The organism is Phormidium sp. FACHB-592 (assembly GCF_014695795.1).
Lineage (GTDB): Bacteria > Cyanobacteriota > Cyanobacteriia > Leptolyngbyales > Leptolyngbyaceae > Stenomitos.
This window is the reverse complement of sequence record NZ_JACJOZ010000038.1, coordinates 1-57671: the sequence shown is the minus strand read 5'-3', so window position 1 is coordinate 57671 and position 57671 is coordinate 1. Positions and strand designations below refer to the sequence as shown.

The following is a 57671-nucleotide window of genomic DNA, read 5'->3' as shown; positions in this document are numbered from 1 at the left end:
TCTAGCAGTTTCGGTCGCAGAGCAGTAACCGAGCGACGAGCTTCAGTGAGTCCACTACTGGCTAATTCTTCTACCGTTCGCAGATAGGTTTGGAGTGTTTCTAGATTTTGCGGGGCAAGTTCTGTAACGCTCTCTGCGACGGCGGCTGTGTGCATGATGATACTTGTGAAGGCTTGGGCTAGCGTATCGTGTATTTCTCTTGCCATGCGGTTGCGCTCGTTGAGGATGGATGCTTTCTGTTCCTGCTGACGCTCCCGCAGAGCCGCATTTCGCTGTTGGGTGACATCTGTGACTAAACCGTAGTAGCCTCGAACTTGATGATTGGCATCAAAATCAGGAATGAGAGAACCACTGACATAGCGATCGCCAAAAGGATAGGGCAATTCCGCTTCGTAGAGTGTAAGCTGTCCTGCTAGAACTTGATCAATATAAGGTTGAGCAACTTGATAAGCGGCTTCTCCAATGATCTCACGAATGTGCCTACTGAGAATTTCGTCCCGGCTACAGCCAAACCAGTCCTCATAGGTCTGGTTGACAAACCGATAGCGCAAATCGGCATCGACGTAGCTGATGCATACGGGTAGAGCGTTGGTAATCAATCGAAGTTGCTGTTCTCGCTCACGCAGTTCTGCTTCGCTTTCTTGTAACGCTGCCGTTCGTTCTGCGACTTGTTGCTCTAAGGTGCGATTGTAATCAGCTAACAGTTTTTCTGCCTGTTTACGCTCGGTAATGTCTTGAAAGGCTGCGATCGCATAAGCCACATTACCCTGTTCGTCAAACACGGGAGTGCCCCACACCTCAACGGGAATGACTGCGTTATTCTGATGAATTTCTAAATCGTTAGCTGTTGTCCGTTCACCACTCAATGCTCGAATAGATGGCAACCTCTCAGTAGGATAGGGTTGCTTTGTTCCTGCCAGATAAACCTGATAAACCTGTGTAAGCTGATCTAGAGCTACAGACGGATCACTTCCTTTGCCCACTAATTGAATCCCTCGCTGATTCATGTAGTAAGGGCGACCTACGGCATCTAATATGCTAATTCCCACTGGAATTGCTTCGAGGAATTGAGTGATTCGACTTTCGCTGGCGCGTAGCTTTGAGTAGAGTTTAGCGTTCTCGATCGCAATGGCTGCTTGAGTCGATAGTAGATGTAAGAGTTGCAATCGCTCTGGTGTAAACGCCCCAGTTGCTAATTGATTCTCCAGATACAACACACCAACGAGCTTACTTTGATTCAGCAGCGACAAACAGAGAAGCGATTGAGTTTGGTTATGTTGAATGTAAGGATCATTGATGAAATTCCCCTCACGAGCTGCATCATTCAGAATTACAGCTTCATGAGTCCGGATCACGTACTGAATAACGGATTCGGGTACGCGAGTTGCCATTGGAACTGATTGCAGCACTTGCGTCATACAGACCTGCTCACTATCAGCCAGTTCACAAGACGCTTCGATTCTCCATTCGCCTAAACTTTCCAAAAATAGACAACCAGTTTGTGCTCCCGCATTCTCGATTAGGAGCTGCATCAAAGAACTGAGCAACTGCTCCAGTTCAATTTCACTCGAAATTGCCTGAGCTGCTTTCATCACTGTTGCTAAATCCAAAGCAATATGTGAGGTATTTGAAGTGGTTCCAGCAGTAGTGCGAATTGACGTATCAGCAACACCCGATGACTGAGGAAAAAACTGGGGATAGCGAGTCTCTAAATCTTTGACTTTTGCAGTTGCTCCCCACCGCTCATAGCAGTAATGGGATTCCTTCATATAGAGCTGAGCAAACCTTTCTCGACCACGAGCCAGGTAATGTTTGGCAGCTAACTCATAGCTCAAGGCTTCTTCTTGAAGATACTCATTTTCTTTAGCACGTTGAATGGCTTGTTCATAAAACCCCTCTGCTTCAAAAAACTGACCCGAAACTCGCGCTTTCTCTGCCTCAACTAACTGAAATTTATGCAAAAAGTTCATGGGGGCGTGGTATGCCCATTTTTGCATCTTCTCCTGGTTAGCGTTGACGCGACTTAACCAGACTTCTTTTTCAGAGTTTGAAGCATTTGCTAACAAGCTCAGAACTATTAGGGAGTCATAGAAATAAAATATAGCAACAGAGATTAATCCTGTGGCTGCACTTAAATACGGTTCTGCCAAAGTAGCCGTTTTTGCAGCTTGCTCATACTCCCCGAACAGATAGCATAGAATCAGCTTATTTAAGTAAAACCAGTGAAGGCTAGTTCCATCCTTGACCGCGATCGTCCATGATAGTGCTTGCTCTTCGTCATAGAGACAACCCACTAAGCGACTTGGATTTTCAGATTGACCTCGCAGATTAAGGATTGTTTGTTGCAACATTGCCAGATAGGTGGCAGGAATCTCTCGTCTAATTTGATGGGTGGCTTTACGATAAATTGCTGTTTTTTGTTCCAGTTCTGTCAGTTCTTGTCCTGCAAAAAAGGGGTAATAACATACGTTAACTGCACAATAACTCGCATATTCAAACTCTCCACTTTCTATACCGCTTTGATAAGCTTCAGCTAAACTAGGAAGCGTCTCTTTAAGGTGGGCTTTCCGGTAAATGATACTAGAATTTACCATCAGCAATGCTTTAAAGCTGCCTCTCTTGTTATTTGATCGTTTCGCTAAATTTAAGGATAATTTGCCAAATCGATAGCCCAATTCAAAGTCTTGTACAACTCTACATAGCGTCATGCCATAGGCAGCATAACCAAGCAGCGACCACATCGCGTTTCCATAGGCGATTGATAAATTCACCATCTTGCACACAATCAGCACTAGCAGAGCGGGTGACACACTATAAGCCGAACCCAGTGTGCTGGCTAAAATATAGATTGCTGCCAGTGGTGCAGGTTCAGTCATCTCTGGCAGATCAATCAAATCTTCGATTTCCCACCCAGCCAATCGTGACGCGGTTTCCTCTAATTCTGCTTGAACATCTAACTGACTTGGAGCTTCCACTAAACGAATTCCTAAAAGTTGCAGCACTTCCAAGCCAGTTTTCAGGGCTTCTTTAGAGTCTCCCCGCGACATTCATGCTTGAATCCTGCTATCGTAAACTTTCACTGTGTCTAGCACCATCTTCGCACGGTTAAGCACTGCTTCTACAAGCCGCTCCATCTCGTCAAAGTGACCACTGAGGTATGCTGCCTCTGCTGCCTCTGAATGCAACGCCAAAGTTAGGTCATACTCATACTGCCAACTGTCCACATCAAGTAATTTAAGCCCTGTATTGAAATACTTGAAAGCTGCTTCATAAGCCGTCGCTGCCAGCGCTTTCTGACCTGCTTGCAAATTTAGTGTGGCAATCTCATTCCGTTTAGCTTGCTCAGTGATTAACTCAGTTCCACAATTCAGATGGTCAACAATTTCAAATAACCGCTCTGCTCGCTGCTCTGGCAACGTCTTTTCGAGTAAATTACGACCGATTTGCAGATGTACGCCTTGTTTCTGCGACTCATCGAGTAGAGCATAAGCAGCTTGCTGGACGCGATCGTGCAAGAACTTATAGTCCTGAACTAACAAGTCTTCGTCTAATCCAGAGATAGGTTGAATAAATCCCGCCTGTACCGCTGTTAATAAGTTCTGAAAAACGGTTGTAGGGGATTGCCCACATACGATCGCCAACGTCTCCAAATCAAATTCAGCCCCGATGCAAGCGGCTAATTGCAGAATTTGCTGTGTCACCTCTGGTAGTTTCTTTAACTTACTCAGCAACAACTCCACAACATTATCGGTAATATTCTGAGCTTCAATCTGAGTGATGTCCCACTGCCAGGTTCGTTGCTCGGTATTAAAGTGCAACAAATTTTCGCTGTGCAACGATCGCAAAAATTCGCCCACAAAAAAGGGATTACCTGCCGTTTTACACAACACTAACTGAGCTAAGGAACGAACCGTGCCTAGATGCTGTTGCATTGAATCAGCAATTAACTGATTCAATGGCTCTAGCGTTAAAGAGTTTAAGGCAATTTTCTGAAATATTACTCCTTGCTTCCGTAATTGCTTCAACATCAATGCGAGTGGGTGGGTTAAATCTACTTCATGATCTCGATAAGCTCCGATCAAAAGTAGGTGTTGAGCTTGATCATCCAATAGTATCAGTTCGATTAACTTCAACGTAGCAGAGTCAATCCACTGCAAATCATCCAGGAAGATTACCAACGGATGTTTTTTAGAGCAGAATACTCGTATAAACTGCTGAAAGACGCGATTGAAGCGATTCTGTGCTTCTGTTGCCCCAACCTCTGGCACAGGTGTTTGCTTACCAATAATTAACTCTACTTCCGGAATGACATCAATGATCAGTTGTCCGTTGCTACCTAATGCAGTAAGTAGGTGCGATCGCCACTGTTGCAACTGCGCGTCTGGTTCTCCAAGTAGTTGCTGCACCAACTTTTGCAGAGCATCCACAATTGCACTGTAGGGAATGTTGCGCCCAAATTGGTCAAACTTACCAGAGATGAAATAGCCATGCTTAATAGTGATGGGCTTGTAGAGTTCTTGCACTAAAGCTGATTTGCCAACTCCAGCATAGCCAGAGATCAATATCATCTCGACTTTGAGAGAAGAATTTTCTGCATTCCTCATTCCAGCTATTCTGTCGAACGCTGCCAACAATGCTGCAATTTCTGCTTCACGTCCATACAACTTTTGGGGAATGTGAAACTGATCAGAAACATCTTGTAAACCCAGTTGGATACTGCCAATTTGACTTGTTTTTGTCAGTTGTGCTGCACAATGTTCTAAATCTGCTTTGATGCCCCAAGCACTTCGATAGCGATCTTCTGCATTTTTTGCCATCAATTTCATCACAATGTCTGAGACAGCTTTAGGGATTGCTGCATTCAGTTCATGCACTGGAACAGGCTGTTTAGCAATATGACAATGAACTAGCTCTAGGATGTCTGTGGTGGGAAACGGCAGTTGTCCAGTCAGCAGTTCGTAGAAGGTGACACCCAGCGAGTAAAAATCGGTGCGGTAGTCCAGCAAGCGGTTCATGCGTCCGGTTTGCTCTGGAGAGAGATAGGCGAGTGTACCTTCCAAACCATGAGGACTTTTGAATAACGGATTGGTGCGGTTAAATCGGGTGGCAATGCCAAAGTCAATGATTTTAACAACGCCCGTTTCTAAGTTAAGGACAATGTTGCCAGGATTGATATCCTTATGAATAACTCCAGCACCGTGGATCCTGCTGAGAATGCCAGTGAGGTCGATCGCTAGCTGTAGAAATGCAGATAAGGACATTGGAGAAAAGTCTGGACGTTGCTGCATCCACTTTTCGAGAGATTCTCCACCAAAATCCTCTAAAAAAATGACGAGTGTGCGTTGATACTCCTGTTGGCTATGTGCCTTGATTACGCCTTCTAGATTAAGGGAGCGAGTAATCTGGTATTCCTGTTTGTAGCGCGTTAGTTCTTGAGGAGAAGGATAATTCTGCTTGAGCAGTTTGACGACGACTGCACGATTATCGTGCGCTCTAATGCCACGGTACACTAGAGACACGGAACTCTCATAGATTTTACTGTGGATGGCAACTCCAGGTAGGGCAATCATCATTTGAACTCTCCGCATGAACTCATGCCTTGCATCTAGCAATTTACCGCACTCATTCAGTGGTAGCAATCACCCAGGGTATTCTTCCAGTCTTTATCGTCGATGGCATTGGTAAAAGTAAGTTGGCAGCCAAGCTAGTGCGGCAGATTGAACCCTCTTTTGTTACTTGATGGGAAGAAATTAGATTTGAGTAGATGGGTTCAGATCAAAGAGATGACTGAGTTACGGCAACCTGTTGCAACGATTGGTTTCATTGATGACTATTGTCTCCACTACCACTCAGTATTTGGCAATGTACAAACTTACAGGGCTTAAAGACGGACAGAGCCTCCATCACTTTTTGCGCGATGCGACCTGGCAGGTTGAACAACTCAGAGCAATTCGGTTGTACCTGATTTAACAGCAGATTGGTGAGCGAGCAATCAGTTTGTGCATTGATGAAACTGGAGACCCCAAGAAGAAGGGCAAGGCAACAGACTATGTAGCGAAACAGTACATTGGCAATCTAGGTAAAACTGCCAATGGGGTAGTCAGTGTCAATGCTTATACTGTAGTAGACGGTCTCACTTATCCACTCCTATTCAAGATTTACAAGCCGAAGTTCCGTCTGAAAGGCAGCGATGAATATCAATCGAAACCTCAGATTGCCATTGAGATGATTCGAGAAATTAAAGCTATGGGCTTGAAGATTGAGCGGATACTAGCCAACAGTTTGTACGGCGAAAGTAGCGATGTAATCTGCGCATTAACGAAGCTGAAGCTGCCCTACATTGTGGCAATTCGCTCCAACCATGGGGTGCTGATGCCGAAAGGACAGCGAGTTCGTTACAACCGCTGGCGGACCTATGACCAACCATTAGCTCAACATCCAACACAACGTCACTACATTCGCGAAATCATTTTCGGTACGCGCCGCTCAGTTCGCTACTACCAAATCACTAAAGGCAGCACTGACAACCCAGACCGAGCCGACAGTTGGTTCATCATGACCCACTTAGGAGGAAACATCATCTTAGGAATTGGGAATCAGTACACCTTGAGAACTCGGATTGAGTATGGATTTAAGCAAGTGAGTCATGAACTGGGATGGCACGACTATTTGATTGACCGATTACAGAAGCATTGAACGTTGGTGGAAGTTAGTTTTTAGTGCCTACTTGCTGGTAAACTTGCACGCAGAACAGTTGAAGCAACAGGGGCAAGTTAAGCGGGATGATACCACCGGAGTGAATCCACAACTGTTGCCCTTTAGCCAGCATCGCTACTGGGAGCTGGGAATCACTTGGAAAAGTACATTGAACAATCTGCGCTTACTGCTGCAACCATACTGGTGTTGGTGTTAGTTAGAGGAATGGTTACACGTGTTTCCTGTTGCTGGGCTTAAGCATGCTTTGCATCATTTGATGGACAAGATGGATACCTTTCGCATTCTTCCATTTCCAATCTTGAAGTTGGCTTGAAATACATTTGATTGCTTATTTCTCTACCCCAGTAATAACAAAAGAGGGTTGAATCTGAATTTGAGGTTGTGCTGTAGCGATCGCTAACAATGGAACTGATCGTAGAACAATTGCTCATCCAATTTGGCTATCTTCCAATGCGATGTTTTACAATTTCAACTGGCTTTCTTCCTATTTTCCTCTGCTCCATTTCTGCTCTTGCTCTCTCCAGCAAACTATTTTTGCTATTTGGCTAACATAAGCTCTAACTTTGTCCTTACCCTGCTCTCTGTGAATCTGCGCCACATATGGGCTACCCAAAATCAGCATCAGATCCAGATGAATCCACGAGCAGGTTGATCGCTGAATACACCAATTGCATTCGCTGTGCAAGGAGCGATCAAAAAGCTTTCACCCGCACCGAGTACAAACTTGTCCTCACCAGCCCAAACGGTGAACTACCCCTCCAGCACATAGAGTTGTTCCGAATAGCGCGTGTGACGATGGAGCGGTGTTTGTGTACCCGGTGGAAGGTAGCCTTCGATCAGATCGTACTGACTACTAGTTGTGGTGTGATCGACAAGGATAGTAAGGCGAGAACCAAAAAGTCAGAAAGATTGTGTCATGAAATTGCTCCGATTAATGAACGTTTCAATGAACGTTTCTGGAGGCTCAATGAATGTGAAATGTCCGCCGTCGATCGCTGCTTCAAAGATTTCCAACTCAGAGTTAGGAATGGCTTGATTGATCCAGCCCTGCAATTCTTTCCAACTAACGCAGTGACCTGAATGCCGCACGGATTTCCTCGGAGAAGAGCTGCGGCTGTTCCCACGCCGCGAAATGACCGCCTTTATCGGCTTCATGGAAGTAGATCAGATTGCGATAAGCGCGCCGAGCCCAGGTCTCTGGTGCTCGATATATCTCCCCCGGAAATACCGTGATGGCTACTGGAAGCGAGATCTCGTTGGTCTTCTGCGCGATCGCATTCAAGAGGCTGTTCTTGTTCTCCCAGTACAATCGAGCTGACGAGACTGCGCTGTTCGTCAACCAGTACAGCGTGATATCGTCCAGCACCTCGTCTTTCGTCGGGGACTTTGCGGAATCGCTGCTGCTGCTTGTCCACTGGGTGAAGCCTGGATGCCCGAGCAGCCATGCCGCAAGTCCGATCGGTGAGTCCGTTATGCCATACCCGATCGTCTGCGGTCGCGTGCCCATGATCACGGCGTAGGCCCGTTCTTTCTTATTGAAGGTGTCGAGTGAGTCGAACGCTGCCCGTTCCTTCTCGGAGAGCCCCGCTGGCGCAGGTCCGCCGCTGGCGAGCACCGGGGCTACATCGGGCGGAATCGTTGCTGGCAAGTTGAGGTGGATGCCGAGTAATCCTGCCGGTGCCTGACGCGCCATGGCGCTAGTGATAGGGGATCCCCAGTCGCCGCCCTGAGCGACGTAGCGGGTGTACCCGAGGCGCTGCATCAGCTCCGCCCAGGCTCGCGCGATGCGATCAGGATCCCAACCGATGCCCGTCGGCTTGCCGGAGAAGCCGTAGCCGGGAATTGACGGGATAACCAGGTCGAAGGCGTCCTCCGGACTACTCCCATAGGCGGTCGGGTCAGTCAGCGGGCCGATGATCTTTAGCTGTTCAATGACCGATCCGGGCCATCCGTGCGTGACGAGCAACGGCAACGCGTTCGGATGTTTGGAGCGGACGTGGATAAAGTGAATGTCCAAGCCGTCGATGTTCGTGATGAACTGCGGTAGAGCATTCAACTTTGCCTCAGCTTTCCGCCAGTCGTACTTCGTTCCCCAGTAACGGACGAGCTCTTTCATCGTCGCCAGTTGCACACCCTGCGACTGGTCAGTGACAGTCTCCTTGTCAGGCCAGCGGGTTGCTGCAATGCGTTGGCGGAGATCGTCGATCGCCGCTTGTGGGACATGGACCCGGAAGCGGCGGATGGCGTTGTCTGCCGTCGCTTTGTCCACAACCTGAGCTTGTGCGATCGTCTGGGCGGATTGCTGCGCAAGCACGCGAGCGGGGGGAGCCAGAAATATCGCTGCCGCCAAGAGTGCGAAGAGGAGTCGCGAGAGGATGAAGGCACCTGAGGTGCGGGCTTTGGTTTTGTAATGTATTTTTTTCAGTTTAGTCATGGGGTTGTCTCTTGGCTGCAAATTGTCCGTCTCACAACTCAGTCTCAACCCGATCAGTAACCGTCAACATCGACGACAGCTTTAGCAAACTCCTGTGGTGCTTCTTGCGGTAGGTTGTGCCCGATGCCGCCTTTGATCGTGCGGTGCAAATATTTGCCCGAAAATTTCTTGGTGTAGGAACTGGGATCTGGATGCGGCGCGCCGTTGGCATCACTCTCCAGCGTGATGGTAGGTACGGCGATCATGGGGAATGTGGCGAGTCGCTTCTCAAACTCGTCATACTTCGACTCGCCTTCAGCTAGTCCGAGCCGCCAGCGGTAGTTGTGAACCACAATGCTGACGTGATCCGGATTGTCGAAGGCCATGGCGCTGCGATCGAACGTCGCGTCATCAAAGTTCCATTTCGGCGAGGCAAGTCGCCAGATCAGCTTGTTGAAATCGTGCCGATATTTTTCATAACCCGCGCGCCCGCGTTCCGTCGCAAAATAAAATTGGTACCACCATTCGAGTTCGGCCTGTGGCGGCAGCGGCATCTTATTGGCTTCAAGGCTGCCGATCAAATAACCGCTCACGGAAACGAGAGCTTTGCAGCGATCGGTCCAGAGCGCCGCGATAATGTTGGCGGTGCGCGCGCCCCAATCATAACCAGCGATGATCGCCTTCTCGATCTTGAGCGCATCCATCAACGCGATAATATCGACTGCAAGTGCCGACTGCTGCCCATTGCGAACCGTTTCGTTGGAAAGAAAGCGCGTCGTGCCATAGCCGCGCAGATACGGGATGATCACCCGGTACCCCGCCGACGCCAACAACGGGGCGACATCGACATAGCTGTGAATGTCGTAGGGCCATCCGTGCAGGAGGATTACTGGACGACCGTTTGCGGGGCCCGCCTCAGCATATCCGACATTCAGAACACCGGCATCGACCTGCTTGAGTGGGCCGAACGACTTGTTTGTTCCTGGCTTCATCATGGGTAGAACAGCTGGTTTTGTTTGGCTCTGTGCGTTGGCAGAAGCGAATAGTCCTAGCTGTGTAGTCGCAATGGTCATGGCTGCAATGCCCAAAAAGCGGCGGCGTTGATGGTTGATTTTGTCGGACATTTTCTAATCCTGTTCGCCGATCGTTTGGGCGTAAGTTTTGCCGTACGGGTAGAAGAGTTCCTTACGACCTTCCTGCCACGCCGCTTTCAGTTCAGAGGTTGTGATGTCCCAGTCCGGTCGGCATTTCTTGAGCACGGCGCGCAGGTCCTGGCGCAGCTCTTCGATAGTGGGTCGACCGAAGAACCAGTAGCCCATGTAGATTTTGTAAATGACCAGACCTGGCTCCAGGACGATCGTGTAGGGGATCATGGGGTTATGCAGCGGGTCCGTGTATTCGGCAATGTCGAGGTCTTTTTGGATTTTGCGTCCCGCGTCGGAGAGGAAGGGCCAGTGGGCACCGACACCGCTGCGATATTCATTCGTTTCCGTGATGTTGTCAGTACTAATCGTGACCAGCCGGCAATAGCCGACCTCGATCTCACGATGGAGTTGAACCAGCCCTTCAGCCTGACGACGGTCCTTGGGGCAGTACCCTCCGCGGCTGAGAACGAGAACCATCGGATGTTGTCCTTGCAGCTCGGAGAGCTTGCGGCGCTTTGTGGTGTGGTCGGGCAGTTCGTAGTCGGGGAAAACCGCCCCTGGAACAATGTCAGATCGCATAGGAAATTCTCCTGAGGAATGGCAATTAAATAAGTTCGATAGTTGGTACGGGCGGGTTTTGCCGTCAAATCTATTGCAGGGGGCAGATTGGTCTGCTAAACCCGCCCGTACAGTTTGGGAATTTATTAAATCCACGAATTCTTAATGGTTTCATGTTCGTTGCCAAGCATTTTTAGAGATCAATTACCGTGTCTTCCTGCGGGCGCGCGCAGCAAATCAATAGATTTCCGACTGCTGGAGCATCGAGCGGTTCGGGGTCATAGTTCACCGATCCGGAAATCAGCCCAGACTCACACATATGGCAAACTCCGGTTCGACAAGACCAGCGTACTGGCACATCACAAGCTTCCGCGAGTTCCAACAGGCTCTGGAACCTGGAGTCCCAGGCAACCGTGAGCCCAGTGCGGGCAAATGAAACACTTGGACCTGCACCGACGGGACCCGTTGGCGCGTGCGGTGCCCGCTGCGATGCCCCCCTTACACCCGGTGTGATGGACTTGCCGGAACCGAAAGCCTCAGTGTGAATGCGATCGAGTGCCACACCCCTATCAGCCAATCCAGTGGTGAAGTCTGCAAGAAACGGGGATGGTCCGCACAAATAAAAATCAGATTCGAGGGGAACACCCAATGCTTCCAGGACAGTTACCGACAAGCGTCCGGTTGCATCGAAATCGGAACCCGATTGGTCAGTTGGATCAGGCTGGCTGTACTGCACATGGCTGTGGGCGTTCGGTAGCTTAGCCAGCAGATCGCGGGCTTCCTGGGCAAAGGGATGTTCTCCACCGTTTCGCGCGCCAAAAATCCACCAGACTGGGCGCACGGATGCCTGGGCTACTAGCGCATGGAGCATGGACAGCACCGGAGTCACGCCGACGCCCACACTTAATAGCACCACAGGACGATCGCCCGATCGCAGGGTGAAAGCACCTCGAGGTTCGCTAACATCCAGCACGTCGCCGGGACGAAGCTGGGTGCTGACGTAGGTGCTGGCAACTCCGTGCGGCTCCTGCTTAACGCTGATGCGATAATGACCCGCATCAGGCAGACCAGACAGTGAGTAGCTACGTAAGACCGGAGGCGTATCCGCTTGAGGACGAAGTCGTAACACCACGAACTGCCCGGCTTGAGGAACGGTGAGTGGACGATCGTCCGTCGGCTCCAGCACCAGCGAGACCACCTGGCTGCTCTCGCGATCGATGCGAGCCACCTTTAAAGGCCGGAATCCAGGCGTAGCGGTAGCCATCTGTTCCGGTGCAACTAGCCCTGCATTGCCTGTACGCGACCCGGATTGTGCCATCTGCTGGAGAATCGCCTCAAAAGAAGACTGCCAGCCAGGGCTCAGAGCTGGGATACGCAGCGCCCGCTCAATGTCTCCCTTGGCAGCTCCGGGAAGATAGAGCAGCGCATCAACCGAGGCGACAGTCAGGCGCTCCGGACCCTCAGCCACTTGAACGATTTCGTCGCCAGCGCCGACCTCGCCCTCTTCGATCACGCGAAAGTAAAACCCTGGGCGGCGATGCTTCACCAGCAGAGATGGCATTCTGGGATCATCCATGCGAATGCCAACCCGATAGCAGGTTACACGCGGCTGTGTGACCTCAAACAGCGCTCCACCAATCCGGTAGCGATCGCCGATGCAGACCTCACTATCAGCCAACCCCTCTACCGTGAAATTTTCGCCAAATTGCCCAAATGTGAAATCGTTCCGCTTCAGTTCGCGTTCCCAGTAGCGATAAGACTCTATCTGGTAGACGAACACAGCGCGCTGCTCACCACCGTGACCGGCCAGATCACCCTGAGCATCGCCATCGACGTTGAGCCGCCGCACCAGACGACGGCCTTGAACTGGCTCCTTCCACACTGACGTGTACACGGTCTGCCCACGCCATGAAATCTCGCGAGGAAGACCGACGTTGACTGATAACAATCTTGCCATGGAGACTATCTCCTATTTCCGGTTGGGATTCTTCTAAAGCAGCAGACTGCGTACTTGGCGATCGGTTGCTTAATCACGCAGGTAATGGCAGGTATATCCGCCGGGATGCTTGCGCAGGTAGTCCTGGTGGTACTCCTCAGCGCTGTACCAGGTCGCGGCGGGTTCGATGCTCGTGGTAACCGACCGCTTCCAGCGTCCCGACGCGGCGACACGCGCGATGACGCGTTCCGCGATTGCCTGCTGCTCCTCCGTCTGCGGAAAGATCGCCGAGCGGTACTGCGTCCCAATGTCGTTGCCCTGGCGGTTGAGTGTCGTGGGGTCGTGCAGGCGGAAGAACCAGCGATCAAGCAGCTCCTCGAAGCTAAGCACCGCTGGATCGAAGGTGACGCGGACCGCCTCGGCGTGTCCGGACTGGCTGTCGTGCGTGTCCTCGTACGTTGGGTTCTCAAGCCAGCCGCCCGTGTAGCCGGCCTCGGTGTCGATCACGCCGGGCACCTCGCGCAGGATGTCCTCGACGCCCCAAAAGCAGCCGCCGGCAAGCACAGCCACCTCCGTCTGCTGCACATCGGTCGTCACCGGGTGAGTTGCTCCATTCTTCTCGTTCAGGTCGCCAGCTAGGTGTCCAACGACCGCGTAGCCTCCGCCCCACCAGCCCGTGACGATCGCCGCGTACTCGTCGGACGCCTCCTCCCACGTGTAGTGCCCCGCGTCGAGGACGGCAAGTTTGCTTGCGGGTAGCTTTTCCTGGAGGAACTCCGCGTTGACTAGGGGCACGAGTGGGTCCCGCCGACCGGCGATGATCAGCACTGGCGTCCGGATACTGGGTAGCCGCTCGCCCAGAACCGGCAGATCCGTTGGAAAGTTGCGGACGTAGCGCATCGATTCGGCGAAGCGCGTGCCCTCATAGGAAGAGAGGTAGTCCTCGCGCGCAATGTCCGAAGGAACTCGCTCGATCCTTCCCATCGCCCTGGTGACAAACTGTCGCCCGTCAGTGCGGCGGTATGGCTCGAGGTCAGGAGCCTCGACCAACTCCTTGAGCACCACACCCAGTTGCAGCGGCACTGCCGCACCCCCGCTCCCGACCACGAGGCTACGGAACCGTCCCGGCTGGAGAGCAGCGGCGAAGAGCGAGGCACTGGTGGCGATGTCGTGGCCGACGACGTGCGGCTGCTCCAGCTCGAATTCGTCAGCAAGACGCACAATGAACTCGCCCATCGCGCGCGGGGACATAAGCGCGTCGCGTCGCTCGGAGTGTCCGAAGCCCGGGAGATCCACCGCCACGAGGTGCGCATGCTCGGCAAGCCGTGCCCACGTCGGCTCGAACGCATATAGACTCTCCGGCCACGGACTCAGGAGAAGGGCATGCGCACCCCGCCCCGGGTCCTCGCTCTCGGCATAGCGGATGGATAGCCCGTCAATGGTGCGGAATTGCGGCTGTATGATGGGTTCGTTCCTCCCGATCGTACCGCCATCAGATGCCTGCCCGCTGGTTGGTTGCGTCACGTCTGATTGTGTCATCGTGTCCTCCTTTTGAGTCGTTTTGGATTTTTTGTTTGTGCATGACCGAGTCAACTAGCGTAGCGATCGAAACGCGGCACGAATCTCTTCGAGATCGGCACTACGAGCGACTGCCCCTCAAGCCGCGACCTGACTCCGCGTGAATTCAGCAGCATGCAATTTCACAAAGTCATACATACTCGTCGGCGTCTTGCCGGTGAGCTTGAACAGGTCATCCGTCATGCGGTCATACCGCCCCTGCGCGTGAAGCTCAGCCATCACCGCGAGGTGGTTCACGAGATGGGTTGGCACCCCAAACTTCCGCAGCGTCTCAGTCCATGCGGAGAGCGGCACGTCACGATAGCGAATCGTGCGATCGAGTGCCTTGGAAAAGATGCGCGCGTAGTGGTCCAGATCGGCTGACTCAAATCCAGTCAGATTGTAAACCTGACCAATGTGCAACACCGGGTCGGCAAGGATCACGGCAATGGCATGAGCCACATCAACTGCGGAGATCAGTGAGGTCTTGCTGTAACCCAGCGGCAGTGCCAGTTCATCGTTATCCCGGATGCCAGCAGCAGCGAGACGCAGGAAAAAACTTTCCAGGAAGACTGTCGGTCGCACCGTGACGACTGGCAGCCCTGACCATGCCAATGCCTGTTCCGCCAGCCAGTGCAGCTTGTGCTGCGGACTGTCGGTGGTCTCGGTGATGCTCATCTGCGTCACCGTCATCTGCGACATGTTCACAAAAGCCTCAACGCCGTGGTAACGTGCCACTGCGGCAGTGTTGACTGTGGCTTCAAGATACGCTGGCGAAACTGACATGCCGAAATAGATACGCCCAACCCCGTCGATCGCCCGGTGCATCGAGTCCAGATCGGTTAAATCGCCCTGCACGACCTCGGCACCGAGTTGGCGCAGAGCTTCAGCGCGTTCATCCTCCCGTCGGACTAAGGCACGCACCTGATGTCCCTTAGCAAGCAGCATTGCGGTGAGATTGCGTCCGATCGCACCGAGATCGCCAGCCGCTCCGGTCACGAGGATCGGGTTGTCATGTGTAGATTTCATCGTCATAGCATTTACCTTGCTTTCACTTTCCTGTCGCTCGTTGCGAAGGCGTATCTGTTTGCGTGATCAACCAAATGTGAATGCAAACGCCTCTACCCCAGCATCCAGAAACTCGATCTCGAACGATCGATCGCGGATACGCTGCGGCTGTCGGATTAGTTGGTATAACCGTTGTTCGGTAACCGTGCCTTCACCTCGCTCATCAACATCAAGTCCACGAGCCGCAACTGCTGGCTGTCCGTCTAGGAGCACGCGAAACCGCACGGGCGTTCCTGGCTCAGTGGGTCCCATGACGAGATGTAAGTCGCGGGCATGGAAACGGTACGCGATTCGCCCGCCGGGTTGGTTCAGGACAATGGCTTGTCTGCCGATCGTCCAATCGCCCGCAAGTGCCCATTGATTTCGTTGCAATTGGGCGGGGGCGGTATATGAATAAGGCTTGTTTAACACCGCGCCGCTAGGAGAGATAAAATTCTCCGTTCTTTCGTAGCCGAGGTAGTTTTCAGGCGATTTTAGACTGCTCCAATCGGCGGCAACCTCAAAACCGCGAGCTGCAACTTCGACCATTTCTGGACCGACATGACCCGTTCCAGACTCAGACAGGAGCTGTTGAATCACCCGTTCCGATTGCTCGTACTTGCCCTCGCCGAATTGGTGATGACGAATGCGTCCTTGCGTATCTATAAAATAAAGGGCTGGCCAATAATGGTTCCCGAACGCGCGCCACACGGCATAATCGTTATCTACTGCGATCGGATAGTCAATGCTGCTTGCCGTCAAGGCTCGGCGGACATTATCAGTATTCTTCTCGAATTCAAACTCGGGCGTATGCACACCGATCACGACGAGTCCCTGATCTCGATACTTCTCGGTCCACGCGCGAACATAAGGGAGTTGGCGCAGCCAATTGATGCAGGTATAAGTGCAGAAGTTGATCAGCACAACTTTGCCGCGCAGTTCGTCAACGGTTAAGGGCTGTGAATTGAGCCACGCGATCGCGCCAACCAGCGAAGGCAGTTCGCCTTCAATCGGTAACTTAGCCGTTGCTGATGTAGTTTGCTGTGTGGTGCAGCCGATCATGCCAAGCTGGGTGGCAGCAATAGTTGTAAGCATGGTTGTTAGGAAGTAACGGCGATGATGATTGATTTTTTGGGACACGTGCTGACCTTCCTGTAGGTGCGTGCCGATTGATACGGTGGCATTAGAGGACAGCGACGGGCCTCTCCTCGTCGGCAGCCGCATACATAGCCTCGGACTTGGGATGTTCAGTCCATTCATGAATGGGTGACGTAGGCGTTCGATCAATCAGCAAGCTAAGCAGTTCAGGGCGGCTGTAGTGTCCACGTGCATCCATCAGCCGCTTACGGGCATCAATCTGGGCAAAGTCGAGATCAGCGATGATTTCGCCTTCACCAGCCTGGAGCGGTCCATCCATGATCGAGCCGTCCGGGCTAACGATCGCAGTAAAATTGCCACCCGAAATAGGACCGATCGCGCAACCCGTGTCCTTCATGATCTGGGCTTGCTGATCGGCATTCAGCCATGCGGTCGCACAGACGACAAAGCTGCCGGATTCAAGGGCGTGCTGGCGAACGTTAATTTCCGTCTGCTCCGCGAACAGTGGACCGGCGAACGATCCTGGATACATCGCCGAATGGATCTGCTCACCATCGGCGATCAGTGCGTAACGGGCGAGCGGCAGGTAATGCTCCCAGCAGGCGAGCTGCCCAATGCGCCCAACGGCGCTATCAACAGCACGCAGCCCCGATCCGTCCCCCTGACCCCAGATCATCCGCTCATGGTAGGTTGGCGTAATCTTGCGGCGGCGCTGGATCAGCGTCCCGTCCGCATCGAAGAGCAACTGTGTATTGTAGATTGAGCCACCGTCGCGCTCATTAACGCCGATCGAAACGACCATGTTTGCTTCTTTTGCGGCTTCACCGATCGCCCAAGTTTCAGCAGACGGCACCGTCACCGACTCTTCCATCAACCGCAGCTGTTCCTTTGCCAACGCGAACGGGGCTAACACATAGGAGAAGTAGGGGTAATAGGGAATGATGGTTTCGGGAAAAGTGGCGAACTGAACGCCTTGTTGGCCCAGTTCACGGATTTTTTTCACGACCTTCTCAACGGTACCCTGCCGGCTGTAAAGCACGGGGCTAATCTGCACGGCGGCGGCTTTAACGTTCATAATTTACTGTTTATGTCAGGTGATAAAACGATTTCCGGTAACAGCCGGTTTCTTACAATCAGCCGGATCTGATGTGGGGTTCAGCGCAGCGATCGAAACCCCGCCCTGAGTTCCTGAGCAAAAATCATTGGCTGCTCCCAAGCTGCGAAGTGTCCGCCCTTTTCTACTTGGTTGTAGTAGATGAGCTTGGGATAGGCTCGTTCGGTCCAGCTCCGCGGAGCCTGATATGCCTCGCCAGGAAAGACACTCACAGCCACTGGAATGGAGACACCCTTGGCATTCCAAAAGCCACCCTTATATTCCCAATAGAGACGAGATGCAGAGACTCCCGTGTTCGTCAGCCAATAGAGCGTGATGTTATCGAGGATCTCGTCTCGTGTCAGTTCGCCCGTGGTGCTTGTGGTTCGGTTCAGAGCCTCGGCGACCGCGGCGGCAGGCTGTCCGCCAGCATCATCGTGATCGAGCAGCCAGGCAGCTAGTCCGACGGGCGAATCGGCAATGCCGTACAACGTTTGCGGGCGCGATGCCATGTACTTGGCGTAGGCGACTCTTTGCTTCAACGTTCGGTCCAGCTGCTTGTAGGCACGCGTTTCCTCAGCCGACAGACCGGATGGAGGTGGGTCGCCCGCCACGAGCGCCTTGTCAACATCGGCTGGAACGGTCCCAGGATAGTTAGTGTGGATGGCGAGCAAGCCCGCAGGTGCCTGCACACCCATCAGGTCAACGACAAACGCACCCCAGTCGCCACCCTGGGCAACGTAGCGGGTGTAGCCCAACCGCTTCATCAATACGTCCCAAGCACGCGCCATGCGATCGACGCCCCAACCAGTAGTAGTCGGCTTGCCGGAGAAGCCGTAGCCCGGCATCGATGGAATCACCACATGGAAAGCGTCTGATGCACTTCCGCCATGTGCCGTGGGATTGATCAATGGATCGATGATCTTGAGCTGTTCGATGATTGAACCAGGCCACCCGTGCGTGACGATGAGCGGCAACGCGTTTTCGTGTTTCGATCGAACATGAATGAAATGAATGTCTAGCCCGTCGATCTCGGTGATGAAGTGCGGCAGGGCTTTCAGTTTCGCCTCGACCTTGCGCCAATCGTAATCGGTTGCCCAATAGCGCGCGAGTTTCTGCATTGTCGCGAGCGGTAGACCCTGCGACAGGTCACTGACGGTTTCCTTTTCGGGCCATTGCGTTGCTGCGATGCGTCGGCGGAGGTCGTCGAGTGCTTCTTTTGAAATGTTGATGCGGAAGGGGCGAATTGCAGTTGGGTCGGTGGGCGCGGTTCCACGTTGAGTTGTGGTGGTCTCTTTTGGTGTTGCGTTGCTCGGTTGTGCGTTTGCAGCACCGAAGCGACCGAGCTGCGTCGTTGCAAGGGTCGTCGCTGCAAGGCTCAAGAAGCGACGGCGTTGCTGGTTGATTTTGTCGGACATTGCTCGTTCTCCGATTGAATTTCGCTCAACTTGCTTTTATTGATTCGGCTCTTTGTGGCAAAGGTGACTCTTTCAAAGGTGGGTATGGGTGTTGGTCTAGCCCAGAAAATACGGTGAGCTGTTGCTGCTGCTGGCTTCTCAATACATAGCCAACACCGCGCACTGTGTGGATGAAGGGTGTTGCACCTTGTGCTGCTAGCTTGATGCGCAAGTAGCGAACATAGACTTCAACGACATTGGAGCTGACGAAATTTTCGTCACCCCAAACGGCATCGAGCATTTGATCACGGGTCAAGACTTGATTCGGATGGCGCATGAAGTATGCCAGCAAATTGAACTCTTTCGCCGTTAGTTCAATTTCCTGATGGCGATAGTAAACCTGACGTGCTTGGCGATCGAGCACAAGTTGCTCAAACTGAAGAAGATGAGTTGCTTTTGTTCCTTGTCTCAAGTGCGCTCGCACTCTAGCGAGCAGTTCTTCCATTGCAAAGGGTTTGCTCAAACAATCGCTAGCGCCTGCGTCTAAACCCATGACTCGTTCAGAAACCTGCCCCTCATGGGTTAAGACCAAAATGGGGACATCATTGTAAGTTAAACGCAACCGACGGCAGAACTCGATGCAGGAGATTCCAGGGAGAGTCCAACCTACAATAATTAAATGCGGGTTAGTCTGGCGAGCCGCCAATAATCCACTGAAGCCATCCCCTGTTAGGCTGACCTGATAGCCTTCACAGCTCAGTTCCTGCGCGATTAGCTGAGCAAGTTGACGATCATTTTCAATCAGTAGAACGTGTAATGTTGTTTTCATCACCGTTTGAACACGATCGTTCGGGTTGATTTGAGAAATCGTTTGTAGCATCTTGAGGTTCTGCCTGGATTGCGTTTACAAAACTGATGCTGAATTTATTGTGGTTATGTAGCTATTACCAGCACGATTCAGTTGTGACAGGGGCAAGTTTCATCGATCGCCCCACCATTCACTGCACTGAAGAAAAGGCGGTCGGTGCCAGCAACTCGCTGCGGATGTTCTGCACAAGTTGTCCATCCTTCTCGCTTTCGGTTTTGATCGCGATCCATTCGGGGTCAGCGAGAAAGGCGCTCCAACGCTCCTGACGGTCAGCCATGCTGTTCCATGCCAGCAGGTAGGTGAGGTTACTCTCGCTCTCGCCAATCAGCGTCGTCCAGAAGCCAGCCTGACGGATGCCATGCTTTTCCCAGATCTGTAACGTGTGGTTCTGGAAGCGCAAAAGCAGCGCTGGTAGCCGTCCGGGCATGGCGTGATAAATGCGTAATTCGTAGATCATGCCTGTGTTCCTTGAAGGCTGTACGATCGCGTAATTTTGGTTGAGAGCGTCAGAGTCATTCTTCTGGTCGCAAGACGGTGTTAGTGACCCGCACTCTGTCCGCCATCAACGTGAAGGATTTCGCCTGTCACAAAGTTGGCAGATTCGAGGTAGAGAATTGCATCGATGATGTCGGAGATCTCGCCCATACGACCATTCGGGTGCATGGCAGCGAGCTGTGCATGAGTCTCGACAGGATGCATTGGCGTCTTAATGTTCCCCAGCGCAATGGCGTTCACGCGGATACCACGCTTGGCATACTCGATCGCCAGCGATCGGGTTGCGCTATTGAGTCCACCCTTTGTTAGCGACGCGAGTACGGACGGTACGCCAGCGATCGGGTTGTCAACCAGGCTCGTTGAGATCTGCACAACATGACCACTGCCCTGCTTCTCCATCTCGGCGATGGCGAGTTGCGTCATGTGAAAGAAGCCAGCAATATTGGTGCCCAGGTACGTCTCGTAATCATCTTGAGTGTACTCGGTAAATGGCTTAGCAATGAAGATGCCAGCGTTGTTGACGAGTGTGTCAATGCGCCCAAAGCGGGTGACGCCTTCGATCATTGCACGCTCAGCAGTTTTTCGATCGGCAATATCACCCGACACCGTTACGACTCCATCATCATCTGATGGTTGAATTGAGCGCGAGACTGCAACGACCCGATAGTTGCGATCGCGGTATGCCTTGACGAGGGCTGCGCCGATGCCCTGCGATGCACCCGTAATCACAGCAACTTTCTGTTCAGTGTTCATCGTAAAACCCCTTTGGAAATATTGTGTAAATGTTGTAGATCAGGCTATGGTCTAAGCCGCTACTCGGTAGTCATGGTCGGTGCTGGTTGCGACTGGGAGCCACGCTTCAATTTCCTGTGCCATTTTCGTGGCGTTGTTCTGGTACATCGAAACCGCGTCCTTCCCGACGGGCAAATGCAGCGGCGGACGGTCTGTATTGGCGAGTTGAATCATCACCTGAGCAAACTTTTTCGGATCTCCGGGCTGGTTCCCATGTAGTGCATCAGTTCCGCTCCGCATCCGTCCTACTGTTGCCTGGTAATCGTCGATGATGGTTTTAGCGGCAACATATGAGTCAGTGCTGAGGAAGTCGGTCGTAAAAAGACCGGGGGCGACTGTCGTCACGTGAATGCCGAGTGGTGCCAGTTCGACCGCTAACCCTTTCGAGATCCCTTCGACTGCAAACTTAGTAGAGCCGTACAAGCCCCAGCCCGGAACCACATCGTAGCCAAATATAGACGAGATATTAATGACGTGCCCAGACTTTTGCTGGCGCAGGTGCGGCAACACGGCACGAGTCACATTCAGTAACCCAAACACGTTGGTGTCATACTGTTTGCGGACTTCAGCATCTGTAGCTTCTTCGATCGCCGTCACCATGCCATAGCCAGCATTATTGACTAAAACATCAATGCGACCAAAACGGGCAATGCCCTGCTTGACAGCCGCTTGTACCTGGTCTTCCTGGGCAACATCCATCTGCACAACAGACAGCTCTGGGTGGTTGTCCAGGGTGGCGGCGAGTTGTGCGGGCTGACGGCGAACCGTTGCTACGACTCGATCACCTGCTGCCAGGGCTGCTTTGGTAATTTCTAACCCAAAGCCTCTGGAAGCTCCGGTAATGAACCATACTTTCTGCATTTTCATGGTGTGTCCTCGTTTTAGGTGTTGTCTAATTTATTGGCTTTAGTGAGCTTGCTGCCCACCTCGATTAATTTCATTCTGCTGCGATTGCACAACCCAAACCACTCAAGTTCTTTGAGTTAAAACGCGACTTAATCATTTGGATTGGAGGAAAGCAGCAGCAAGGGAAGTCGTTAGACCTGATCTACTTCAGGTGAGCTGCGTGATGAAGTAATTCTGGATTGTCCTGTTCACGCACATAACGTTAAGTGATATCAGCAATGGTGATGTTGCTATGATCCCGATTTACTAGCTCTAGAGTGTCTCCGGTTCAAACTTCGGTAGTGTCGATACACAAAAACCCTTGTGGGCAATTTTGCGTCTTACTCTTCGTTTATGACCAGGTTCTGCTCATCGGTATTGGCGATAAGCACTGCTAGCAGGCGCGCGGGTTCAGTATCACTGGCATTGGCGCTGACACGATGATGATCGCCAGGTAATTCAAAAAAATTCTCACCAGCGTGATACACCTGCGCCGGATTATCATTGATTTTGCTACGAATCGCACCTTCCAGGACTGTTGCATAGATGAAAGCCGAGGCTGCATGGGTGTGAGGGATCGACGAGACACCTGGCTCATATTCGACCACCTGAACTTTCATACTTTTGCCGGGCACATTGGGAAGGGCGCGATCGAAGACCAACGTTACCTTTTCACCCAACACCTGGGCTGAAGCTGGGAATACGGGGAGTGCTGTGAATATGGAAAAAGCTGCGAATAGGGAGAGTGCTACGAATGCAAATCCGTGAAGCAATCTAGTAACCATTTGGGTTCTCCTTACGTGAATACAAGCGTGAACACGGATAGGTGAATAAAAATCCGTTCAATGTGCTCTCGTGCTGAATTAAGCCGATCGCGGATTAGACAGGTGTCGGTTGAGTCGAGCGTTGCAAAACTCAGTAGTTACGCGATGTTGGGCTTTGTGTCATCAACTGAACCTAGGTCAGCATTAAATTCTCATTGCTGGTCTTTGAGCGATCGAGCGGTTAAGCCAGTCCTCGAAACGGGTCGAGCCGATGAGCGAGTTGCCTTGCGGAACGAGTTCATCATTCAACACTGCACCAAAGTAACGGGCGTGACTATCTACAACCACCTGACGTGAGTCGTGAGTTGCACTCAGGAATTGGCGAATGATTTCCTCGAAACGGAACCGATCTGGACCCGCTAAATCAATAATGTCATTGACTGGCGCTGCCAGTGTGATATCCACCAGTGCGGCAACAACGTCATCTGACCAGATGGGCTGGATAAAGGCAGGGGGCAAGTGAATCGTTTGTCCATCCGTGGGAAATTGAGCCGTGATTGGTTCGATGAACTCAAAGAACTGCGTAGCGCGAACGATCGTATAGGGTATTGTTGCGGACTGGATTAACTTTTCCTGAGCAACTTTCGCACGCATATAGCCGCTATCTGGGATGCGATCGGCTCCCACGATCGACACCACAATGTGATGAGCCACACCCGCGTCTGCCTCTGCTTCCAGCAGGTTCTGGGTTGATTTCTCAAAGAACTCCAACACCGCTGCATCCTCAAAGGAGGGGGAATTCGTCACATCGACAACAACTTGAGCACCCACTAACGCCTCAGCCAGTCCCTCACCTGTAACAGCGTTGACACCTGAGGAGGGGGATGCTGCCACCATCTCATGCCCGCGCTCACGTAGCTCGCTCACAAGCTTCTTACCAATCAGTCCACTGCCACCAATAACAACAATTTTCATGACAACACCTCTGATGATTTTAAGAACATGGTTGTTGAGTTTTGAGCCATCCGCAGTGCGTTATGAAAACACGAGAACTTACCCTTGCTTGACTGCGGAGATCTTTGCGAGTGTCTTGCTAGTTCAATTTCCTATCGGCTTTGTGTGCTGGTGACGGCACAGGCGACAAGTACGATGCACCTCTAATTGGATGGAATAGTGAGATGTGCGAAGCTCGTAGGCAATCAAAACCATTCCCCCAAATAGAACAGCAACTCCACCAAGAAAGACGATCAGTGCCATCTGTGCTAACCAACTGACATTAGTGGCGACTGCTATGGCAATGACCAGCATATCCAGCATAAAAATCAGGATGGAAGTATACGTAAGAACAAGGGCATCATGCACGAAATGATGGTGCTTCAGGAGATCCCTCAGCAGGGATTCAAGTTCTTGTACCCTCTGAGCTTTGTGCCGATTGTGAGCCAGATCGGACTCCTGCAAATCGTTCAGTTCCTGGTTGATGATGTGTAAGCGATCGCCGAGAGAACCGTACCGCACAATCAAGCCATTTATTACGATGGCACAAGCTGTAATCGTGACGACGGGCGCAATGATCAGATTAATTGCCTTTGTCACTTCTTCAATTGACGACATAATGCCACGCTCTTTTAGATACAGCGTTAACCATATCTCTATTTGATTTCGGCGGGATCGAATTCTGTGACTCGTCCTTTGCGGGCAGCCAGAAAGACATCGTAGGAGACACAATAGGCGATCGTGACATCATTGGCTTTGTTGTAAAGATGAACAACCGTGTCCGCTCCTCCTGGTTGAAGTGCAATGGGTTCCAGGTCACCAAAAAAGAGGCGACGAATAGTATCACCACTGCCCAATTCATCCCTTAATTTCCGTAACAGAGCCAGCTTTCCTTCCAGGGTTGGAGGGGTTGGATCAGCAGGCTGCTTTGCTTGAGTCATATTTGCTTGGGTCATCATTGTTCTCCAATGTTGTTGAAAGCTACTGGTCAAACTCTTTCATCCACAGACGCAGTCAAGTTGCGATGAAACCATCCTGCTCAGGCAAGTGGCAGGTTTTTTTGCCCAAGAGCCACGGTGGTGTGAACCTGGAAAGCTACACCCTTACCGCTGGATCATTGAAACGTTGAAAGGCTCTACTTTGTTTAGACAGGGAGGTTAAGTTTGGCAGCCACTGTTGCAAGTTTGTTGCCAAGTTGCAGGATACTTGCCTGTTTGGCTTCATCCTTCAGATTGCCATTGTCATCAAACGCTTGATGAGCGTTCCCAATTGCCTGCTGATCTGGCAACACCAAAACCCCAATGTTGCCTAGAATGGAACGGACGTGAACTAATCCTCTTAAGCCTCCCAACGTTCCAGGGGAAGCACTCATTAACACCGCAACCTTTTCGTTGAAACACGCTAGTGGAGGTTCGCCCGGTTCAGAACGCGATGCCCAATCGATCGCATTTTTCAGCAGCGGGGTGATTGAACTGTTGTATTCTGGGCTGGCAATGAGGAACCCCTGATGCGCCTTCAATAGAGCCTTGAGCTTGAGGACATTCTCTGGCAGTCCCTCAGCCTCTTCCAAATCCTCATCGTAGAGCGGTAAGGGCAGATCGCGGAAATCCAGGTAGGTCACTTCTGCACCTGCGGCTTTAGCGCCTTCAACGGCAATTTTCACCAGTTTTTTGTTGATAGAATCGTGGCGAGCACTCCCGGCAAACGCGAGAATTTTGGCAGTGGTCATGAATTTCTCCTTCTAGTGTTCTCGTGATGTTTTGAGCTATCCACAGTGAGTTATGAAAACTGTTAACTGGCATGAGCCGCAACGGTGTTAACCATCCATTCCAACGATCGTGGTTGAAAATTCAGTTCGCGTTTTGCCTTGACATTCGATGCACCTCGCATCTGAGTCTGGTAGTAAACGATATCCGCACCGCCCTCCAGTTTGAGCGCATCTTCAACTGATACTCGCGGTGGAGGTGGAGCATTCAGCGATCGGGCAAACGCAGGGAGCCAGTCGCGCACCGCTAAAGGTTGATCATCGACAATCTGATAAATACCAGGATTGCCCTGCTCTGCCGCTGCAACTGTGGCGATCGCGGCATCCTCAATGTGTAACCACGACCAGATGCCTTCGCCATTGCCCACAATTGGCAACTGTTGCTGCCGCACCTGTTGCCCTACATCACCATCTGAGTTGAACCAGGTGCCGGGTCCGTAGAAGAAACCATAGCGTAAGGCAATTCCTTCGAGATTGGATTCCAATAAACGATGTTCAATCTCAGTCATAATGCGAGACTCTGCGGCAACGACGGGGGAAGCATCAAGCACTAGAGGCGTTTCCTCATCTGCCAATCCAGCACCAGGAATGCCCCAGATGGCGATCGACTGTCTCAGGTAACGGCGCACCCCTGCTGCCTGTGCTGCCGCCAGCACATTGGCTCCACCTTCTAACCGGATGCGCGTATTCAGAGGACCTGCCGCAGCCATGGATTCGCGAGTGTAAGTCTTGGGTAAAGCAGTGAGTTGTTCAATCACGACTTCCGGTTGAGCGTGAGCAATGGCTTCTTTGACTGAATCTGGGTCAAATACATCGGCGATTGCTGGTTCGATTCCCTGTGCCGCAAATGACTGTGCTCTCTCTTGCGAGCGGGTCAGCGCGACCACATTATGTCCTTTAGCAAGTAATTGGTTGAGTAGTGGGCGACCGATCGCTCCTGTTCCCCCGGCAACAAAAATCTTCATCTGTAAATCCTCTAAATCTTGTTGACTAGCACGGCACGACATTGCATTGATGATGGAAGGGGTAGAGAGGATGATAAGTAGCTCCTTGGCTCTTCTGCTGCTCTACTTCTCTACCCATTGCCTGGTCATACTCCATGTCGCAACTTTTGCTTCTGTTCTTTAGCGATCGATGTTCCGTTACTGCTAACCGCATTATCTAGAAAGAACAGGAGAAGCTTCCTTCATGTAACGGTCGGCGGCGGCAGCGGCTTCTTCTGAACTGCTGCCATTCTGACGCGCACTCAAATAGGGGGCGTACCAGTCCCACCAGTCATGCTTAGCGTGTGTCTTTTCGTAAGGGTCGTGGTGCTCTGCCGTCTCGCGCAGAAGGGCTGCAAGGGTTGCAACGTCTGTTTGTGGAGCATCCCACAGGCGACCAGGAAGCCGCGTTGTGATTTCCTGTAGTAACCAGAGGTTCCCATCTGGGTCCTCAAACGAGGCAAACGAGAAGTAGGAACGACCTTCCGGGTCACGCCCATCGACGCGCGGGTTCTCTACAGCGTTGTTGAAGGGTCCGCCAGCGTAGTGGAAGATCTCGCTGACGTTGACACCGCGATCGATCAAGTCTTTACGGGCGGCATCGAGGTCATCCACGGCAAGAACCAGGTTTTGCGCCGAGCCAGAACTATTTGGAGTGACTCCCTTGCCAAAGATGATTGAGGCGTCCGAGTTGGGTGGTGTCACATGCACGTTGCGGTAGCCGCCCGCTGCAACGTCAATGTCAAGCCGCCAGCCAAGCTTCTCGTAGAATGCCTTCGTGCGGTCAACGTCGGAAACGGTGAACACCACGACTTCGAGCTTCATGTTTGGACGGTTTACTTGATTGCTACTCATTTTGTTCTCCTTTTGGTTAGTAAGTTTGCTGTTCAAGTTGCTACTGTTCATTCTTCTGCGATCGCCCCATGCACACCACTCAAGTTCTTTGATTTAAATCGCGACTTAAATGGGTGTTCTTCTGGACTTTCAACAGGCAGGTGAATTGAGCTGTACCCAGAGGTGGGAGGAATTGAACGGATGCCTCTAAGCCATCTGATGTTCAATTCCTCCCTAAAATCAGCGAGTGGAACTCTTCTTAGTTTGAGTTGCCGTAGAAGTTGATGCGTCCATAGCCTAAGAACTGCCCAAGCCCGTTCTTTCCATCTGGATAAGCGGTCACCCCAAACAGATAAACACCACTCGAATGTGGATTTTTCTGAACCGGAAGGGAGAGCGTGACTGTATTACCAGGCAAAACAGGTTGATTAAACACAACGGTTGCCTCACCTAGATTGGTGGACTGATCACCACGGACACTTGCCAAACGAATTTCAGGTCCTGCTGCAAATCGTCTGCCGATGGATGCTCTATTGTTGGTAACATTAAATTTGACCGTTTCTGCGTTAGGTGCTTGAGCGATCGTCACTGCTTTAAGAGGCTGTCCAGCATCTTGAGGAACGGTCAACGTGAATTCGTAGGTAGAAGAGACACTGCTTCCGTTTGGCAAAGCAGCAGCCCGCACTAACTGTGGCGGATGGCTGAAGAAGGGTTGCCCAGCTTGTCCAATTCCAATACTTTTTTGTGACTGGAACTGAGTTGTTCGAGATTGAGGTGTTTGAGACAGGATTGATTGAGACTGAGTTGTTTGAAGTTGGTTCGTTTGTAATCCCAACTGTTGAAGGATGACGTCATATTTAGTTGAAACATGAGATGCTAATGCCGGACTGGCAGTAGCTTCGCGCTGCTGTATAGCGACAGCAAGGGTTGCCAGGGCAATGCCGATGGTAAATTTCTGGAATTGCATGGTCAATCTCCTTAATGTAAATGAATTAAAAGGGACGTGACTAGACGCGTCAATCAACGGAATCAGAGGGAGTGCGAATTGATGCTTGAGTTTGAACTGACAGGACAGCGCACGCGATCGCTTACCGTCCGGGAAGCCGCACCCTGACCTCTTGGAGTATCCAACCATTGCCGTCTGGGTCACTGAACGAGGCATAGGAGGCATAATCGCCCCGCTTTGGGTCGGGACCTGGCACTCGTCCCTCAGTTCCGGCATGGTGAAAGATCCCGCCGATGTCGTGGAACACTTCACTCACCTCGACACCCCGCTCAACAAGTTCGGCACGGGCTGCTTCAATGTCGTAAACGATGAGATACAAGCCTTGAACTGAGCCTGGCTCGGCTAACGACACTCCTTGCCCGAAGATGATCGAGGCTTGTGATCCAGGTGGGGTAAATTGCACGACTCGGAAGCCATTCTCGCCAGGAAAGTCAGCATCAAATCGCCATCCTAGTGTTTTATAGAAGTCTTTGGAGCGATCGACATCGGCAACGGGTATCACCACAACTTCGAGTTTCATGTCTTGGCTGGTTACCTGATTGCTACTCATTTTGTTCTCCTTTTGGTTGGTAAGTTTGATATTCCGATTGGTTACGTTTCATTCTTCTGCGATCGTCCAATACACACCACTCAAGTTCTTTGAGTTAAAACGCGATTTAATGACTTGAATTGGCGGAAAGCAGGAGGAAGTGAGCCGGAAGTCATTAGACTTGATTTCAGGCAAAATAGGTTGATCAAAGACAATCGTTGCTTACTTGAGTTAGTAGGCTAAATCACCACCGACGTTTGCCAAATGAATTTCAGAATTCGCTGTAAGCTGTCTGCCGTATAGGCTTTACTGTTGCTATATTCTCATTGCACCGGTAGGTAAAGTTTCGGGCGGACCTAGAGTTTTATCCCCGATTTCAGCACTAATGCGCTCAAAGAGAGCCATATCTGATGTTGCTGTTTTATCCTGTGTCCCTACCGTTTCAATCAGGCGTGCAAAGGCACTAGGGGCAGCAATGAATAATCCGCGAGCTGGCTTTTCGATGAGTGCGGCAATAACATGAGTTGTGCGATAGGAATGAAGAAACTTTCACCTGCGCCTAGCATGACCTTATTCTCACCTGCCCAGACTGTGGATTCACCTTCCAGCACATAAAGTTGTTCAGAATAACGGGTGTGGCGACGAGGAGGAGTTTGTGAGCCAGGTGGGAAATAGCCTTCAATCAGATCATATTGACCCCCAGTTGTAGTTTGGTCGGCAACAATGCTAAGGCGAGAACCAAAAAACCAGAAAGATTATGTCATGAGCTAAAAATCCCTAGATAACTGCATCAACAAATGTCGCCTTTGAATGATTGAGGCTAAATGTGCATGACATATTAACCAAATGTTCACAGTTATATAGAGCATTGATAGCCTTTTTTACATCGGCTTATTGCTAGTGAACTAGACCGATTCGGAGGGCGCGAATGGCGGCTTGAGTTCGATCGCTGACGCAAAGCTTTTGCAAAATACTGCGAACGTGAGTTTTAACCGTTGCCTCAGCGATGTAAAGCTTTTGAGCAATGATAGGATTTCTATCGCCCTCAACAATTAGTTGCAATACCTCTAACTCGCGGGGAGACAAGGACTCAACGAACATAAGATGCCTGTACTCTGGCTTAATTGCTCGAATTGAAACTGTTTGAGTGTCATTACTATATTCAACCTGAACAGAATAAGCATGCTTCAGTGCCTCTGCGGCTGTTTGTGCAACATGCATGAGTGCGTGCTTGACTGGAAAATTCTTGAAAGAATCAATTTGAGTTGGCAATTTCAAAGGCTCGAAATTGTTTTTGGTCGGTAATGGAGTAGAAATCATGAAACGCTCCTCGTTGAGATACTTGTTAGGATAAGCAACAAAAACCTTAATGAATAATGTTGACAATGCTTGCCATCAATGGCTCAATGCTCCATTGGTTTGTGTATTGAAGGTTGTTAATAAACAGTGCTGGTGCAACCATTACCCCACTTTGAATTCCACCTTCAATATCTTCATTGATGCGATCAATATATACTCCTCTCGATAAATCTTGTAGAAATTGGCAGATATTGAGTCCTAGGTGGCTGGCATACTCTACCAGATAGCCATCCCCTAATTCGTGTTGATGGTTGAACAATGTCTCATGCATCTGCCAAAATTGACCTTGGGTCGCTGCTGCTTCTGCTGCTTCTGCCGCTCGTTGAGCACGAGGATAGATTTGACGCTGTGGAAAATGCCGAAAGATGAAACACAAATAATTCTCCCAAAAGGAAACGTTAAGCTGCTGTTGAGCATCTTTAATTAGCCTGTAGACCTCTGCACATTGAGAACATTGATAGTCTCCGTACATCACTAACACTACAGTTGCACTCAACTCACCTTTTACGTGATCTCGTATTGAAGGAAGAACAGACAACAAACTGTGGTTATGATCATGATTCACTGATGCCTCCGACGGAAAGTATGCGACTCGGGATCGATCGCTTAGAACCTCTTCTGGTGATTAATTTTAGGTAAACTGATGCTCTATAGCCCACCAGTTGGGTATGCTGGTTAGCATGAGCTAACTGTAGGTAACTGCCTTGGGTTTGTAACCTGTTGGAAGTTGGCATTTTTGCACTATCAAGAGAGTGAGCAATCAAGCACTCCCAAGGATGAAGCTGATTCAAGCTTAAGTTGGAGTTTGAAGGCAAACTTAAGTTTGATCCGATCTCACCTTTTAGTTGGATAGATGAATCACACTCCCTGGTATAGGAAGTAGCAACTCTCGTTAGACGACGAGTCGAAAATAGCTTCATATATTAATTAGATTTTAGACAAACACAGCTATACCAGGGAACTTTGCAGCGGTTGGGGTTAAACGAAAGCCATGATAGCTTTAACCTATCCATACCGATGTAAGCGCGAGGCGACAAATGAATCGATCGTATCTGAGTGGATGGGTTGTAACGAGCGTTCTCTTAAACACATTGCTTTATGCTCCATCGATTGCAGCGCAAGTCCTGCCTGACGGTACATTGCCTGTAGGGGAGCGATCACAAGTTTCTAGCAACCCTAACTTCCAGGTTGATGGGGGAGCCAGACGAGGCGGCAACCTATTCCATAGCTTCAGTGAATTTTCGATTCCCACGGGTGGGTCTGCTTACTTCAACAATGCGATCGATGTGCAAAACATCCTGACACGAGTTACGGGTGGCTCCATTTCGAATATTGACGGCTTGATTCGGGCAAATGGTATAGCAAACCTGTTTTTGATTAACCCCAATGGGATTATCTTTGGACCGAGTGCCCGCTTGAATATTGGTGGTTCGTTTGTCGCCAGTACCGCCAGTAGCATTGTGTTTGCGGATGGCACTGAGTTTAGTGCCGTCAACCCCTCGGCTTCTCCATTGCTGACCATCAGTGTGCCGATCGGGTTGCAGTTCAACAGCCCGCCAGGAGATATTGTGGTGCAGGCTGCCCCTGAAAATGTATTTACTGAGACGGGTGATGCGGGTGAGCTTTTGGGTACAGCTCAACCAGCCAACAGCGCAACGGATGGAGCACGCCTAAACGCAATCAATGGCAATTTGGACGGTGCCAGCGATGTGGACCTGTACCAACTGCTCCTACCACAAGGGTTGCCCTTCAGGGCAACGACTGTCAATGGCTCTGCGGTAGATACCCAGTTGTTTTTGTTCGATGGCAATGGCTTGGGTTTAGCGAGCAACGATGACAGTGCCTCCACTGTGCAGTCTAGTGTGCCCTTGAACCAACCCTTCATCCCTGCTGCTACTGGCACCTATTACTTGGGCATTTCCAGCTTCGGTAACAACCCTCTTAGTTCACAAGGTCTTATCTTTGGCGCATTGGGTGAGCCTAACGATCCTAGCTCTCGGTTACCTTTAAGTGAGTGGGATACGAATAACGTCTTTGGTCGCGGTGGTCCCTATAGGATTACGCTCAACACTCAAACCCCGCTTCAGGTGCAACCGGGCAGAACGCTAGCGCTGGTGGGCGGCAATGTCACGATCCAGGGAGCAAGTTTGCAGGCTGGGGGTGGTCGAGTTGAGTTAGGAGGCGTCGCCGGATCAGGCAGGGTGGGGCTGGCGGTGGATGGCAATACGATAAATTTGAGGTTTCCCGATTCGCTAGCGCGCGCCGATGTTTCCCTCAGTGACACTCTTCTAGACGTTCGTGCAGGGGGTGGTGGAAGTATTGCTGTCACCGCTCGGAACTTGACCCTGAACGAGGACAGTAGACTTCAAGCAGGAATCAACGACGGGTTAGGTTTTGTCGGCGCGCAAGCGGGAAACATTCAGCTCGATGCGACCGAAACGATTGCCCTTAATGGTGGCTCGATCGACAACGTAGTGCGTCCTGGTGGTATTGGGAATGCGGGTAGCATTAGGATCACCACCGGGTCACTAGCGGTCACAGAGTTAGCTGAGCTGCGTACCGATACCTATGGGCAGGGAGATGCAGGTAGTGTGACGATCAATGCGCGCGATAGGGTCTCTTTAGATAACTCTTTTATATCCAGTGACGTGACCCCAGATAGCATCGGGAACACTGGCGGTATCAACATCACCACCGGGTCACTGGCGGTCACAGGGTTCGCTGAGCTGCGTGCTGACACATATGGGCAGGGCGATGCAGGTAGTGTGACGATTAATGCGCGCGATAGGGTCTCTTTGGATAACTCTTTTATATCCAGTGACGTGACCCCATATGGCATCGGCAACACTGGCGGTATCAACATCACTACCGGGTCGCTGGCGCTCACACGGAATACTCGACTGACTGCTGCTATCTATGGGCAGGGCGATGCAGGCAGTGTGACGATCAATGCTCGCAATACGGTCTCTTTGGATGACCTGTCTTTTGTAGTTGCTCCTGCGGAAACAGGTAGCATTGGGAACTCTGGCGGTATCAACATCACCACTGGGTCGCTAGCGATCGCACGCGGGTCTCAACTGGTTTCCTATAGGGCTGGACAGGGAAATGCAGGACCGATCAATATTAATGCCCGCACGACGGTTGTCATGGATGGAGAAAACACTCCTGGTTACTTGACTACTGGGATATCTAGCGCTGTATTCTCTAGGGACCCGAGCCGTTCTGGTGGCATTAATATTCAAGCTCAAGATCTCATCTTGAGATCCAATGCTGGAATCATTGGGGAAGTATCCTCGATCGGTCAGGGTCGGGGGGGAGATATTAATTTAGATATCAGGGGTACTCTCCTGCTCACGGGTGCAACACCGTCTCCTGGTACGGAAGACTCTACCAGGATTACCTCAGGAGTGCAGTCAGACGGAGTTGGATCTGGGGCAAATCTTCGTATCCGAGCCGGGGCTTTAGTGCTACAAGATGGCGGTTTCATTAATGCCAGTACGCAAGGACAGGGAGATGCAGGTAATATCGACATTCAGGCCGGTAGAGTCGATATCTCTGGCAGCATTCCGAGCAATGGCTTGCCCAGTGGGTTGTTTACCAGCAGTGATACGGCAGGCAACGCAGGCGATATTACCATTGCTACGCAGACCTTTCGGATTGCCGACGGAGCCGCCCTGAGCGCCCGCAGCCGAGGCGATGGGCAGGGGAGAGACATCACCGTCAATGCCACCCGCACCTTTGAGGCAGTTAACGGCGGACAGTTGATTACCACTACCTTTGGGCAGGGAGCAGCGGGCAATATCACAGTCAACGCGGGAGAGCAGATCATGATCGTTGGCAGCGACCCCAATTACGTCGATCGCCTGGCTAGATTTCCCACTCCTGACAATCCTACTCCTGACAATCCCACTCCTGTCGCTCCCAATGTTGTCAATGCCATCCGTGAAACGGGTCCTGCTAGCGGTTTCTTTGCCAATACTGAGCCGAACTCTACTGGGTACGGCGGCAATATCCAAATTACGACTGGACGCTTCACTGTTCAGGAGGGGGCGCAACTCATTACCAGCACCACTGGAAATGGACGGGCAGGAGACATCACGGTAAATGCTCCCGATATTCAGCTTTCTGGGGCGACCAGTGGTCTATTTGCTCAAACCACCATGGCTGCTGATGCAGGCAATTTGACCATTCAACCACGGGGGAACGGGCAGAGTGTACGGGTGAACCTGCAAGGCGGTGCTCAAATCTCTGCCTCTACCTCCGGCAGCGGTAATGGCGGACAGCTAACTATTACCGCTCCTGATTCCGTTACGCTGACTGGAGATGGTTCCATCATTGCCGCTGGAACAGGTGGAAGCGGTGCAGGGGGAAATTTAAGTCTTCGCACAGGCACCCTCAATATTCAAAATCAGGCAGAAGTCACCGTCAGCAGTTCAGGTACGGGACTTGCTGGCAACTTGTCTGTGGATGCCGATCGCATCTACCTCAACAATGGGGGTAGAATCCGTGCCGATACAACGGGTGGTGGTGGAAATATCAACTTGCGATCGCCCTTCATCCTCCTCCGCAATGGCAGTAACATCTCAACTAATGCAATTGGAGAAAACATTCCTGGTGGCAACATCAGCATCGATACCCGCTTCCTCATTGCAGTGCTGCACGAAGATAGCAACATTAGTGCCAATGCCGAAGATTTTCGCGGGGGCAATGTCCGCATCAATGCCTTTGCCATCTTCGGCATTCAGCCCAGTCTCGTTTCCACTCCTCTGAGCGACATCACGGCATCGGGAGCAACGACTGCTTTGCCGGGCACGATCGATGTCACGACTGCCGGACTTGACCCAACATCGGGGTTAGTTGCATTACCCACCGACTTGGTGGATGCGTCAGGGTTGATTGCTCAAGGCTGTCCGGCTGATCGAGGCGATTCCTTTGTCATCACAGGTCGCGGAGGCTTACCGCCAACACCTGCACAAGAACTCGATGATGACGCGGCGTGGGACGATCGCGGAATTCTCACGGTGGCTCAGCCGATGCACAAGAGAGGAGCCAGAAAGCTATCCTCATCAGGCACTAACGCAGAAGGCTCACGCCCTGGAGTTGTTTCCCAAGTAACGACTGCTGCTTCACTCATTGAAGCGACAGGTTGGCAGAAGACGGCAAGTGGAGATGTGATATTGATTGCTAATACATCTGACCCAACGGTACAGAAGTCGTTGTCTCAATCAGTTGCCTGCAACGGCAGGCGGTAAATCAGTGAAAACAGAACTAATTTTCTGCTCTTGCTGTGTCTGGTTTCCGCCTTAGCTGGAGTAATCATGCAAAATAGCCTATTCTGTCCCTATCAATGCGACAGAGGATGGCAACATGAATCGATTGCATGTTCAAGTCAGTGCTTTGACGGTCAGCCTCGTGAGTGCATTACTTTGGGTTCAACCGAGTGCCGCGCAAGTCGTACCTGACGGTACGTTGCCTGTAGGGGAGCGATCGCAAGTTTCAGGTGATCCCAACGCTCAAATTGATGGTGGAGCCAGGCGAGGGGGTAACCTGTTCCATAGTTTCAGCCAGTTTTCGATTCCGACAGGTGGGGCTGCTTACTTCAATAATGCAACTGATGTACAAAATATCTTTAGCCGCGTTACGGGTAGATCAGTTTCGAGTATTGATGGGGTGATTCGAGCGAATGGTACAGCGAATCTGTTTTTACTCAACCCCAATGGCATTCTATTTGGTTCTAACGCTCGACTAAACATTGGGGGTTCTTTTGTTGCCACCACTGCCAACAGCATCAACTTTGCCGATCAGTTTCAGTACAGTGCCACCAATCCTCAAACCACGCCGCTCTTGACGGTGAGTATTCCAGTTGGGTTGCAGATGGGGACGAATCCAGCACCGATTAGAGTTCAGGGAACTGGCTACAACTTATCTCAAGGTTCGATCTTCGTTCCGATCACGGTGGGAAAGGCCGCCACGGGTTTGGAGGTTTCAACCGGACAAACGCTCGCCTTGATTGGTGGCAATCTTGACATCCAAGGTGGCGTTCTGACAGCAGAACAAGGACGCATTGAACTAGGCAGCGTGCGCGATGGTCAAGTTGATGTAGGAGATCGATTTGCCTTGGGTTATTCAGGCATTCAATCATTTGGAGAGATTCATCTATCGCAGCGAGCATTAGTCAATGCTAGTAATAGCGGTGTGATTCAAGTGCAAGGGGGGCAAGTATCGCTTACGGATGGCTCCCTACTGCTCATTCAAAATCAGGCAGGGCAAAGTGGGGGAAGTATTGCTGTCACTGCCAGTAAACTTGTGGACTTGAGGGGAACGAGTTTGGATGGCAGTGTTTTTGGTGGGCTGGAAAGCCAAGCATTGGGAGCGGGAAGCGGAGCCGATCTTACCGTTAAGACTCAACGCTTTATTGTCCGGGAGGGCGCGATCGCCTCTGCCTTCTCCTATGGCTCTGGTCCAACTGGACAGATCAATGTGAATGCTACAGACAGTATGCAAGTCATTGGCATTGCTTCCAGTTCTACACTTGGTAGCCTTGTTGCTGCAATAGCAGTGGACTCTAGCGATACGGGCAATATCACATTATCAACAAGTCAGTTAAGGGTCGTTGATGGCGGTTCCATTGGCACGACAACCGTTGGCACTGGTCGCAGTGGAGACGTAACTATAAATACTTCCGAAGCGATCGAAGTCACTGGCACAAACTTTCTCAGGCAGAGCAACATTGCAGCAGGCACAGTCAGCGGAGAAGCTGGGAGGTTGACCATCCATACAGAAAGGTTGCGGGTTCAGGCAGGAGGAACCATCAATACTGTCACTATCGGAGATGGAAGTGCTGGAAGTCTAATTATTAACGCTAGGGAGTCGATCGAGCTTGACGGCAACGGCACTCAATTTTCTGCCCCTAGCTCTGTGGGTGCCTTTGGCTTTCGGTTTACAACTGAACAGCCTCAAGATCCAGCCTTGCTAGCACCAGAAGCCCCAACCGGCGTGTCTGGAAATGCAACCATCACGACTGGAACGTTAACGATGACGAATGGTGCAAGAGTTGATGTAAGTAATGCGGGAACAGGTCCAGCAGGACTCTTGGGCATTCGAGCTAATTCGATTACTCTCAACAACCAAGCAGGCATTACTGCCTCAACTGCCTCTGGTCAAGGAGGCAATATTCAACTTCAAGTTCGAGATACCCTATTGCTGCGCCAAATTAGCGGAGTCTCAGCAATTGCAGGTGGTACAGGCAATGGTGGCAACATTCAAATTGATGCAGGGGCGATCGTCGCCGTTCCTACCGAAAATAGCGACATCAGCGCCAACTCAGTCAACGCTCGTGGTGGCAACGTGACGATTAATACCTCCGGTATTTTTGGCATCCAGTTTCGTCCGCAAGACACACCCTTGAGCGATATCACCGCCACTGGAGCCACGTCTACTCAACAGGGAACGGTGCAAGTTAACATTGATCGGTTTGATCCCACTTCGGGTTTAGTCCAATTGCCCTCAGGCGTAGTTGACTCATCTCGGTTAATTGCTCAGGGTTGTCCCGCTGATCGCGGCGATTCCTTTGTTATCACAGGTCGCGGTGGTTTGCCGCCCAGACCAGAGCAACAACTCGATGATGATGCGGAGTGGGACGATCGCGAACTTCTCACGGTGGCTCAGCAGAGAGGACGGGGAGAGACGGACCTCGGCAGGAGCGCTCAGTCGAACGAGACGCGGAGACCTGGAGAATCTTATCATTCAACATTCAAAACTCAAAACTCAAAACTTCCCTACCTTCCAGTTACCGAGGCTACCAGATGGCAAACAACTTCTACTGGAGAGATTATTCTGGTTGCGAACACGGAGAATTCAACCATGCAAAATTCGTTCAATGCAGCGCATAACTGGTTGAATCACTCAACCTCCTGTCAAGGAAAGCAGTAAAAGTTTAAGTTACGTTAAATTGCCTATCTTTCCTAGTCTAAGTTCGTAATACTTGCGACCATAGGATATTAATTCAGCTAATAACAGACGTCTGCTGACGCTAGCATCGGAAGGAGCCGCACATGTCAATGCATGAGAGGTACTGGAGCCAGCGAATCGATCAAGGAGTTCGTATCCTACAGCGCCTCTTCTCCAACCAAGGATGGCGGTGGTTGCTGCCGTTTGCTCTAGCGGGATTGCTTATGACCCTGAGCTTACATACAGCGATCGCGGTAGCAGTACAAAGCGATGTCAACGGGGTTAACGGCGAGACGATCAGGCAAGCTGTACCATCCTCTGCTTCAGCCCAAGTGCAGCAGGCAGAAACCCGCTACCAGGCAGGGCAATTTTTAGAGGCGATCGACCTGTGGCAACAAGCGGCTACCCGTTACGCAAAAGATGGCGATGCGCTCAATCGATCGCTGGTGCTGAGTTTTCTGGCGACTGCCTTTGCCGATTTAGGTCAGTGGAATCCAGCGAATGACGCGATCGCTCAGGCAATCTCATTACTCAATGCTCAAAGCCCAGCCTCAAATGACACCTCACGGGTTCTCGCTCAAGTGTTCACCACACAAGGAAAGCTGCAACTCGCGCAAGGTAAAGCATCAGATGCATTAGCAACCTGGCAACAGGCAGAATCGTTTTACCGCAAAACAAACAATCCCAACGGGATTTTAGGCAGCCAGATTAATCAGGCAAGAGTGCTCCAAGCAGAGGGACTGTACCGACGAGCCACCGATCTTCTGGCGCAAGTGCGCCAGTCTTTACAAGACCAGCCCGATTCGCGTCTGAAAGTGACTGGGTTGCGAAGTCTCGGCAAGATGCTGCGCTTAGTTGGCGATTTAGTGCAATCCCGCACAGTTCTAGAGCAGGGTTTGACGATTGCTCAAAAACTCCCAGATAAACTGCCTGCATCAGATATCAGCAGTATTTTGTTCGGCTTGGGCAATACCACTCGCGCTCGGGGGGAGACTGATACTGCCCTAAATTTTTATCAAAACGCGATTGCAACCGCTCCCTCGCTTATGGCAAAAACCCAAATTCAACTAGCTCAGTTGAGTTTACTGGTGGAAGCCAACCGACTAACAGAGGCTCAGCGTCTATTTGCCCAAATTCAATCTCAGCTTGCCCAACTACCGCCTAGCCGTCTGGCGGCGTATGCTCGCATTGATTTGGCTCAAAGCGCAATGAAACTCAGCCGTTATCAAACAGAGGCTGCATCTGCCAATCTGCTCAAACCCTCCGCTCAAGAACTCGCAACGGCAATTCAACACGTTCGCTCGATCGGCGACCACCGAGGTGAATCCTATGCGCTTGGCACGTTAGGGGGTCTCTATGAAACCACCCAACAATGGAACAATGCCAAAACCCTAACTCAACAAGCCCTCAACTTAGCTCAGTCCATTGGTGCCCCCGACATTGCCTATCAGTGGCAGTGGCAGCTCGGACGCGTTTTATGTGAAGGTCAACAGCCTTGCACGTCCACTGGAATGCAAAAGGCAACGGCTGCTTATGCAGAAGCGGTGAAAACCCTACAATCGCTTCGCAGTGATCTGGCAGCGATTAATCAAGACGTGCAGTTTTCCTTTCGAGAAAGTGTTGAACCTGTCTACCGTCAGTTTGTCGAACTGTTGTTGCAATCCGAGACAAATGTGCCCAGTCAGGAAAACCTGAAACATGCACGTGAGACGATTGAAGCGTTGCAGTTGGCAGAACTCGACAACTTTTTTAGGGAAGCCTGCATTACAGCGCGTCCGGTCAAGATTGATCAGATTGATCCCCATGCGGCAGTCGTTTACCCCATCATTTTGCCGCATCAATTTGCTGTCATTTTGTCTTTGCCCAATCAACCCTTGCGTTATCACAAAACCTCGCTGCCGCAAGCGAAAGTCGAGCAAATTCTCACCCAAATGCTTCAGGGGCTGAGAGCGACTGCTTTTGTGGAAGATTGGTTGCCGATCGCTCAACAGATCTATGCTTTGCTGTTGCGCCCTGAGGAAGAGGCATTAGCAGCCAGTAATATCAAAACCCTCGTGTTTGTGCCTGATGGCTCGCTGCGTGGTTTGCCAATGGCAGCCCTGCACGATGGTCAACGGTATCTCATCGAAAAATATAGCGTGGTGCTCAATCCCGGTCTACAACTGCTGCAACCGCAAGCGATCGATCGTCTGCAACTAAAAGGACTCCTGGCAGGACTGAGTCAAGCTCAGGGAGAGTTTTCAGCCTTGCCAAATGTGGTGACTGAAATTAGCCAAATCAAAGCCGAAATTCCGTCTCAGGTACTGTTGGATCAAACCTTTACCAATCAAGCGCTGAAAAATGAGGTTGATTCCACACCATCACAACTCATCCATCTAGCCACACATGGACAGTTTAGCTCCAATGCTGATGATACCTTCATCCTCACTTGGGATGGACGCATCAATGTCAAACAATTAGACCAACTGTTGCGCTCAAGAGAACGAAAGCTCAAACCGATCGAATTGCTCGTACTGAGTGCCTGCCAAACGGCAACTGGGGATAAACGAGCGGCGTTAGGCATGGCAGGGGTGGCGGTGCGATCCGGTGCGCGTAGTACGCTCGCGTCCTTATGGTCCGTGAACGACCTCTCCACTGCATCACTCATGATTGAATTTTACCGCGAGTTAAGCAAACCCGGCATGACAAAAGCGGCAGCGCTTCGCCATGCCCAAATCACGTTGTTACAACAAGATGGGTATACTTCGCCCTATTACTGGGCACCGTTCGTTCTCTTAGGAAATTGGCTTTAAATGACTTATGTACTTAAAAAAAGCTTATTTGGGTCTTGTCTCTACTGGTATTACCATCACTTTGCTGGCGATCGCTCCTAGCATGGCCGTTGCAATAGCAGCCCGAATTTCCTCGTCGGATACTTCTCCTACGCATAAATTCGCCTTAATTTCCTCTTCTAAGAGCGGTTGGGGAGATCAAATCATACAACTGGCGCAAAGCGGTTCTCCCCCTCCCCGCAAGAATCCCGGTAGCTCAGTATCGGGCGGGCGGCGTGATCCCATCGTCTGTCCTCAAGATGTCAATATGCCAAAAACCGATTCGGGGCTGATCGCTCTCAGCCCGACCACGAAACCTGGCACCGCTCTGGCAGAGCGACCCTCCTTTCTTGTCTATGTACCCAAAACCAATGCCAAAACGGCAGAATTTAGCTTGCGCGATGCCAAGGGTCGTGGTGTCTATCGCACCACTCTTGCCCTAAGTGACACGTCTGGCATCCTCAGCCTTAGCCTTCCCGCTCAAGCACCGCCGCTAAAAGTGGGTGAGCAATATACATGGTTCTTTGCTATCGTTTGTGACCCCAACCGTCGTCTCAGCGATCGCTTCGTCACAGGCATGGTTCAACGCATTGAATTTGACCCGGTTCGCTTAGGCCAAATCCAACAAGCACCATTGAGGGAGCAGGTGGCGCTCTACCAAAAAGCAGACGCCTGGTACGATACGCTCGCTGCCCTGCTTGAGCTACAGCGTACCCAACCAAATGACTCCAGCATTCATACACTTTGGAATAAATTCTTGCAAGCTGGTGGTGTGAGTGTCATGCTCAATAAACAGTCAAGCCAACAGAATCCGCGTTGAGCGATCGCATTGAGACTATGTGGGCAACTCTAAAACAGCAGCTTTGGCGATGGCGTGGAATCTTGATCACGGTTCCCGCTGTTGCTGGAGGAGTGCTGCTTTTACGGTTAACGGGGGCACTCCAACTTATGGAGTTAGTGGCACTAGATCAGATGTTTCGCCTCCGCCCCACTGAATCGGCGGATTCTCGCATTGTGCTCATCACCGTCGGTGAGGACGATGTCAAGCAGTTGGGACAGTGGCCCATGTCAGATGCGACGTTGGCTCGTCTGATTTCATCCATCAAACGCCAGCAACCAAAAGTCATTGGACTCGATATCTATCGAGATTTACCGATAGAACCAGGGCACCAAGAACTTGTCAAAGTCTTTCAGTCCACGCCTAATTTGATTGGGATTGAGAAGGTTATTAAAACCGCTCAAGGTGAAGTCATTCAAGCACCACTTGCTCTAGAGCAGCGGGGTCAAACAAGTGCCAGCGATCTCCTGTTAGATGAGGATGGCAGAATTCGTCGTAGCTTGCTATACCTAGCCAATCGCAATGGAAAATCGATTATGACGTTGGGAGCACGCTTAGCCGCTGTGTATCTCAAACAAAAGGGTATCCAGTTGGAACCAATGAATGTTAGTCAGACTCAGTTCCGGTTGGGACGAGCCGTGTTCACAACTTTGGAACCCAACGATGGGGGGTACGTGAATATTGACAACGGCGGGTATCAAATTCTATCAAACTTCTCCAAATTGCCCAATGGATTCCGCAGTGTCTCAATGACCGATGTCTTGCAAGGGCGTGTAGCTCAAGACTTGATGCGTAATCACATTGTACTGATTGGATTAACCGCCGAAAGCCTTGAAAATCGCTTTTTCACCTCCTATACAACTAATGCAATATCAACATCGGTTGGTATTGAGGTTCACGCTCTATTTGCAAATCAATTACTGAGTGCAGCGTTGGATAGTCGCCCCTTATTAAAGGTCTGGTCAGATCCACTTGAGTGGGGATGGACTATTGCTTGGTCTGTAATCGGAGCCGTAATAGGATGGGTATCACGATCGCCGAGACAAATCATAGTTAGAGCCATTGTGTTAGGAGCTATGCTTCTAGGCAGTGCCTATGGATTATTTTTAGTAGGTTGGTGGATTATCATCATTCCTCCCCTGCTGGCGCTTATGGGGTCTATCGTTATGAGTAGTAGTTACTTGCTCTGGGAAAATCTCAAAGAGCATGCCCGCACTTTAGAACAGAAGGTAACAGAGCGAACTCTAGAACTGAGCCAACAAAAACAGCTCCTGCAAACGATTGTGGATCATATTCCAGTCATGATCACACTGTATGAGACAACGGGACAGATCAAGTTCGTCAATCGCCAATTTGAGCAGATCTTGGGTTGGTCAACTACAAATCTGCACCATATTGATTTAATTGCTGAACTGATCTCTGATCCTCAACAACAACAGCAGATTCTGGAGCATATGTTAGCGGCAACTGGTACCTGGTTGGACCTGAAACTCAAAACAAAAGCTAATCACTTGGTCAACACTTCTTGGACAAACATTCGACTGGCGAATCAACTGTTTGTTGGCATTGGGCAGGATATTAGCGATCGCAAACGAGCCGAAAAGGCCTCCATTTTGGATGAACGTAACCGCATGGCGCGAGAAATTCATGATACGCTAGCTCAGGCGTTTACTGGCATTTTGCTACATGTTGGAGCCGTAGCAGAGGAAATTCCTGAAGAAGCCGTAACCATACAAGCTCACCTAGAGACTGTCGATGAATTAGCCCGCACAGGGCTCTCGGAAGCGCGTCGATCGGTAGCAGCACTGCGTCCCAAACTTTTAGAAGAGGGTAACTTATTCAATGCCCTCAAACACTTAACAGCTCAGATGAAGTTGTCTACGAACACCAATATCACGTGTGAAACTATCGGTGCTACCTATGCTTTACTACCCGATGTGGAGAACCACTTGTTGCGGATTGGACAAGAAGCCTTAACCAATGCGGTTAAGTATGCCCAAGCCTCTCAGATCCATCTTGAATTAGTCTGTGAGGAAACCCAATGCGTCCTACGGATCAAAGATGATGGACAGGGGTTTGATGTTGGTCAAGTATCTGCCACTAAAGGCTTTGGGTTACTGGGCATGAGTGAACGGGTAGAAAAAATGGGTGGTGAGTTAGTCATTCAAAGTCAACCGGGTCAAGGTACAGAAATTGTTGTTGTTGTGAGTCGGGGCTAAGTAGTATGGAGCAAACAACAGCCATTCGCGTTCTGCTTGTGGATGACCATGCGATCGTCCAGCAAGGACTCGCTGTCATCATCAATAAACAGGCAGATATGACAGTGGTTGGTAAAGCTAAAAGTGGTATTGAAGCCATTAACCTCTTCCGCCAACTCCAACCAGACATCACTCTGATGGATTTACGAATGCCTGAAATGGACGGAGTAGAAGCCATCACAGCAATTTGTGCTGAATTCAATACCGCTCGCATCATTGTCTTGACGACTTATGATAGCGATGAAGATATTTATCGTGGTCTGCGGGCTGGTGCAAAGGGCTATCTGCTGAAGGACTGTAAACCGAACGAGCTACGAACCGCCATTCGTACGGTTCATAACGGTCAGCAGTATATTCCACCGAACGTTGGTGCAAAGTTGGCACAGCGGATGAGCCATCCAGAGTTGACTGATCGTGAATTAGAAATCCTTCAGTTGATCGCTCAAGGAATGAGTAACTTAGAGATCGGTGCTGCATTGCACATTACTGAAAACACCGTTAAATCAAACGTCAACCGCATTTTAAGCAAATTGGGAGCTAAAGATCGGACCCAAGCAACGATTATTGCCCTCAAGCGAGGAATCGCCAACCTCTAAGTTTGTTTAGCCATACTGTTTGATGAGTCTTGTAGCAGGAGAATCAAGAACCCCGCTGCAAGCAGACGGGGTATGGAAGCAGATTTACTCCCGACCCCAAGGAATCGGATTGCAAGCTTGACGTTTCACCGCAGAGCGGCAGGGAATATGACCCATACTCGATTCAAACCGATCTCCGAAAATAATATTTCGTTATTCTGGTATTGAAAATACTGTTCAGTTAAACGTTTATAGAGTTGTGGGAGTTTATGCCCTTTGCCCACAATTTGAAATTTTTTATAGATATGCTTCAACCTTTGGGTGAAAGCTTCTTCTTCAATTGTCGAATACGACTTAATATACGCTTCTAGCAGTTCACATTTAGTTGGACATTGAGCTTCTTGAAGACACATCACAACTTCAGCTTCAAGAGCGGTCAATCCGTACTCTGGACGATTGGAAAGTGTTTCTAAAAAAGAATCCCAGCTCATAAGCAGTCACTACTTAGCAAGGGAAAAAACGACAACGGCATGCTGTAGCTCCCTTACACCTAATTACACTTCACTACAGTTTCCTAATATTGACGCATCTATAAAGGCAGTCAATGATGATTATACCGTTTAGAACCTTCAGTGCCTACACGAGCACGCTCCCACTGGATCACTCGTCTAGAATTGCTGTAACAACTTGCTAGTGAAGAAGAATAACCATGATGATGACTGATACCGTTCTCACTGATCGTTATCAAATTGAAGAATTATTGAGTCAAAAGGCTGGACGACGAACTTTTTTAGCGAAAGATCTCCAATCTCAAGTGCCAGTCATCATTAAACTGCTGCGATTTGGAGATGGCTTTAAGTGGGACGATCTGAAATTATTCGAGCGCGAAGCCACCACGCTTAAAAATCTCGATCATCCTGAAATCCCTAAATACCTTGACTACTTTGAGGTTAATGAAGTCGATACTCCTAGTTTTGCTTTGGTGCAATCTTATATCGAAGCACCTTCACTCGCAACTCTCATCACTAGAGGGCACAAATTTTCTGAGGCTGAAATTATCGAACTAGCTGATCGCTTGTTAGATCTCCTGACCTATCTTCACCAGCAACATCCCCCTGTGATTCATCGAGATATTAAGCCTAGTAATATTCTGCTTAGAAATCGCTCTGGCAATAGTATTGGTGATGTCTATCTCGTTGATTTTGGGTCAGTGCAAACTGTTACAAAAAAAGAAGAAGGAACTATTACGATCGTTGGCAGCTATGGCTATATGCCTCTTGAACAATTTGGCGGACAAACGACAACCGCCTCAGATTTATATAGTTTGGGGATGACGTTAATTTATCTACTTACGGGCACGCATCCCGCAGAGTTACCCCAAGTAGATGGACGGGTAAAAATTAATGCTGAAATTAGCAAGCGGTTCGAGCGATGGCTAGAAAAAATGGTCCATCCCCATCTTGACAAACGATTCGATAGTGCCAAAGCGGCGCAAGTTGCGCTGAAATCTGAAGATGGCAGCTATGGGAATTTCGATCGATTAAAACCTGCCCATACTCAAATTCGTCTATACCGCGATCGAAATCGATTACAAATCACCTGGCATCAAGCAGATGAAGATTATTCCTCTTTCCTGGTGATTTTGGGAGTGTTATTTTGTTTGTTGATTATGACTTGCATCCCATCACTTTGGCTTGTGTGGTTTTTCTTTTTTCTATCTTCTCTGGCAGGAGCCGTAAGTAAGTTAACTGTTTTTCTCCGAAAAACAAATTATTGGCCCAAAACAAAATATCATCTAATTATTGATAATCGCAACATTTACAAATTGAAAGATCACAAACAGGGGCGCGAGTCTCTCAAATTATCAGTGGATCTGCGAGCGCAAATCGAAATCTTGGCGTACAATCCTGGCTATACATTCAACGAATGTTTAGATACAAAGGGCAACCTTGTTCAAGGTAGTGCTATTACCATCCCACCAAAATTGTATTTATATTGCGGAAATTTTGAGTATTCTTTTCCTGAATTTTCCCAGGCAGAATTATGGTGGTTGGGCCAGGAATTAAGTGACTTTCTCAATCTCGAACTCCAAGTCATTTATCCCACTCCTAAAGTACCTCCCGCACCCTCTTGTGGAGGTGGTTGCTGATGAATGAAGCAGAAGCCGAACTCTACGCTAAACTTCGTAAATTTAAGCTAGATGATCCCATTGCTCCCTATCCCATGTCGGCTAAATTAGCATGGGAATATCATTGGAGTGAAATTTATACCTTGCGAGCGATGTACGAATATAAAAAGTACATTTTCTTAGCCGCGATTGCTGAAGGCATGGTATCGCCATCGAGTGTGATCGATTGCGTCTGGCACTATCATTTACTCTATACCTGTTCCTATTGGGAAGAGTTGTGCGGCAAGATTTTGAAAAAATCGCTCCATCATTATCCTGGCGATAGCGGAACCAGTCAACGATATGATTACACGATCGAACTCTATCAAAGTTATTTTGGATCGCCGCCAGCCGATATTTGGGATTTTCCCCCTTTCCATAGCAACCATCTCGATCGACACCAACGTTATTGGCAAATTCCCAATCCGATTTATTGGGTGAAAAAATATCTCTCTTTATCTCTCTTTCACCATTCAAGCGAAAGAAAAGAAGAGATCAAACGGTGAATTGCAACGCCGCCCTTATATAGCAATGAAGAAATTTTGGTCACCAAGGCTGGAAGGCTTGCTACTGAGAACTTCTAGCAATCACTCGGATTTAGCACTTAACAGTCTGAACTTTCCCATTTTCGACTGTTTCTAAGACAGCCGAGGTTGTAAAAGCTTAATTTTGCGTTGTTTTAGCCTTTTTACTGCAACCAGACCGAACATCGTAAATGGGACAGTTGATCCTTCGCGACCTTTTTTCTCGGTTGCTATACAAAGGCGCACATTAAAAAATTCAACGATTTTTCTATCACAGGGTAGATGCGGCTATCTTAGGGATGTCGCTTCTCTTCCAGCTAATCTTCTGTGGGCTCGGCTGCATGTTTCATTTTGCTAATTTGCCCTACTGGATTTTTCTAGGAATAGGCGTTCTATTATTTCTGCTGGTAATCGTGTCCGGTGGTGGCGATGACGACCTGGATCTGGATGCCGATTCAGATATGGACAATCCGCTTGATCTCGATACTGACTCAGATGCAGACTTTAGTGTCTCTCAATTAATGGCATGGCTGGGTTTTGGTCGAGCGCCTTTGATTCTGCTGCTGGCAACTGACCTCAGCCTATGGGGAGTGTTTGGCTGGATGTTGAATGTGCTGGTCTGGAGCACAATCGGGCAGTTTCCTGGATCGCTGCTGGCTGGCGTAATTCTGGTTGTCTCATTGGGAGTTGCCCTATTCTGCGGCAGCCTTGTGGCGCGACCTGTAGGCAAGGTGTTTGCCTCGTTTGGTGAAGATACTAGCCGCGATCGATTAATTGGCTGCATTGGCAGCGTAGGTTCTGCCGTGATTCCATCCGCTCAAGATGGTCGAATTGGGCAGGTCGATGTCTTAGACTCTGCCCGTAATCGAGTCACGATCAACGCTCAAATGCCGGAGTGGGCAACCGTGATGCCCCGATTTGGCGATCAGGTTTTAGTCATTGATCGTTCTGCTCATACCTACCTAGTTGTGCTCAAAGATAGCCTCGACCAGGACCAGTGGATGGATACATCTCGTAAACAAGACTTACATTAAGGAAGAATTTATGCTGTTCTGGTTGACGTTCATTCAATCCCTACCGACTGTTTCTATTCCCCACGATTCATCGTTTCTGCCACTACCGGCTCAATCAAAGAACCAGGAGCTTCAGATAGGCATTGAGCAACCTGTAGCGCTGTCGCCCCTATCAGTTACGCCACCTGTGCTCGGGCAATTAGGTCCTGGCTTATTGTTCTTTCCCGGTTTGATTGGTGGGTTAGTACTGCTGCTGTTGCTTAGCGTCTGGGCATACACTCGGGTCTACGTGATTACCCCAACCAACGAAGCATTCGTGCGAACGGGTGGCGTCTTTGCCAAGCGCAAAACGGTGATTCTCAATGGTGGCTGTGTCATTCTGCCGGGGTTTCATGAGCTAACCCGTGTACCACTGCGAGAAATCTCCATTGATGTGGAGCGGACAGGTAAACTTGCTGTGCGGACGCAAGACTATCTACGGGCAGATATGCGGGTAACATTCTATGTCTGCATCAATGCTTCTGAAGAGGATGTCTTAACGGCTGCGGCTCGTTTGTCACAAAATAAACGCATCACCCCAGAAGACATTAAAAATGCTCTGGAAAAACGGGCAGACGATGCGATTCGGGCGGCAGCGAAAACTAAGAGTCTGGCAGAGATTGATTCTGACAAACTGGGATTCGCTCAAGAAGTTTTGAATCTGGTGCAACAAGACCTCGGTAAAGTGGGGTTAACTCTCAACAACATTGCCATTTCCGAAATTCAAGAAAGTGATACTTACGACGAAAACAATTTCTTTGATGCTCAGGGTGTACGCCTGCGAACCGAAACCATCCAGAAATCGATCCAACAAAAACGCGAGGTAGAGCTGTCTACCCGAGTGACAATCGAGCAAAAAGAGTTGGATGCTGAGAAGCGATCGCTGCAAATTGAGCAAGAAAAAGAAAGCGCTCAACTAGAGCAACAGTTTCAGGTGGAAGCACTCAAAGCGCAACGAGAGCGAGAAATTCAGGAAGCAAAAGAGCGGGAAACTGCGACTATTCAACGCAACAAAATCTTGCAGGCAAAGTCTGTTGAAGAAGAAGAAATCCGCAGACAGCTATCAGTGCAGCAGAGCCAGATTAGCGCTGACATTGCTTTGGAGGAGCGCAGTAAGCAGTTGAAGGTGACGAAAGCCTTACAGCAACAGGAAGCTGAAGTGGCAGAGATTACCCGTCAGCAAATGGTAGAATCTAGCCGTCTGCAAGCCCAGGTGCAAATTGCTGAGTCCGATCGACTAGCAAAACTGGCGCAGGAAGATGTATTGATCGCCGTTGCCAATAAGAAGAGGGAAAGCTTTGTTGCTGAAGCCCAACGAGCCAAAGCCGAAGCGGGCGTCACCACTGCTACCAAAATTGAAGAGGCAGAACGCTCCCAACGACTGGCTGTGATTGCGGCTGAAAAAGATGCCCAGGAAAAACGAGTCATCGAGCAAAACGTGGTCGAAATTGATGTGTTTCGCCGTAGACGGCAGGCAGAAATCGCTCAACAGGCGGCTGAACTGGAAGCTGAAGCCATTCGCACCCTGGCAGATGCAAACCGGGACAAAGCCCTGGCAGAAGCCGATGGCATCCGGGCACAAATGGAAGCTAAAAACGTGATCAGTGATGCTAACTTAACAGCCCAGATCATCACCAATCTCTTTCCCCAGGTTGCTGATCGCCTACCCGAAATGCTGCAAGCACTGGCTCCACAACCTGGAGTGTTGGGAGATGCTCGTATCTACGCTTTCCCTGGAGCCAATGGCAGTAACGGTAATGGCGCAACGGATATCAACAAACTCTTGCTCTCCACCAGTGGTTTATCCCTGATTAATACCCTGATGGATGAAGGCAAGCTAGGTTCGATCGCCACTCAAATCAGTCAATTATTGCGGAGCAATGGCAATAGCAACACTAGTGTTAAACCTTCCGCCGAAATTCACTCAGAACCATCCAGTGAGATTAGTGTCATTCTAGAGGATGGGAAATAAGTTCAACCCATTTCTACAGGAGACATGATGGATCAACGAGAAGTAACCGATCGTGAGGGCATTACCTGGACCTGTATTCAAGCCTTAAGCGGCATCTCGGATGAGGCAGCACAGGTCAAGGGAGAGGAGGATAGCTATTGGGTGGTCTGTACTCCCAGTGGTGGTGCCCAATCAGTGCGGGTAAAGTTACAGGGCGATTGGCAGACAACCGAATCGGATGAGACCTTGCTGGATGAAATTGCCGCTGCTCAAGAAACTTGATACAAACTGGTATGGTGAACGGCGATTGCTTCTAGCTAGAACTCCACACAGAAATGTGTTTAGGTGAACGCATCGAACTTTATATTTTGAGTGGAGCGTTAGTCGCCAGTGTAAACAAGGCTGCTGCTACGAAGGCAGCGATCGTCACAGGGAGTAGGGGCATGAAGTTCTCAGCTTTGAAAGGCATTTTTGCTCAGGAACAAACTAGCCGAGGGCTACTGGTAGTCGGTTTGGATGCCGAAGGGCGACAAGTGGAGGTGCTCTTTCATATGACCAATGAACCAAAGGCTAACTGGGAAGCTGTGAAGGTGAGCTACCTGTAAGCGGGGTTGAGCCAACAGCAAGGGGACAGTCCAAATCACAAGCAACAATTTTGCACCCTTACAGGCTAGTCAGCAAGGATTGACCACGACTCATCAAGGAGACCGTTCACTCCCACGGCTCACTAACGACCAGCCTTTTTCCGCTGCTCAAATGAAGCCCAAAAATAACGAGGGCTGAGCCTGCCAACCTGGAACACGGTCGCACTCAGCTGTATCTAACCGAGCTGGAGGCACTGCGCTGGCAGCGGCTTGAGCGAAAACACACAAGGATGTTTTGGGAAAAGGGTGAGAAACTTGCAACGGAAAGCCACCTCCTTTGAATTTCAGGGTCTTACCGCCACGCACCAAAGCTTATTGGGACTCACCCTTGTGGAAGTGGTGCTTATAGTTTGTGGCGTGATGCTTCTGTGCCAGCCCCAATTGGCAACCCTCGAATGCGAGCGCCGTCAAGCCTTCGGGCGATGTAAACTCGTGGTCTCCAGTTTAGTTAAGGAAACTGTCACACCGTTGCCCTTGGAGCGGTTAGAGAAAGCCGACGTGCAATACCAGGGCCGCTTAAGTCAGTTGGTGCTACACACAGCTGATGGACGCTTCGCCTTTCCAGTCAATCGTGGGTTTAGTTCGACACGCGACGCTGCAGACCAGATCAATACGTTTGTGCAAACGGCTGCCCTGCCGTCTCTGCAACTGAAGCAGGATAACCGTGGGTTCGTTTACCCCCTGGCCTTGTGTTTACTGGGAATGGGCAGCGGCTCACTGTGGCTTAGTTGTAGAGGCTGGCTCAAACACTGCACACGCCAGTCCTAGCCTACCTTGGCTAGTGGTAGCGACCGGCAAGACTCAGCGCTCAAACCTACTATCGAGACCGATGTTAACCAACATGAACTGCAACTAGAAAAACGCTCAATCCCTCTGCTGCTCAAGCGCTCGGTGAGGGCACAGTCAACAGCATCAATGGCTACGGGAACGCCAACTCGCACTAATGACTGACTCTCAATCATCTGTTGCTGGGTTTCGATCGCTTGGCGGCGTAGTGCCGTTGTGAGTCATGGTCGATCCCCTAAAACTCGCAACCCGTACCAAAGACCGAGCGTCACGATGATGACAACGCCAGCGGCAGCAACCCACTCCGAAGGGAAAGATTCGGTGATGTCATAGCGAGAGGGTTCATTGTTCATCGCGTCGCCTGCCTGCGTATGACTAAAAAGGCAGCTGAAAGTGCTCGGGTCATTGTCCTTAAGCTAAAGCAGAAGCGGGATAATTGTCTCTAGTAGTAGCTTCACTTCAAGGGGACCGACATGGAATCACCAAACAGACCCAACAACGCTGATCCGCTGCTGTTTCGCTACGTCGCCACGGCTGAAGAGAGTAACCAACCGTCGATCAACGTGGTGCTTAGTGTTCAGGGCGTACTCATCGGCGGGCAGATCATCAGCGCAGCGCTTTATGCTGAGGCGCTGAAACCTGGCGCTAACATAAAAGATGCTGCCACGGTGTTTGCTCTGCTGCAGCAAGACATCCTCGCTGAAAGAGGACGGTACATTCACCTGCAAAACCCTTGGGTGGTTTCGGCTGCGGGTCAGATTCCCTTTAATCCTGGCTCTGTCTGGCGGTGCCGATTAGACGCGGTCGACGGCTTCTTTCTAGGACCGGTCCGGTAGAGATAGGCTAAGCATCCTAGGGCTCACACTTGCACCAGTGCTCAGGCATGGGTGCAATGAGGACTTTTTGACTTAGATTGTTAGCAGCGCTTCGCCATGAAAAAGCTACTGGTCTTCGGTCTCAGCCTTCTACTTTCTAGTACAGCTCTGGAGGCGAAGGCCTCTTACGACAACCTAGATCACGCTGACATCGCTTTTGTCAGTGAAGTGCTGCTGTCGTTCATTAGCGCCGGTAAAGCTCCGCACTCTTTGACATCACACCGCGCCGGATCATCGCCCTCGGTATTGGTCACTGCCACTTAAGACTGTTTGGTGCAGGGGGAGACACGGCTGTGAAGCAACAGATTGAAAAAGCCTTAGAAGATGTTTACTCGTACCGCGATCACACGGATCGCGGCCAAATACTACTGTCCTAGCAAACAGGTAGGCAGCTAAAAAGCTGGCAAGCTGGTGAGCACACCAACCCGATCAGCTGGCTTTGACACCAAAAAGGAGCAACAGCGGACGGTCAATCGTCATCCAGAGTACTGTATATAAAGCGGTGTACTAGTCGGTCTGGACTAAAGTTGAACTGTTTTGACTCAGAATGAAGTAGTACAGCGGCAATTTTACCCAGTTTAAGCGGCTGCAAACCCGGTGCCTTCGTTGCACGACTGCTCCGGGGGGCAACCATCCAAGCCGCTTGCTCGACGTAGCTGAAAGCGGTGCCGTCGGTGTCAGCAGTTGTACGTTTTCACGAAAGATAGTGCGGTTTTCAAATTCATAGCGTATAGCTCCTATCTTCTTTGCGTCATGGCTCGCGGTAAGGTGCTGCGATGACTCTAAAAGGGGAAACAGCTTTGCATCAAGCATCCGCTCGTTTCCTTCATCGGCAGCCGTTGTTGAAATAAACCTGCCGCATAAATTTGAGCAGATAGAACCTTTGTGCCATGCCTTTGCTCATGAGACCTGATAAAGCTGAGGTAAAAAAATAAAGTGCTTGTTCTGCAAGGGTTAGACGCTTTATAGTGCCGCGCCACGAATTTGAAAACCGCGCCTTTTTTTATCAAAACGTACAATTAGCGCTTTAGAGATGAGGTGAGATGAAAACGTTTACAGACTTGATCGCGCCAATCATGCCTGACGCATGCGGCGGAGAAATGTGTGGAGTCGATCGCTCTGCGGATTCGTCAGCACCTCACGCGCCGGACCCTCTTCCACAATCAAGCCCTGATCCAAAAACAGCACGCGATTGGCAACGTCGCGGGCAAACTGGATCTCGTGAGTGACGACCACCATCGTCATGCCCTTATCGGCAAGCTGCTGCATCACCTCCAGCACCTCACCGACCAGTTCCGGGTCCAGAGCGCTCGTCGGTTCATCAAACAGCATAATCTGCGGCTCCATGCACAAACTACGCGCGATCGCCACGCGCTGCTTTTGCCCCCCAGACAGCTGATCCGGGTAGGCATCTATTTTTTCTGCTAGCCCTACTTGCTCTAGATAAAAGCGCGCCCGCTCCTGGCTTTCCTGCTTCGATCGGTTTAGCACCTGCTGCGGAGCCAGCGTCAAATTATCCAGCACGCTTAAATGGGGAAACAGATTGAACTGCTGGAACACCATGCCAATTTGTGATCGCACATCGCGGAGTTGTTTTCGCGTCAGCGCTGGTTGCGACAACTCAATACCTGTGACAACAATGCGTCCCTGGTTGATCGTTTCCAACCGATTGAGGCAGCGCAGTAGCGTACTTTTGCCGCAGCCCGACGAACCAATCACTGCCAGCACTTCCGCGCGATCGACGTGACCGCTAATCCCCTTCAAGACATGTAGGGGTCCGTAGTATTTCTCGACATGCTCAAACAGAACTGGGGGCGTGCTCATAAGCTCAAAAAACCAAAAATGGAACTCCAGACAGATTCAGAGTTCAATGAATTAATCCAGTTATAGATAAAATCTGCTTTACGCATCTCTCCTTTTTAGGAGAGATTGTCCTCTAGCCAATTTAGATCATGACAACTGTGCGCCGACTGCTGCGATCGTTGCTGTTGAGTTTAAGCTGTTTGCTGCTCATTGTAAGCATGGGGCGAACGGAGAGTACCGAACTGAGGGTCGCGGTAGAGCCAGTGTATCCACCGTTCGAGTTCCGCGCTGCAAACGGCGAAATTCAGGGCTTTGACATCGATGTGATGCGGGCGGTCGGGAAAGCTGCAGGCTTTACAGTCCAGTTTCAAAGCATTGCGTTCGACGGCATGATCCCCGCATTGCAAGCGCAGACTGTTGATGCAGCGATTAGCGCCATGACGATCACGCCTGCGCGATCGAACGTCGTCACCTTCTCGCGTCCTTATTTCAAAGCGGGCTTGGCGATCGCGGTGCGCGAAGGTACTGAGAACGTCAACCGACTCGAAGACTTAAGCGGCAAGTCAATCGCCGTCCAGATCGGCACCACTGGTGCAGACGCGGCTAAACAAATTCCAGGGGCAACCATTCGCACGTTTAACGCCGCTGTGCTAACGCTTCAGGAACTCAGCAACGGCAATGTTGATGCCATAATCAACGACGCGCCCGTAATGCTGTATGCGATCAAAACAGGCAACCTCAAGGGCATTCGCATTGTCAATCAACTGCTGACCGAGGACTTCTACGGTATTCCCACGCCGCGCAACTCTCCCAACTTACAGCGAATTAACCAGGGGCTTGGCACTATTTTAAGCAATGGCACCTACACGCAGCTTTATCAGAAGTGGTTTGATGCTCAGCCACCGGAACTGCCCGCCACCGCGCCTGCCTCTGCTACAGGGAACACGACCGCCATTCCCAGTTCCACTCAGGTGATTCTCACGTCGCTGCCGCCACTGCTAGCCGGAACGCTGATCACGCTACAGCTTGCAGCGATCGCGGTCATCCTTGGCTTGGTCGGCGGCTCTCTCATTGGCATTGTCCGCTTGTCCAAAGTACGACTCCTGCGCTGGGCGGCGGCAGCGTATATTGACTTCTTCCGAGGAACACCGCTGCTGGTGCAGCTTTTTATGATTTACTTTGGCATTCCTGCCGCGTTTCAAGCGTTAGGACTCACGTTTAACTTTGACCGCTTCCTGGCGGCAATCATCGCTCTGAGTCTCAATTGCGCGGCATACGTTGCAGAAATTGTTCGGGCGGGCATTCAGTCGATTGAAACGGGACAGTCCGAAGCCGCTGCATCGCTGGGACTGGATGCGATGCAAACCCTGCGATTCGTCGTCTTTCCGCAAGCGTTACGCCGGATGCTGCCGCCATTGGGCAACCAGTTCATCAGCTTGCTGAAAGATACCAGTTTGGTTGCTGTCATCGGCTTCGAGGAGTTATTTCGACGTGGGCAGCTCATTGTGGCAGAGAACTATCGCCCGTTTGAACTCTATTTCGCGATCGCGTTGATCTATCTAGCCTTAACGCTGCTCTCGTCTCAAGGCTTCAGCTATCTAGAACGCTGGATGGACCCTGCTCAGCGGGGGCGAAAGCAGTTCACCAAATAGGACTAATTGAAGCGAAGCTGTCACCAGATGCAACTAGACAAAATCCAGAGCCTGAAACAACGCAAATTCGTTAACTATTCAGAGGCTAATGTGGACGCTGACAAAAAATAGTATGGAATAACTACTCTAAATCTCTTACCCTATAATAGCTCTAGCCTCATTGCACTTCATGGCAGTTTCGCTTCAATTAGTCCGAAAAAGGGGGACGCTTTACCCCAAAGGCTTCAGCCCTGGGAGCAAGCAGCTTTCAACGTGTCATTGAGTCTTAAAGCGTTCTTCTAAGTAGGCAATTGCTCTAGCACTGCCTCTAAACGCTGCTGTCGTTGCCGCTGCTCTAACCACTGACGGACAAACCTACTGCGTTAGTTGCAACTCTGCCGCAGTCAAAGCCCAACCACTTCCTGGCGCTACCAGAAGCTTTGAGCCGGCAACCGCTTGCGAGTATTTGATGTCTGTGCTGCACAAGTTGTGAACAAAGGATACTTTCTTGTTCGTCAACTGGGAGAGAGAATTTTTTCATTTGAGTGCATCAGACGCTCGCGAATTGTACCCTCAGTGCCACCTCACCCGAAGAAGCCTTACTCAACCAAGCGGGTGAATATGCCAAAGCTGGCTATGATGCTTTTGCGCTAGCCATTGTACGCGGCGTCAATCACTGGTTTCGCCCGATTGCCATGCTCCGCGTGGTGGATGCGTATCAGCAGGCGCAAAAGCTGGAGCAAGCGCAGCAACTTTATCTAGCCCAGCAGCAGTATGACCAGGCATTGCAACTGGCGCGACGGGAACGAGTACAAAACATTCTGCCTGACGTCGCACTGGCTTATGCTGCAGCCGGTCAACCACAGCAGGCACAGCAGGTTGTGGAAGCGATACCAGTGCTGGCTCATAGTCCGGCTCATTTAGATTGGTTGCTGCCGGCTTTAGCGCGCTCGTTTGCCCAAAAGGGCCAATTTGACCAGGCGTTACGCGTGGCGCAAGGGATCCGCACCAAGGTGTACAAGGGTCAAGCGCTGATCATGATTGCGATCGAGTACCGGGCTCAAGACAGCGTTGCCAGTCGAGCCCAAGCGACGGCCATCCTCAAGCAAGCACTGCAGGTGGCGCTGTCGATGCAGTAGCAGAAGGCTGTGCTGACAGTGCAAGTGCAACGATTAGCTACTTTGAGCGAGCACAGCGCTCTTGCATAGGTGCTCAGTGCCGTCGCTTGTGTCGCCTCAACGGGTCAGTCGTAAGGGCGTCAAGTTCAGACTCGGTGCCGCCCTCTACTCTTAGCGCTGCGGCGTTGTGCGTTGGCCACAAGGCGTGTCAAAGGGAACCCTTACCTCAAAGTGAAGTCCATGTGTTTACTTCGACTCAGGCTCACTTGCTGCGTGGTGAGTTGCTGCCACCCGCAGCTAACCAGCAAAACTAGCCCTGTCTAGAGCCGAGCGCTGAAAGCGATTCTGTGTAAGGCTTTAGGACCCATATGATAAACTTTTGCGCCGCTCTCGGCACCATGCCATCATGGTACGTGACAGCATCTATCAGACTGATAGAGAAAAGCTATTCCGGT

General features: G+C 50.6%; 49 protein-coding genes (1 of these 49 running past the window's edge). 18 read left to right on the top strand and 31 right to left on the bottom strand.

The features are described 5' to 3' along the window. Both H6F86_RS32180 and H6F86_RS32175 read right to left on the bottom strand, forming a co-directional pair. Positions 1 to 3047: the 5' portion of a PAS domain-containing protein gene (locus tag H6F86_RS32180; RefSeq protein WP_242033462.1), read on the bottom strand. The gene continues 394 nt to the left of window position 1, outside the view; only the first 3047 of its 3441 coding nucleotides appear in the window; its start codon is at positions 3045 to 3047; its stop codon lies beyond the left edge, outside the window. After that, positions 3048 to 5588, bottom strand: a complete 2541-nt coding sequence (locus tag H6F86_RS32175) for a serine/threonine-protein kinase PknK (RefSeq protein WP_242033461.1) — start codon at positions 5586 to 5588, stop codon at positions 3048 to 3050. It lies immediately after the preceding gene. A 238-nt stretch (positions 5589 to 5826) separates the two neighbouring features. Here H6F86_RS32175 and H6F86_RS10345 point away from each other — a divergent pair, with 238 nt between their 5' ends. Then, positions 5827 to 5970 carry a hypothetical protein gene (locus tag H6F86_RS10345; protein ID WP_190448522.1) on the top strand — a complete coding sequence of 48 codons (144 nt, stop codon included), beginning with the start codon at positions 5827 to 5829 and terminating at the stop codon, positions 5968 to 5970. Between the two features lie 6 nt (positions 5971 to 5976). Further along, on the top strand, positions 5977 to 6696 hold the full coding sequence (locus H6F86_RS10340; RefSeq protein ID WP_347240114.1) for a transposase: 720 nt from the start codon (positions 5977 to 5979) through the stop codon (positions 6694 to 6696). Between the two features lie 921 nt (positions 6697 to 7617). Here the strand turns inward: H6F86_RS10340 and H6F86_RS10335 are convergent. The 25 genes from H6F86_RS10335 to H6F86_RS10210 form a co-directional block, all read right to left on the bottom strand. Continuing rightward, positions 7618 to 7806: a hypothetical protein gene (locus H6F86_RS10335; RefSeq protein ID WP_190448520.1), complete on the bottom strand. Its 189-nt coding sequence runs from the start codon at positions 7804 to 7806 to the stop codon at positions 7618 to 7620. Continuing rightward, entirely contained in the window at positions 7781 to 9151 is a 1371-nt protein-coding gene (locus H6F86_RS10330) for an epoxide hydrolase family protein (RefSeq protein WP_190448519.1), read from the bottom strand. The genes H6F86_RS10335 and H6F86_RS10330 overlap by 26 nt, the downstream gene beginning before the upstream one ends. Positions 9152 to 9204: 53 nt before the next feature. After that, on the bottom strand, positions 9205 to 10254 hold the full coding sequence (locus tag H6F86_RS10325; RefSeq protein ID WP_190448518.1) for an alpha/beta hydrolase: 1050 nt from the start codon (positions 10252 to 10254) through the stop codon (positions 9205 to 9207). Positions 10255 to 10257: 3 nt separating this feature from the next. After that, the gene (locus H6F86_RS10320) at positions 10258 to 10854 is read right to left on the bottom strand and encodes a redoxin domain-containing protein (protein WP_190448517.1); all 597 of its coding nucleotides are present in this window, start codon (positions 10852 to 10854) and stop codon (positions 10258 to 10260) included. Between the two features lie 172 nt (positions 10855 to 11026). Then, positions 11027 to 12790, bottom strand: coding sequence for an MOSC and FAD-binding oxidoreductase domain-containing protein (locus tag H6F86_RS10315; protein WP_190448516.1), 1764 nt, complete (start codon positions 12788 to 12790; stop codon positions 11027 to 11029). Between the two features lie 69 nt (positions 12791 to 12859). After that, entirely contained in the window at positions 12860 to 14308 is a 1449-nt protein-coding gene (gene msrA, locus H6F86_RS31525) for a peptide-methionine (S)-S-oxide reductase MsrA (RefSeq protein WP_199305197.1), read from the bottom strand. Positions 14309 to 14425: 117 nt separating this feature from the next. Beyond that, the gene (locus tag H6F86_RS10305) at positions 14426 to 15361 is read right to left on the bottom strand and encodes an SDR family NAD(P)-dependent oxidoreductase (RefSeq protein ID WP_199305196.1); all 936 of its coding nucleotides are present in this window, start codon (positions 15359 to 15361) and stop codon (positions 14426 to 14428) included. Positions 15362 to 15421: 60 nt separating this feature from the next. Further along, complete coding sequence (locus H6F86_RS10300) at positions 15422 to 16468, bottom strand: redoxin domain-containing protein (protein ID WP_242033460.1); 1047 nt, start codon at positions 16466 to 16468, stop codon at positions 15422 to 15424. 88 nt (positions 16469 to 16556) lie between these two features. Beyond that, positions 16557 to 17546 (bottom strand): nitrilase-related carbon-nitrogen hydrolase, encoded by a 990-nt coding sequence (locus H6F86_RS10295; protein ID WP_199305194.1) that lies wholly within the window; start codon positions 17544 to 17546, stop codon positions 16557 to 16559. An 80-nt stretch (positions 17547 to 17626) separates the two neighbouring features. Continuing rightward, a complete protein-coding gene (locus H6F86_RS10290; protein WP_190448514.1) occupies positions 17627 to 18982 on the bottom strand; it encodes an epoxide hydrolase family protein in 1356 nt (451 codons plus the stop codon). A 25-nt stretch (positions 18983 to 19007) separates the two neighbouring features. After that, the gene (locus tag H6F86_RS10285) at positions 19008 to 19841 is read right to left on the bottom strand and encodes a response regulator transcription factor (RefSeq protein WP_277881655.1); all 834 of its coding nucleotides are present in this window, start codon (positions 19839 to 19841) and stop codon (positions 19008 to 19010) included. Between the two features lie 118 nt (positions 19842 to 19959). Beyond that, positions 19960 to 20286: an NIPSNAP family protein gene (locus H6F86_RS10280; protein ID WP_190448513.1), complete on the bottom strand. Its 327-nt coding sequence runs from the start codon at positions 20284 to 20286 to the stop codon at positions 19960 to 19962. An 80-nt stretch (positions 20287 to 20366) separates the two neighbouring features. Beyond that, complete coding sequence (locus H6F86_RS10275; protein WP_190448512.1) at positions 20367 to 21077, bottom strand: SDR family oxidoreductase; 711 nt, start codon at positions 21075 to 21077, stop codon at positions 20367 to 20369. A 51-nt stretch (positions 21078 to 21128) separates the two neighbouring features. Next, complete coding sequence (locus H6F86_RS10270) at positions 21129 to 21983, bottom strand: oxidoreductase (RefSeq protein ID WP_190448511.1); 855 nt, start codon at positions 21981 to 21983, stop codon at positions 21129 to 21131. A 359-nt stretch (positions 21984 to 22342) separates the two neighbouring features. Next, a complete protein-coding gene (locus H6F86_RS10265; protein ID WP_190448510.1) occupies positions 22343 to 22786 on the bottom strand; it encodes a cupin domain-containing protein in 444 nt (147 codons plus the stop codon). A 183-nt stretch (positions 22787 to 22969) separates the two neighbouring features. Beyond that, a complete protein-coding gene (locus H6F86_RS10260) occupies positions 22970 to 23740 on the bottom strand; it encodes an SDR family oxidoreductase (RefSeq protein WP_190448509.1) in 771 nt (256 codons plus the stop codon). A gap of 123 nt (positions 23741 to 23863) precedes the next feature. After that, the gene (locus H6F86_RS10255; RefSeq protein ID WP_190448508.1) at positions 23864 to 24376 is read right to left on the bottom strand and encodes a DUF2721 domain-containing protein; all 513 of its coding nucleotides are present in this window, start codon (positions 24374 to 24376) and stop codon (positions 23864 to 23866) included. Positions 24377 to 24414: 38 nt separating this feature from the next. After that, positions 24415 to 24717, bottom strand: coding sequence for a hypothetical protein (locus H6F86_RS10250; RefSeq protein WP_199305193.1), 303 nt, complete (start codon positions 24715 to 24717; stop codon positions 24415 to 24417). Between the two features lie 185 nt (positions 24718 to 24902). Further along, the gene (locus tag H6F86_RS10245) at positions 24903 to 25487 is read right to left on the bottom strand and encodes an NAD(P)H-dependent oxidoreductase (protein WP_190448507.1); all 585 of its coding nucleotides are present in this window, start codon (positions 25485 to 25487) and stop codon (positions 24903 to 24905) included. Positions 25488 to 25549: 62 nt separating this feature from the next. Further along, positions 25550 to 26488, bottom strand: coding sequence for an NAD(P)-dependent oxidoreductase (locus H6F86_RS10240; RefSeq protein WP_190448506.1), 939 nt, complete (start codon positions 26486 to 26488; stop codon positions 25550 to 25552). Between the two features lie 192 nt (positions 26489 to 26680). Further along, positions 26681 to 27361 (bottom strand): VOC family protein, encoded by a 681-nt coding sequence (locus H6F86_RS10235; RefSeq protein WP_190448505.1) that lies wholly within the window; start codon positions 27359 to 27361, stop codon positions 26681 to 26683. A 238-nt stretch (positions 27362 to 27599) separates the two neighbouring features. After that, positions 27600 to 28307 carry a DUF2808 domain-containing protein gene (locus H6F86_RS10230; RefSeq protein WP_190448504.1) on the bottom strand — a complete coding sequence of 236 codons (708 nt, stop codon included), beginning with the start codon at positions 28305 to 28307 and terminating at the stop codon, positions 27600 to 27602. A 121-nt stretch (positions 28308 to 28428) separates the two neighbouring features. Further along, positions 28429 to 28896: a VOC family protein gene (locus tag H6F86_RS10225; RefSeq protein WP_190448503.1), complete on the bottom strand. Its 468-nt coding sequence runs from the start codon at positions 28894 to 28896 to the stop codon at positions 28429 to 28431. Positions 28897 to 29772: 876 nt separating this feature from the next. Then, positions 29773 to 30195, bottom strand: a complete 423-nt coding sequence (locus H6F86_RS10215; RefSeq protein WP_190448528.1) for a response regulator transcription factor — start codon at positions 30193 to 30195, stop codon at positions 29773 to 29775. A 46-nt stretch (positions 30196 to 30241) separates the two neighbouring features. Continuing rightward, complete coding sequence (locus H6F86_RS10210; RefSeq protein ID WP_190448502.1) at positions 30242 to 30799, bottom strand: thioredoxin domain-containing protein; 558 nt, start codon at positions 30797 to 30799, stop codon at positions 30242 to 30244. Between the two features lie 472 nt (positions 30800 to 31271). Here H6F86_RS10210 and H6F86_RS10205 point away from each other — a divergent pair, with 472 nt between their 5' ends. The 6 genes from H6F86_RS10205 to H6F86_RS10180 all read left to right on the top strand — a co-directional run bounded on the left by H6F86_RS10205 (position 31272) and on the right by H6F86_RS10180 (position 44686). Continuing rightward, a complete protein-coding gene (locus H6F86_RS10205; RefSeq protein ID WP_190448501.1) occupies positions 31272 to 35486 on the top strand; it encodes a filamentous hemagglutinin N-terminal domain-containing protein in 4215 nt (1404 codons plus the stop codon). Positions 35487 to 35601: 115 nt separating this feature from the next. Continuing rightward, positions 35602 to 38166 carry a filamentous hemagglutinin N-terminal domain-containing protein gene (locus tag H6F86_RS10200; protein WP_190448500.1) on the top strand — a complete coding sequence of 855 codons (2565 nt, stop codon included), beginning with the start codon at positions 35602 to 35604 and terminating at the stop codon, positions 38164 to 38166. A gap of 128 nt (positions 38167 to 38294) precedes the next feature. Continuing rightward, complete coding sequence (locus H6F86_RS10195) at positions 38295 to 40976, top strand: CHAT domain-containing protein (protein ID WP_190448499.1); 2682 nt, start codon at positions 38295 to 38297, stop codon at positions 40974 to 40976. A gap of 7 nt (positions 40977 to 40983) precedes the next feature. Continuing rightward, entirely contained in the window at positions 40984 to 41814 is an 831-nt protein-coding gene (locus tag H6F86_RS10190; protein ID WP_190448498.1) for a DUF928 domain-containing protein, read from the top strand. Continuing rightward, positions 41811 to 44051: a CHASE2 domain-containing protein gene (locus tag H6F86_RS10185; RefSeq protein ID WP_190448497.1), complete on the top strand. Its 2241-nt coding sequence runs from the start codon at positions 41811 to 41813 to the stop codon at positions 44049 to 44051. Before H6F86_RS10190 ends, H6F86_RS10185 begins: the two co-directional genes overlap by 4 nt. A gap of 5 nt (positions 44052 to 44056) precedes the next feature. After that, positions 44057 to 44686, top strand: coding sequence for a response regulator transcription factor (locus H6F86_RS10180; RefSeq protein WP_190448496.1), 630 nt, complete (start codon positions 44057 to 44059; stop codon positions 44684 to 44686). A 125-nt stretch (positions 44687 to 44811) separates the two neighbouring features. Here H6F86_RS10180 and H6F86_RS10175 read toward each other — a convergent pair whose 3' ends face one another. Then, complete coding sequence (locus H6F86_RS10175) at positions 44812 to 45156, bottom strand: hypothetical protein (RefSeq protein ID WP_190448495.1); 345 nt, start codon at positions 45154 to 45156, stop codon at positions 44812 to 44814. A gap of 218 nt (positions 45157 to 45374) precedes the next feature. Here H6F86_RS10175 and H6F86_RS10170 point away from each other — a divergent pair, with 218 nt between their 5' ends. The 7 genes from H6F86_RS10170 (at position 45375) to H6F86_RS10140 (ending at position 51771) form a co-directional block, all read left to right on the top strand. Continuing rightward, the gene (locus H6F86_RS10170) at positions 45375 to 46814 is read left to right on the top strand and encodes a serine/threonine-protein kinase (RefSeq protein ID WP_190448494.1); all 1440 of its coding nucleotides are present in this window, start codon (positions 45375 to 45377) and stop codon (positions 46812 to 46814) included. Beyond that, positions 46814 to 47338, top strand: a complete 525-nt coding sequence (locus H6F86_RS10165; RefSeq protein WP_190448493.1) for a hypothetical protein — start codon at positions 46814 to 46816, stop codon at positions 47336 to 47338. The genes H6F86_RS10170 and H6F86_RS10165 overlap by 1 nt, the downstream gene beginning before the upstream one ends. Before the next feature lie 359 nt (positions 47339 to 47697). Further along, positions 47698 to 48390, top strand: coding sequence for an OB-fold-containig protein (locus H6F86_RS10160; protein ID WP_190448492.1), 693 nt, complete (start codon positions 47698 to 47700; stop codon positions 48388 to 48390). A gap of 10 nt (positions 48391 to 48400) precedes the next feature. After that, positions 48401 to 50380: a flotillin family protein gene (locus H6F86_RS10155; protein WP_190448491.1), complete on the top strand. Its 1980-nt coding sequence runs from the start codon at positions 48401 to 48403 to the stop codon at positions 50378 to 50380. Positions 50381 to 50404: 24 nt separating this feature from the next. After that, complete coding sequence (locus H6F86_RS10150) at positions 50405 to 50641, top strand: hypothetical protein (RefSeq protein ID WP_242033458.1); 237 nt, start codon at positions 50405 to 50407, stop codon at positions 50639 to 50641. A 53-nt stretch (positions 50642 to 50694) separates the two neighbouring features. Continuing rightward, entirely contained in the window at positions 50695 to 50964 is a 270-nt protein-coding gene (locus H6F86_RS10145) for a hypothetical protein (RefSeq protein ID WP_190448490.1), read from the top strand. Between the two features lie 294 nt (positions 50965 to 51258). Further along, positions 51259 to 51771 carry a hypothetical protein gene (locus H6F86_RS10140; protein ID WP_190448489.1) on the top strand — a complete coding sequence of 171 codons (513 nt, stop codon included), beginning with the start codon at positions 51259 to 51261 and terminating at the stop codon, positions 51769 to 51771. A gap of 239 nt (positions 51772 to 52010) precedes the next feature. Here the strand turns inward: H6F86_RS10140 and H6F86_RS32775 are convergent, their stop codons facing one another. Beyond that, positions 52011 to 52142 carry a hypothetical protein gene (locus tag H6F86_RS32775; protein ID WP_277881654.1) on the bottom strand — a complete coding sequence of 44 codons (132 nt, stop codon included), beginning with the start codon at positions 52140 to 52142 and terminating at the stop codon, positions 52011 to 52013. A gap of 120 nt (positions 52143 to 52262) precedes the next feature. On the opposite strand from H6F86_RS32775, the gene H6F86_RS10135 reads away from it, so the two are divergent. Beyond that, a complete protein-coding gene (locus H6F86_RS10135; protein WP_190448488.1) occupies positions 52263 to 52625 on the top strand; it encodes a hypothetical protein in 363 nt (120 codons plus the stop codon). A 546-nt stretch (positions 52626 to 53171) separates the two neighbouring features. Here H6F86_RS10135 and H6F86_RS10130 read toward each other — a convergent pair. Both H6F86_RS10130 and H6F86_RS10125 read right to left on the bottom strand, forming a co-directional pair. Then, on the bottom strand, positions 53172 to 53477 hold the full coding sequence (locus H6F86_RS10130; protein WP_190448487.1) for a hypothetical protein: 306 nt from the start codon (positions 53475 to 53477) through the stop codon (positions 53172 to 53174). A gap of 261 nt (positions 53478 to 53738) precedes the next feature. Next, on the bottom strand, positions 53739 to 54488 hold the full coding sequence (locus H6F86_RS10125) for an amino acid ABC transporter ATP-binding protein (protein WP_190448486.1): 750 nt from the start codon (positions 54486 to 54488) through the stop codon (positions 53739 to 53741). A 128-nt stretch (positions 54489 to 54616) separates the two neighbouring features. Between H6F86_RS10125 and H6F86_RS10120 the strand changes: the two genes are divergently transcribed. Then, a complete protein-coding gene (locus tag H6F86_RS10120) occupies positions 54617 to 56119 on the top strand; it encodes an ABC transporter permease subunit (protein ID WP_190448485.1) in 1503 nt (500 codons plus the stop codon). A 524-nt stretch (positions 56120 to 56643) separates the two neighbouring features. Further along, positions 56644 to 57237, top strand: a complete 594-nt coding sequence (locus H6F86_RS10115; RefSeq protein ID WP_190448484.1) for a hypothetical protein — start codon at positions 56644 to 56646, stop codon at positions 57235 to 57237. The last annotated feature ends 434 nt before the right edge of the window (positions 57238 to 57671 follow it).

Coding starts and splice junctions, on each gene's coding strand:
- H6F86_RS32175 (WP_242033461.1), bottom strand. CDS start 5,588: ATGCGGAGAGTTCAAATGATGATTGCCCTACCTGGAGTTGCCATCCAC.
- H6F86_RS10345 (WP_190448522.1), top strand. CDS start 5,827: ATGACTATTGTCTCCACTACCACTCAGTATTTGGCAATGTACAAACTT.
- H6F86_RS10330 (WP_190448519.1), bottom strand. CDS start 9,151: ATGACTAAACTGAAAAAAATACATTACAAAACCAAAGCCCGCACCTCA.
- H6F86_RS10325 (WP_190448518.1), bottom strand. CDS start 10,254: ATGTCCGACAAAATCAACCATCAACGCCGCCGCTTTTTGGGCATTGCA.
- H6F86_RS10320 (WP_190448517.1), bottom strand. CDS start 10,854: ATGCGATCTGACATTGTTCCAGGGGCGGTTTTCCCCGACTACGAACTG.
- H6F86_RS10315 (WP_190448516.1), bottom strand. CDS start 12,790: ATGGCAAGATTGTTATCAGTCAACGTCGGTCTTCCTCGCGAGATTTCA.
- msrA (WP_199305197.1), bottom strand. CDS start 14,308: ATGACACAATCAGACGTGACGCAACCAACCAGCGGGCAGGCATCTGAT.
- H6F86_RS10305 (WP_199305196.1), bottom strand. CDS start 15,361: ATGACGATGAAATCTACACATGACAACCCGATCCTCGTGACCGGAGCG.
- H6F86_RS10300 (WP_242033460.1), bottom strand. CDS start 16,468: ATGCTTACAACTATTGCTGCCACCCAGCTTGGCATGATCGGCTGCACC.
- H6F86_RS10295 (WP_199305194.1), bottom strand. CDS start 17,546: ATGAACGTTAAAGCCGCCGCCGTGCAGATTAGCCCCGTGCTTTACAGC.
- H6F86_RS10290 (WP_190448514.1), bottom strand. CDS start 18,982: ATGTCCGACAAAATCAACCAGCAACGCCGTCGCTTCTTGAGCCTTGCA.
- H6F86_RS10285 (WP_277881655.1), bottom strand. CDS start 19,841: ATGCTACAAACGATTTCTCAAATCAACCCGAACGATCGTGTTCAAACG.
- H6F86_RS10280 (WP_190448513.1), bottom strand. CDS start 20,286: ATGATCTACGAATTACGCATTTATCACGCCATGCCCGGACGGCTACCA.
- H6F86_RS10275 (WP_190448512.1), bottom strand. CDS start 21,077: ATGAACACTGAACAGAAAGTTGCTGTGATTACGGGTGCATCGCAGGGC.
- H6F86_RS10270 (WP_190448511.1), bottom strand. CDS start 21,983: ATGAAAATGCAGAAAGTATGGTTCATTACCGGAGCTTCCAGAGGCTTT.
- H6F86_RS10265 (WP_190448510.1), bottom strand. CDS start 22,786: ATGGTTACTAGATTGCTTCACGGATTTGCATTCGTAGCACTCTCCCTA.
- H6F86_RS10260 (WP_190448509.1), bottom strand. CDS start 23,740: ATGAAAATTGTTGTTATTGGTGGCAGTGGACTGATTGGTAAGAAGCTT.
- H6F86_RS10255 (WP_190448508.1), bottom strand. CDS start 24,376: ATGTCGTCAATTGAAGAAGTGACAAAGGCAATTAATCTGATCATTGCG.
- H6F86_RS10250 (WP_199305193.1), bottom strand. CDS start 24,717: ATGATGACCCAAGCAAATATGACTCAAGCAAAGCAGCCTGCTGATCCA.
- H6F86_RS10245 (WP_190448507.1), bottom strand. CDS start 25,487: ATGACCACTGCCAAAATTCTCGCGTTTGCCGGGAGTGCTCGCCACGAT.
- H6F86_RS10240 (WP_190448506.1), bottom strand. CDS start 26,488: ATGAAGATTTTTGTTGCCGGGGGAACAGGAGCGATCGGTCGCCCACTA.
- H6F86_RS10235 (WP_190448505.1), bottom strand. CDS start 27,361: ATGAGTAGCAATCAAGTAAACCGTCCAAACATGAAGCTCGAAGTCGTG.
- H6F86_RS10230 (WP_190448504.1), bottom strand. CDS start 28,307: ATGCAATTCCAGAAATTTACCATCGGCATTGCCCTGGCAACCCTTGCT.
- H6F86_RS10225 (WP_190448503.1), bottom strand. CDS start 28,896: ATGAGTAGCAATCAGGTAACCAGCCAAGACATGAAACTCGAAGTTGTG.
- H6F86_RS10215 (WP_190448528.1), bottom strand. CDS start 30,195: ATGATTTCTACTCCATTACCGACCAAAAACAATTTCGAGCCTTTGAAA.
- H6F86_RS10205 (WP_190448501.1), top strand. CDS start 31,272: ATGAATCGATCGTATCTGAGTGGATGGGTTGTAACGAGCGTTCTCTTA.
- H6F86_RS10200 (WP_190448500.1), top strand. CDS start 35,602: ATGAATCGATTGCATGTTCAAGTCAGTGCTTTGACGGTCAGCCTCGTG.
- H6F86_RS10195 (WP_190448499.1), top strand. CDS start 38,295: ATGCATGAGAGGTACTGGAGCCAGCGAATCGATCAAGGAGTTCGTATC.
- H6F86_RS10190 (WP_190448498.1), top strand. CDS start 40,984: ATGTACTTAAAAAAAGCTTATTTGGGTCTTGTCTCTACTGGTATTACC.
- H6F86_RS10180 (WP_190448496.1), top strand. CDS start 44,057: ATGGAGCAAACAACAGCCATTCGCGTTCTGCTTGTGGATGACCATGCG.
- H6F86_RS10175 (WP_190448495.1), bottom strand. CDS start 45,156: ATGAGCTGGGATTCTTTTTTAGAAACACTTTCCAATCGTCCAGAGTAC.
- H6F86_RS10170 (WP_190448494.1), top strand. CDS start 45,375: ATGATGATGACTGATACCGTTCTCACTGATCGTTATCAAATTGAAGAA.
- H6F86_RS10165 (WP_190448493.1), top strand. CDS start 46,814: ATGAATGAAGCAGAAGCCGAACTCTACGCTAAACTTCGTAAATTTAAG.
- H6F86_RS10160 (WP_190448492.1), top strand. CDS start 47,698: ATGTTTCATTTTGCTAATTTGCCCTACTGGATTTTTCTAGGAATAGGC.
- H6F86_RS10155 (WP_190448491.1), top strand. CDS start 48,401: ATGCTGTTCTGGTTGACGTTCATTCAATCCCTACCGACTGTTTCTATT.
- H6F86_RS10150 (WP_242033458.1), top strand. CDS start 50,405: ATGATGGATCAACGAGAAGTAACCGATCGTGAGGGCATTACCTGGACC.
- H6F86_RS10145 (WP_190448490.1), top strand. CDS start 50,695: ATGTGTTTAGGTGAACGCATCGAACTTTATATTTTGAGTGGAGCGTTA.
- H6F86_RS32775 (WP_277881654.1), bottom strand. CDS start 52,142: ATGAACAATGAACCCTCTCGCTATGACATCACCGAATCTTTCCCTTCG.
- H6F86_RS10135 (WP_190448488.1), top strand. CDS start 52,263: ATGGAATCACCAAACAGACCCAACAACGCTGATCCGCTGCTGTTTCGC.
- H6F86_RS10130 (WP_190448487.1), bottom strand. CDS start 53,477: ATGCTTGATGCAAAGCTGTTTCCCCTTTTAGAGTCATCGCAGCACCTT.
- H6F86_RS10125 (WP_190448486.1), bottom strand. CDS start 54,488: ATGAGCACGCCCCCAGTTCTGTTTGAGCATGTCGAGAAATACTACGGA.
- H6F86_RS10120 (WP_190448485.1), top strand. CDS start 54,617: ATGACAACTGTGCGCCGACTGCTGCGATCGTTGCTGTTGAGTTTAAGC.